Here is a 56,356-nt window from a genome sequence, read left to right as displayed (position 1 = left end):
GGCGCTCCCGGATCGCGTGTGGCTCTGCCGTGGGGACGAATGAGAGCCGCATCGGCTAGATGATCACCTGGTGCAGGTCGCGGCGCTGGTAGCGCCACCAGAAGGCAGCAGCGCGGACGAACCAGTCGACTACGAAGACGCTCCAGACCGCATAAAGCGAGAGTTTGAGAGGGACGGCGGCGATGTAGGAGAAAAGCACCCGGACCCCCCACATGGAGGCCAGGGTGATCAGGAAGACGAAGTGGGTGTCGCCGGTGCCGCGCAGGCTGCCGGCGTAGACGAAGGAGAGTGCTAGCGGTACCTGCGCGAAGGCGACCAGCCGGAGGAAGACGCTCCCTTTCTCGATGACGTCGGGGTCGGTGGTGAAGAGGGCGATCAACTGGTGCGGCAGGAAGAAAAAGAGCAGCGCCATGAAGGCCATGACCAGGACGGCGAGTCTCAACGCCTCGGTGTGGCTCATGTGGGCCCGCCTTAGCTTCCTCGCCCCGAGCGCCTGCCCCATGAGGGTCGCCGCCGCGATACCCATCCCGGCGCCGGGCATGAAGGAGAGCGACTCGATGGAGAGACCGATCTGGTGCGCGGCGTACGCGGCGGTTCCGAAGCCAATGATGAACTTTGAATAGAAGAGCTGGCCGGACTGCTGGGCGATGCGCTCGAGGGCGACCGGGTAGCCGATGCCGAGCACCTTCTTCAGCAGCACCAGGTCCGGTTTCCCGACCTTCAGGTAACCACCGCGGAACGCCTGGACGAGGAGGTAGCAAAAGCCCGCCGCCTCGGATAGGTTGATGGCGTAGGCCGCGCCGACGACGCCGAAGCGGGGAAAGCCGAAGTGGCCGTAGATGAGGGGGTAGGCGATCGCCACGTGCAGGACGTTCACCAGGAGGATCCCCTCCATCGGGGTGCGTGTGTTGCCGGTCCCCTGCATGATGGCGGAGAGGATGTTCAGCCCGGCGGTGAAGCCGAAGTATAGAAAGACGAGGCGGATGTACTCGGAGGCGTAGGAGAGCACCTCGGGCTGTGCCCCCATGAAGACGGCGATCTCCTTGCCGAAGGAGATGCCGAGGAGACTCGCGGCAACGGCGAGAAGGACGCAGAAGAGAAGCGACGCGAAGGCGGCTCTCTTCGCCTCGACGCGCCTGCCCGCGCCCCAGAGGTGGGCGATGACCACGTTGGTTCCCGTGGAGAGCCCCCAGAAGACGGTCATGGTGACGAAAATGAGGAGCTGTCCGAGACCGGTGGCGGCGATCGCCGCGGCACCGAGCCCGCCGACCATGAAGATGTCCACGATTGAGACCAGGCGCTGGAAAAGCGAGGACAAAAGCACCGGCATGGAGAGGGCGGCGACATCACGACGGATCGAGATGCGCTTGCTGTTTTTGGAAGAGATGAGACGTTTCAAGACGACAGGCGTTTCCTTCAAAAGGCAAAAAGCCGGGACCAGTACGGTCCCGGCGGGGATGGGTGGAGGTTACAGTTCCTTCAGGGCTTCTTCCTGGCTGCGCACGAAGTTCTTCGCCCTTCCGGAAGGGGCGATGATGCCGTAGGCCATGGCCTCGTTCAGCTCCGCCTCGGTGGCGCCTGCATTTTTCGCGACCGCGAAATGCTTCTTGAGTCAGTCCGGGCAGCCGACCGCTACGGCGCATGCCACGCGGATCAGCTCGCGGTACTTCTCCTCGAGGACTTCCTCGTACTCGAAATCGAGAATCTTCTTGCGGATCTTCATGGTCAACCTCCCTGTGCGTTGCTGTGGCGTTGAACGCCTACATAACTAGCACAAACAGGTGGGGCTGAAAACCATAACCTGAAAAAAGAAGGAAGGGGTAGGCGCTCAGGGCTCGCCGCGTTTCGCGCTTCCCACTGCCGTGCGGGCTGTGCTGTCGCCGGTGAGCTTTTGCACCGCGACCGTCATGCCGCGCACCTTTGCCTCAAACTCGCCGTAAGCGCGGGCGATCTCACCCTCGGCGTTCGCCACCAGCGCGTTCAGCTTCCTTTCCGCGGCTTCGAGCTCCCTGCGGTACTGTTCCAACTGCTCGTCCACATCCATCAGCATGTTTTCCAGTTTCCAGCGGCGGTTGGCCGGGGTGAGGGAGTAGTCGTTGAGGATCGCGGTGATGTCGTCCTCGGTGTTCTGCAGGTGCGCTTCCGCTTCCCTTCTTTTCCTGATCGCCTGCTGCATCTTCTCGAACGAAATGATCTTGGCCATACCTTTTCCTTCAGCATGTGTTTCAACCGGGGTGACGTACCCCGTTCCTGCCGGCCGCATCGGTGGATGTTTGGCGCTCGGCGAGGCCACAGATATCTTATTTTATTTGGGGTTGTCGTGTAAACGCTGAAATAAAAAGGAAAAACTCACGAACCTTCAGGCGGCGTCGAAACAGGGCATGCCGGCGCAGGCGGCTTGAAAGTGCCGGAAAATCTGATACTTTATCCCCTTGTGTCAGAGGGCGACCAAGACATCCGGCCTTTATGGAAGAGGAGAGCGATGAACGGTAAAGAAGCTAGGGACGTTCAGGAACACGTAGCAGACCCGACTAGGCTCGCGGCCTTGCGTGCCGTCGCCCTGCTCGACACACCCGCCGAGGAGGCGTTCGACAGGCTGACCAGGCTCGCGGCTCGCTTCACCGGAGCCCCGGCCGCCCTGGTCTCCCTAATCGATTCGGATCGCCAGTTCTTCAAAAGCTGCCTGGGACTTCCAGAGCCGTGGCAGTCACGGCGCGAGACCCCTCTTTCCCATTCCTTCTGCCAGTACAACCGCATCGCCAAGACCCCACTCATCATTAAGGACGCGCGCGAGCATCCACTTTTCAAGGACAACCTCGCCATTCGCGACCTGAACGTGATTGCCTACCTCGGCATCCCCCTAACCAGTGCGGACGGCTACATCCTAGGCTCTTTCTGCGTCCTTGACGGGAAGCCCAGAGAGTGGACCGGCGAGCAGATCTCCGTAGTGGAGGATCTGGCCGCTGCCGTGATGACAGAAATTCAGCTCAGGTCGGAGATCGTGACCCGGCGCCTGGCCGAGCGGCAGATGAAGGAGAGAAACGCCGAGCTCAGTACCGCTTACGGACAGCTGGAGCTCGAGAGTGCCGAGCGGTTGCAGGTCGCGGAGCGCCTGAGACAGATGGACCGGATGCTGATCCAGCAGGGGCGCCTGGCGGCCATGGGGGAGCTGATCAGCAACATCGCGCACCAGTGGCGCCAGCCGCTGAACGTGCTCGCCCTTCTGGCACAGGACCTTCCCATCACCCTGCGGCTCGGTGAGCTGACCGAGGAATACCTGGACACGAAGGTGGAGAAGATGATGGATGCGATCATGCAGATGTCGCAGACCATCGACAAGTTCAGGAGCTTTTTCACCCCCGTAGCGGAAAAATCGAGGTTCTCCGTGCTGGAGGCGGTGGAGAAAACCGTTTCCCTGGTGGATATAAGCCTGCACGAGGTGCAGATCAGGATCGAGGTCACCTCCTCGGCGCAGCCGCAGATCGAGGGGTACCCCAACGAGTACGCGCAGGTGCTCTTGAACCTTCTCATCAACGCGCGGGACGCTTTCGTGGCGGCGAAGCCGCCAAAGCCGACGATCCGGATCCACGTGGGCGAAGAGAACGGCCGGTCGGTGGTGACCGTCTCCGACAACGCCGGGGGGGTGCCGGAGGAGATCCTCGAAAGGTATTCGATCCTTACTTCACCACCAAAGGGCCGCAAGGGGCGGGGATCGGCCTTTACATGGCGAAGATGATCATTGAGAGGAACATGAAAGGAGCACTCACCGTCGAGAACGCCGAGGGTGGCGCGAGGTTCCGCGTGGTGGTGTGAGGCGTCAGGCCTTTAACCGGTCGATGCGGTGATTGGTAAATGAAGCGGCCGTTGTCCTTGGGACAGCGGCCGCTTTTTTTTGAGCGATTCCGGCCATCGCACTTCGCACGACGGAACGCAAAGTGGCTGGTAGTTTCACGTTGCTGCATAGGAGCGGTACTCGCGTGGCGGAAACCTCTTTGGATAAAGTGTCGACACTTTTATGTTGACATGGGTAGCAATCGGCGTATTTTGGCACGCGTAACGAACATTAGCATGAAAGGTGTCGACAATGAATGAATCACTAACCGAGGCGGAAACTTCGTCGCTTTCGTTATCGGATCGAATTTTCGAGCAACTGCAGACCGCCATCGTGAAGGGGGCGATCCCTGCCGGGAGCAAGATTTCGGAACCGGAACTGGCAAAGACGTTCGGGATAAGCCGGGGGACCCTGCGCGAGGCGCTCAGCAGGCTGGAGGAAAGGTACCTGGTGGTCCGGTCTCCGAACCTTGGGGCTCGGGTGGTGACCCTGTCGTACGAGGAACTGATCGACATCTATCAGGTCCGCGAGGCGCTTGGGGGGATGGCCTGCGGGCTGGCGGCGGTGAACATGACCGACGAGGAGATCGCCGACCTCGGGCGGCTGCTGGACGACCACGAAAAGAGCATCCGGGAGGACCAGGGGCTTTCCTACTACCAGCAGGAGGGGGAGTTCGACTTCCATTACCGCATTCTCCTCGGGAGCCGCAACCGCAAGGTGATCAGCATCCTCGAAGGGGGGCTTTACCAACTGATGCGGATGTATCGCTACCAGTTCAGCACGTCGAGCCCGCGTCCCCTCCTGGCCCTCAAGGAACACCGCCGGATCGTGGAGGCGCTCGCCGAGCGGGACGCCGAGCTTGCCGACCTCCTGATGAGACGCCACATCAGCGCGGCGCGCAAAAGCATCGAAGAAAGGCGCCGGCAGTCACTGGAACAGAAGGGGTAACCGATGGCGGCATCCGTCACCGCGGGAACGAAGCTTCGAGCGGCCATAGAGCAGGAGCGGCCGCTGCAGATCGTTGGCGCCGTCAACGCCTACTGCGCCATGCTCGCCGAGGCGGCGGGGCACCGGGCCCTCTACCTCTCTGGGGCGGGCGTCGCCAACGCCTCCTACGGCTGTCCCGATCTGGGAATAACCTGCCTCGATGATGTCCTGGAAGACGCCCGCCGGATCACCGGCGCCTGCGAACTCCCGCTATTGGTGGACATCGACACGGGGTGGGGGTCGCCCTTCACGATAGCTCGTGCGGTAAGAGAGATGACCCGGGCGGGCGTCGCCGCAATTCATATCGAGGACCAGGTCTTCCCCAAACGCTGCGGACACCGCCCCAACAAGAGCGTGGTCGAAAGGGAAAAGATGGTCGACCGGATCAAGGCGGCGGTGGATGCCAAAGCGGATGCTTCCTTCATCATCATGGCGCGCACCGACGCCCTCGCCTGCGAGGGGATCGATTCAGCCATCGAGCGCGCCTCCCTTTACGTGGAGGCAGGCGCGGACGCGATCTTCGCCGAGGCGGCGACCGACCTGGAACAGTACCGGAGGTTCGCCGAAGCGGTGCCGGTGCCCATTCTCGCCAACATCACCGAGGGAGGGCGGACGCCGCTCTTCACGGCGAAGGAACTCTCGGCGGTCGGGGTCGCCATGGTTCTCTACCCCCTCAGTGCCTTCCGGGCCATGAGCAAGGTAGCCTCGCTGGTCTACGAGACCATCCATTGCACCGGTACCCAGCGCGATCTGCTCGGGTTGATGCAGTCACGCGAGGAGCTGTACCGGGTCCTCGGATACCGGGAGTACGAGGAGAGGCTGGACCGGCTCATGAAGGGGAGGGGAGATGACGGTAACTGAGGAAACCAACAGCACCGCTGAGATCAATGTACGGCCTTCGGCCGACCTGGAAATGATCGCCATCGCCCGCTACATCAAAGAGGCGACCATCACCAGCGAGGAAGCCTACCGGACTGCGGCCCTTAGCCTGATGGACGCCATGGGATGCGCCGTCCTCGCGTCAAGGTTCTCCGACTGCACGAAGCTCCTCGGGCCGGTGGCGCCGGATACGGTGGTGCCGCACGGATGCCGTGTGCCGGGAACCCGCTTCGAACTCGATCCCGTGAGCGGCGCCTTCAACATCGGCACCTTGATCAGGTGGCTCGACTACAACGACACTTGGCTTGCCGCTGAATGGGGGCATCCGTCCGACAACCTCGGAGGAATCCTGGCCGTCGCCGATCACCTGAGCCGGAGAAGGGTAGCTGAAGGGATGGCCCCCCTCACCATGCGCGACGTCTTGACCGCGATGATCAAGGCGCATGAAATCCAGGGGTGCCTCGCGCTGGAAAACAGCTTGAACGCCGTCGGGCTCGACCACGTGGCGCTTGTGAAGGTGGCGACCGCCGCGGTGGTGACCGATCTCTTGGGGGGAACGCTCGAACAGGTGGTCGACGCGGTTTCCCAGGCGTGGGTGGACGGCCAGAGCCTAAGGATCTACCGCCAGGCGCCCAACACGGGATCGCGCAAATCCTGGGGGGCGGGGGACGCAACGAGCCGGGGCGTGTGGCTCGCGCTTTTGACCATGCGGGGTGAAGCCGGGTACCCGGGGGCGCTCTCTGCCAAGGGGTGGGGCTTCTACGACGTATGTTTCCGAGGAGAACCTTTCCGTTTCCAACGCCCGTACGAAAGCTACGTGATGGAAAACGTCCTTTTCAAAGTGGCCTACCCCGCGGAGTTCCATGCCCAGAGCGCGCTCGAGGCGGCGATCAGGCTGCACCCTGAGGTGAAGGGGCGGCTCTCCGAGATCGAGCGGGTGGAGATCCGCACCCATCGCGCGGCGCTCCGGATCATCAGCAAGACGGGAGAGCTGCATAACCCCGCCGACCGAGACCACTGCCTCCAGTACATCACCGCGGTCGGCCTCATCTTCGGCGGACTCACGGCGACCGACTACCTGGACGAAAGGGCTGCCGATCCTCGCATCGACGACCTCAGGCGGAAGATGGCGGTTACCGAGGAGGAGCGTTACAGCCTCGACTATCTGGACCCTCAGAAGCGCTCGATCGCGAGTTCGGTGCAGATCTTTTACCGGGACGGAGGGCAAAGCGAGGAGGTGGAGGTGGAGTACCCGCTCGGTCACCGGCGTCGGCGCGCCGAGGCCTTGCCGCTCATCCTCAGGAAACTCGACGATAACCTCGCCACCCTTCCCGGGGAACGGGCCGCAGGCGTCATGGAACTGAGCCGCGACCGGCAGCGCCTCGAGGAGACCCCCGTCAACGACTTCATGGCACTTTTTACCGTTTGACCTGCTGCAGAAACCGCAAGCGCTTGCACTCATCCGCAGCTTAACAACAACCACAAGGAGATGAACATGGCTCTAAAGGAAGCCGTCAGGCGAAAGCTCGACGAGTTCAGGCCGAGGACCACCCGGCTGGCGAAAGAGTACGGCAAGGTGAAGATCGACGAAGTGACCATCGAACAGTGCATCGGCGGGGCGCGGGACATCCGCTGCCTGGTAACCGACATTTCATATCTCGACCCGCAGGAAGGGATCCGTTTCCGCGGCAAGACCATTCCGGAGACCTTCGCGGCCCTCCCCAAGGCCCCCGGTTCCGAGTACCCGACCGTGGAATCGTTCTGGTATTTCCTCCTTACCGGCGAGGTGCCGACGCAGGCACAGGTGGACGAGGTGCTCGCGGATTGGAAGAAGCGCCAGGAGGTGCCGGGGTACGTTTTCGACATCATCAGGGCCATGCCGCGCGACAGCCACCCGATGACCATGCTTTCCACCGGTATCGGTGCCATGCAGCGGGAATCGAAGTTCGCCGCCTACTACACCTCGGGGAGTTTCAACAAGCTCGGCGCGTGGGAGTACGTCTACGAGGACGCGTGCGACATCGTCGCCCGCATTCCGGTGCTGGCAGCCTTCATCTACAACCTGAAGTACCGTGACGACGCACCGCTCGCGATCGACCCGTCGCTCGACATGGGAGCGAACTTCGCCCGCATGATCGGCCAGGGTGACGAGTACATGGATGTGGCACGCATGTACTTCATCCTCCACTCCGACCACGAGTCCGGCAACGTTTCCGCTCATGCCACCCATCTCGTGCACTCGGCGCTCTCCGACCCGTACCTCTCCTATGCCGCCGGGCTGAACGGGCTGGCAGGTCCGCTCCACGGCCGCGCCAATCAGGAGGTGCTCGACTGGACCTTGAAGTTCCAAAAGAAATACTGCAGCAACGAGGAGCCGACCCGCGAGCTCATCACCAAGGCGCTCTGGGACACCCTGAATTCCGGCCAAGTCATCCCGGGGTACGGCCACGCGGTGCTCAGGAAAACCGACCCGCGCTACACCTCGCAGCGGGAGTTCTGCCAGAAACACCTCCCGGAGGACCCGCTTTTCAAGCTGGTTTCCATGATCTTCGAGGTGGCCCCGGGGGTGCTCGCCGAGCACGGCAAGACCAAGAACCCCTGGCCCAACGTGGACGCACAGTCCGGCGTCATCCAGTGGCATTACGGGGTGAAGGAGTGGGACTTCTATACCGTGCTCTTCGGAGTAGGGCGCGCGCTCGGGTGCATGGCCAACCTCACCTGGGATCGCGGGCTTGGATACGCCATAGAGCGGCCGAAGTCGGTGACCACCTCGATGCTTGAGAAGTGGGCCGCGGAAGGCGGCCGCAGCTAGCCTTTTTTTTAACGCGCAACGTATACGACAAAATAAAACAAGGAGAAAACGTCATGTCCGAATATGGAACACTGCAGGACCGCGTCCGCTGCAAGTCGCTCTTAAAAAAGGTGATGACGCCGGAACAGACCATCCAATTTTTCAAGCCCGGTATGAACCTAGGCTGGTCGGGCTTCACCCCGGCCGGCTACCCGAAAGCGGTGCCGATCGCCCTGGCCGATCACGTGGAGAAGAACAACCTCCAAGGGAAGATGCGTTTCAACCTTTTCACCGGCGCCTCCGTCGGAGCCGAGACCGAGGACCGCTGGGCGAGCCTCGACATGCTGGATCGCCGCTGGCCCTACCAGACCGGCAAGAATATCGCGGCCGGCATCAACGAGGGGAGGATCAGGATGGGCGACAAGCACCTCTCCCTCTTCGCCCAGGACCTGGGTTACGGCTTCTACACCAAGGACACCGAAACAGGCAGGCTGGACATCGCCATCATCGAGGTCTCGGCCATCACCGAGGACGGCGGCCTCGTCCCCACCTCGTCGTGCGGAGTCATCCCGGAGATCCTCATGGTGTGCGACAAGATCATCGTCGAGGTGAACGTGGGGCAGCCCTCCTTCGAAGGGATGCACGACAACATCTCCTGCATGAACCCTCCCAATCGGCAGAGCCTCGACATCACCCGCGCCGATTCGAGGATAGGGACCACGTACGTTCCGTGCGACCCCGCGAAGATCGTCGCCGTCGTCGAGTCGCGTCATCGAGACAACGGCAGGGCCTTCTCCGAACAGGACGAGACCTCCGAGGCGATCGCGCGGAACATCATCGACTTCTTCAGCCACGAGGTGAAGGCGGGGCGCCTTCCGAAAAACCTCCTGCCGCTGCAGTCCGGGGTCGGTTCCATCGCCAACGCGGTCATCGGCGGGCTCGCCAAGGGGCCCTTCAGCGACCTGAGTGTCTACACCGAGGTCCTGCAGGACACCATGCTCGACCTGATCGATTCCGGCAAGCTGAACTGCGCGTCGTCCTGCTCCCTGTCGCTTTCGAAGGATGAAGGGTTCCCGCGCTTCTTCGCGAACATGGACAAGTACTCCGACAAGATCCTGCTGCGTCCGCTTTCCATCTCGAACGCCCCGGAACCGATCCGGCGCCTCGGGGTGATCGCGATGAACACACCGGTCGAGATCGACATCTACGCCCACGCAAACTCGACCCTCGTGGGGGGGACCCGCATGATCAACGGGATCGGCGGTTCCGGTGATTTCCTGCGTAACGGCTTCCTGAAGATCATGCACACGCCGTCGAGCCGTCCCTCGAAGACCGACCCGACCGGCATCACCTGCGTCGTGCCGCATTGCTCGCACATCGACCATACCGAGCATGACCTCGATTGCGTGGTCACCGAGCAGGGGCTCGCGGACCTGAGGGGGCTTGCCCCGAAGGAACGCGCGAAGAGGATCATCGAGAAATGCGCCCATCCGGACTACAAGCCGATCCTCACCGAGTACCTGGAGATGGCGAGCAAGGAGTGTCTGGCCCGGAAGGTGGGGCACGAGCCGCAGATGTGGGACCGTGCCTTCAAGATGCAGCTGAACCTCGCCCAGAACGGGACCATGAAGATAAAGAACTGGGACATAAAGATCGATCTCTGCGCATAGGGAGAGCCCGCGCCCCCGGCGGCCGTTCGACTGCCGTCGGGGGCGTTTCCATAAGAACCAGGCGGTGAAGATATTTGCCGTATATGAGGGGATCTTCTGCGGTCTGTCAGCGGTCTACGCCGGACTGGCGCAGGTGCTGAACGAGGTATATGGGAGGACGGTTGCTCGTACCGGCTCGGCGCGGGAACGGTGGCGCTATGAACGGCGAGTTATCTATTGAAAAACGATTCAGGCCGGTACCTGGGCCATGAAATCTGTAAAAAATTTGCGAATGCGCTGGCGGCGGCCGCAAGTTTTTCTGCGACTTAAGCTACCACCGTCGTACGTTCTTAGCCATCTTACTACTTCAAGATCTCAAATTTCTGGTGCGCCGTCGGATAACTTTTTGCTGCTCGGACATCGCGGCATCCGGTAATGACCTCAAGCCGCCTGCACGATCAGGTGATGATCCGCTCCGTGCGCAAGATCCTGTAGACCCCGACTTTCACGAAATCGTTCACTGCAAACCACGCGAGCGCGTAGCCCCAGACGAGCAGTGCGTACTGCCAGCCGATGGGCGCTATGAACCAGCCGTAGACAGCGAAGAGTGTAGCGGCGATCTTGGTCGAGGTTGCCGCCCAGAAGAGCAGGGGCGCCGGGTACGGGGGCTGCCAGAAACGGCGCTCGGTGCGGGTGGCGAAAATGGTCAGATGCCCGGCTATTGCAAGTTTCAGGAAGACGAAGCTTTGTACCGCGCCGTCGGGAAGTTTGAGGTAGACTCTGGCAATGTAGAAGATCCCAAAGCTTGCGATGACGCCCAAGACGCCAAGCACGGTTGCTACGGCCAGCACCTCAGTCATGTTCCAGCGAATTGGACGCTCGTCAACCTTGGTGTTGTCGAAGGCGATGGCGAGAATCGGGATGTCGTTGAGAAATGCCAGGATGATGATCATGATGGCTGTGACCGGGTAAAAATTGAAAATGAGGATGGACGCAGTCATGAAGAGTATCACGCGGATGGTCTCGGCGATCCGGTAGATGCTGTAGCTCTTCATCCTTTCGAAGGTGACCCTTGCTCCCTTGATCGCGTCGATGATGACCGACAGCCCGGGTGCCAGGAGAATAAGGTCGGCCGCAGCCCGGGCCGCATCCGTAGCCCCAGAGACGGCTATCCCCGCATCGGCCTTCTTCAGGGCGGGAGCGTCGTTTACCCCGTCGCCTGTCATGCCGACGATGTGCGTTCCCTTCTGCAGCCTGTCCACAATGAGGTACTTGTCCTCGGGGAATACCTGGGCGAACCCGTTGGCGTTCTCAATGAGGGCGATGATCTCCGATTCATGACTCTGGACATACCCCTTGGGTAGTGCGAGATTCTCGAACTCGTTTTCCAGGTTTTTTACCACCGAGTGGGCGAACCGCCGCACCTCCTCCGCCTCGACCTCAGGAGAGAGCTGCCTGAATATGGCCTTCGCAATCACCTCGCCCAAAAGGACCAGTTCCCGGGTGCTTGCCCCGCTCAGCTCCCGGGCGTTAGAAATTTCCGTACCGATGCCGAGCACTTCGGCGATATGTCGTGCGATGGCGACGTTGTCCCCGGTAACCATCTTGATGTTCAGGCCGAGACGCTTAGCTTCATCGATGGTGCTGCGTGAGTCTTCCCTGGGGGGATCGAAGAGAGGGATGAGTCCGACGAAGTCGAAAAATTGGTCCTCCAGCCGCTTCCGGGCCACCCCAAGGGTCCGGTAGCCCTTCTCGGCAAACTTCTCGACGAGCAGGGCCATTTCACGCTGTTCGAAATGCTCGTCGCACAGTCCGAAAACGACCTGAGGTGCCCCTTTGGTGACGATGAATCTGCTCTCTTCGGACTCGATCAGCGCCTCGGTCCTCTTGCGCACCGGATCGAAGGGGGTGAAGGAAATCTGGCGATTGTCAACGGCTCCCGGGGCGCCGGCACTGCCCCGGAGGCGTTCGAAGATGGGGATTTCGATCGGGTCACCGTTTTCCTCCCGGGAGGCGAGGGCAGCGCAGAGCAGAAGTTCATCGGTGTCGTGGCCTTTGGCGGGCACCGGATCGGCTACCGTCATCCGGTTCTGTGTAAGGGTCCCGGTCTTGTCGGAACAGAGAATGTCGACCCCGGCTAACTCTTCGATGGCGACCAGGCGATTGACGACCGCTTGCTTCTTCGCAAGGTTCATCGCACCCACCGCCATGGTCACGGAAAGGATGGCTGGCATGGCCACTGGTATTGCAGCGACCGTCAACACCAGGACGAAGCGGAGGATTTCCAGCATGTTCTCGTGCCGAAACATGGCTGTTATCAGAATGATCGCCGTCAGGAAGACGGTAATCGCGATCAGATAATTGCCGATATTGATGACGGCCTTCTGGAAGTGACTCTTTTCTTCCCGCTGCGCTTTAGCGACCAGCGCCACTGTCTTGCCGAAGAAGGTATTGAGCGCGGTGTTGGTGACAACACCCAGCATCTCGCCCTGCTTCACTACCGAGTTGGAGTAGGCGATGTCCCCAGATTTCTTGCTTGTCGGAAGGGACTCCCCTGTCAGGGCCGATTGGTCGACCAGAATATAATCACCTTCGATGAGTTTTATGTCCGCAGGTATCAAGTCACCGATTTTGACCTTTATAATGTCTCCCGGCACCAGGTTCCTCGCATCGATGGTCTGAAATTCGCCATCGCGGAGCACAAGGGCGTTTTTGGCCAGCTTTTCCTTGAGTACTCTTAGCGCGTTCAGCGCCTTCGACTCATGCAAGAAATCTATCAATACGTTGGTAATGAGCAGGATGGTGATGATCGTGAAGTCCTCCCACTTTCCGACCAGCGCCGAAAGGAGGGCTGCGGCTTCGATCATCCAAGGGATAGGCCCCCAAAATCGCCGCAATAACCTGTGAAAAAGAGATTCAGCTTTCGCGGGGATCTCGTTGCGTCCATAGAGCTTTACCCGCTTCTCTGCCTCGCTTACAGAAAGCCCGTTTGCTCTGTCTGTTCTCAGTTCCCCGAGAGCGTCCTCGATCGAAAGTGATGAAAACGATTCGGTGCTCTTAGTCAGGGAGCCTTGCGCAATTATCCGATCAGCCATCGCCGAGCCTCTGTAATTTCGCTGTTGCCGAAGACCCTAACCTGCCCTGGAATAAAAAAACCGAACGCCTGTACCGCTAGGCGGATCCACTCACATACTAACAATCCGTTGAGTATACCCGTTGAGCGGCCGCGATGTGGAACCAAGACGAATAAAAGCGTATTATAAATCTAGTTCCCTTAAGCTAGGGAGATGTCCATTGAGGAGAGATACCATGACAGACATCAAACGCATACTGGTCCTTAATCGGCTGTCGCAATACACTCACGATGCTTTGCGTTACGGAATGGTCTTGGCTAAGAGGTTCGAAGCCGAGCTTTGCATCCTGCGCGTCATCTCGAATCCTGTAGATATGGAAGCGGTCAACGCGCCCGGACTCTTCCTGAAGGGGGAAAAGTACAGGGATTACCGCGATTTGCAGGAGCAATATCAGGAGGATCTGGACAGGGCGATTTGCGGCGAAACCAAAGGGGAAGCTCGGGTTCGGGGGGTGGTCACGGACAAGGACCCGATTCCCGAGATCACGAGAATGGTGCGGGAGGAGCGATTTGACCTGCTGGTGATTCTCGCCCACGAGGAGGGACGTCTGGAGCATATGCTGTTCGGTGAGAACGACGGCCTGATCAGGAACCTTCCCTGCTCAATCCTGCTGGTGAAACATGAGCCGAGACAGGTAGGATAGCTGTTACGAGCACAATGACCAAACTTGCTTCCTCATCCTGTTTATGGTGGGCTAAAATTGAAATCCGGCCCGCAGCCTTGGGCCAGCAGTGATCTCCGGGGCCGCTCCATCACTTCGGCCATGACCGCTAAGGCGTGTTCCGGTGGAAGCGTTGTGTTGTGGCTCAATCGCGAGGAGGACGAGCATGAACGTGCGGCTTGACGGCAAACGGGCCGTCGTCACTGGCGGCAATTCCGGCATCGGTGAGGCGATTTCAGTGGGCCTCGCCGAAGCGGGCGCTCTAGTGGCAATCAACTATGTCGCCCATCCTGAGGCCGCGCATTCGCTCGTGCAGCGGATTCAGGAGCAAGGCGGCCTTGCCATGGCAATCCAGGCCGACGTATCCGATCCCGAGGCTATCGCGAAAATGTTCGAAAGCGTTCAGGTTGCCTGGGGTGGGGTTGATATCCTGGTCAACAATGCGGGCATCGATGGTGTTCGCGCCTTGGCCTGGGAGACGGATGTCGCCGCCTGGCAAAAAGTGATCGAGGTGAACCTGGTAGGAGCCTTCTATTGCGCCCGAGAAGCCCTGCGGCGGATGGTGCCGCAGAAAAGCGGCGTCATTCTCTCCATCAGCTCGGTGCATGAAGAAATTGCCTGGTCCGGTTACAGCGCCTACACTGCAAGCAAGGCTGCCGTATCCATGCTGACCAAGACCCTGGCCCAGGAAGCTGCGCCGCACGGGGTGCGCGTGCTTGCTGTTGCGCCCGGAGCGATCAAGACACCGATCAACCGCGCCGTCTGGAGCGATGCCGGGAGTTTGCAGGACTTGGTCGAGAAGATCCCGCTGAAGCGAATCGGAGCCCCCGAAGAAGTCGCCCGCATGGTGGTGGTACTCGCCTCTGACATCGCCTCCTATGTGACCGGTCGCACCATCTTCGTGGACGGGGGCATGACCGACTATCCCGACTTCGCCCATGGCGGTTAGTCGCGGCAAGTGGCCTGGCCTTTGACCGGCTGAAAAGAGCTGCGCTCCGAAACCAAACGAAAGGAGACATCATGAGTCCCTCGGATCGTTACGCGCCGGGATGGCCCGGCATCCCCGCACGCTGGACCTCCAGCGCCAAATCGGGTGTGGGTGTGTCCCTGAGCGACATGAGCCATGTTTGGTTCACTCTGAGCCACGGAATTTTCAACGAGATCTATTATCCACGGATAGACCAGGCCTGCGTGCGCGACATGGGGTTGATCGTCACCGACGGAGCGGATTTCCTCTCAGAGGAAAAGCGTGACGCCGCCAGCGAGGTTCAGTGGCTGGCCGACGGCGTGCCGGCCTTTCGTGTAGTGAACAGATGCCGCAAGGGTCGCTACCGTATCGAAAAGAAGATTCTGACCGACTCCAAGCGGGACACGGTGTTGCAGCAAACCCGATTCTTCGCCCAAGAAGGGGAGATTGCGAATTATCACCTGTACGTATTGCTTGCTCCGCACCTGGGCAATCACGGAGCCGGCAATACCGCCTGGGTTGGCGAATATAAAGGCATTTCCATGTTGTTCGCGGAAAGGGACGGGAACGCCCTCGCTTTGGCCTGCTCCGTTCCCTGGCGCAAGCGTTCCGTCGGATTTGTCGGGTTTTCGGATGGATGGCAGGATCTCTTCTCTCACAAACAGATGACCTGGGACTATACGCGGGCCGAGAACGGAAACATCGCCATGACGGCAGAGGTTGACCTGGAATCGGGTAATGGTGGATTTCTGTTAGCCTTGGGGTTCGGGCGCAATGCGGCCGAAGCGGGGAACCGTGCGCGCGCGGCACTTCAGGACGGCTTTGACGCTGCGCAATCGGAGTATGTTCAAGGGTGGAACAGATGGCAGGAGCTGTTGGTGCCACTCGACACGGATCGGGCATCCGGCCGGCCAAACTTTTACCGGGTGAGCACGACCGTCTTGCGTGTCCACGAGGCCTCCAATTTCCCCGGGGGAATAATCGCCAGCCTATCGATCCCGTGGGGGTTCAGCAAGGGGGACAACGATCTCGGCGGTTATCACCTCGCCTGGCCGCGCGACCTGGTGGAGTCGGCGGGGGGGCTTCTGGCTGCCGGGGGGCATGAGGAGGTTCGTCGCGTACTCTGTTATTTGCAGGCGACCCAAGAAGCCGACGGACACTGGGCACAGAACATGTGGTTGGATGGCACTCCCTACTGGAACGGCATCCAGATGGACGAAACAGCCCTGCCGGTCCTGCTCGTTGACCTGAGCCGGCGTGAAAAGGCACTGGCCGCAGACGATGTGGCCCGGTTCTGGCCTATGGTGCGGCAAGCCGTGGCATATCTGGTCCGCAACGGGCCGGTGAGCCCGCAGGACCGCTGGGAGGAAGATCCCGGCTATTCGCCATTCACGGTCGCCGCCGAAATCGCCGCGCTCCTGGCTGCGGCGGATCTGGCCGAAATGCAGCAGGAGCAGTCAATCGCAACGTATCTACGCGAGACTGCAGATGTGTGGACCGCGTCCATCGACCGCTGGATCTACGTGAAAGGTACTGATTGGTGCCGTAAGTTCGAGGTTGCGGGGTATTATGTCCGGATCGCACCGGTCGAGACAGGAGGCGGGGTGTCTCGCTTTCAAAAGGGTATTCCGATAAGAAACGTCGCCGCCGACCAAGCCGAAAGTCCTGCCTACCATCTGGTGAGCCCAGACGCGCTGGCCCTTGTTCGTTTTGGCCTGCGCAGCGCCGACGACCCGCGCATCCTCGATACGATCAAACTCATCGATGCTCTGCTCAGGGTGGAGACGCGACAGGGCTCCGCCTGGCGTCGCTACAACGGCGACGGCTACGGCGAACATGGGGATGGCGAACCGTTTGACGGTACTGGTATAGGCCGGGGGTGGCCTCTGCTGACCGGGGAGCGAGCCCATTATGAACTGGCGGCCGGCCGGGACGGAGACGCACGGCAACTTAAGGCGGCTATGGAAACCTTTGCCGGCGCGGAAGGGCTGTTTCCCGAGCAGATTTGGGACGGAACGGACCTGCCGGAGCGTGAGCTGTTTTTGGGCCGGCCGTCCGGTTCCGCCATGCCGCTTGCATGGGCACACGCCGAGTATGTGAAGTTGCTGCGTTCTCTGCACGATGGACGGGTCTTCGACATGCCACCGCAAACCGTGCAGCGCTACCTGGTGGAGAAAACGGAATCGCCGTTCATGGTGTGGCGTTTCAACCACAAGATCCGCTCCCTGCCAGCCGGCAAGATACTGCGCATCGAGACACTGGCCCCGGCGGTCATTCACTGGAGCGACGATGAATGGCACACGGTGCATGATGATAAAACGCGCGATACCGGGCTTTCGGTCCATAGCGTGGATCTGGCAACGGAATTGCTCCCGGCAGGAAAAGAGGTCAAATTCACCATTTATTGGCCGGACCAGGATCATCACGAAGGCAATGACTTCGTTGTCGGCGTCGAATCCCAGCAGCAGTTTTTTTGCTGAGAAGCCGCCGCGGCCGACCTTTCTGCAGGCTTAGTCCTCCGAGCGCCGCGACTGCCACCCTGAAAAACAGGGAATTGGGAAATTATAAAGAAAAGAGGCGCAACACCTGATGGGTTGCGCCTCTTTTCTTTACATGAACATTCCAGGTTCTGGTTAGAACGGGATCTCGTCGTCCGGGTTGAATACCGGCTCCTCGTAACCGCCACCCTGGTTGTAGTCCTGCTGGGGACGGCCGCCGCCCTGGCGCGGTGCGCCACCCTCGCCCTTCGCGGAGAGCATCTGCATCTTCTCACCCACGATCTCGGTGGTGTAGCGGTCCTTGCCGTCCTTGTCGGTCCACTTGCGGGTCTGCAGGCGCCCCTCGATATATACGGTCTTACCCTTGGCGAGGTATTCGCCGGCGATCTCGGCGAGACGCGCCCAAAGGGTGATGTTGTGCCATTCGGTCTTGTCTTCCCAGTTGCCGTCCTTGCCCTTGATCCGGTCGGTGGTGGCCAGGGAGAAGGAGGCTACGGCGGTGCCGCCGGCGGTGTAACGGACCTCGGGGTCCTTGCCCAGGTTGCCTATGAGCATCACCTTGTTCAGACTTGCCATGGGGGTGTTCTCCTTTGCGTTTTGAATTGGGGAAGTGTATAGAAAACGCGCCTTCATGGCAAGCGATATTGTTTGACTCTCATCGTAAAAAAAAGTAACGTAACCGGTCATGCTGAGAGCTCGTATCTACCTTCTTTTCTTCGTTCCGTACACGTTGTTATGCAGCCTCGCCGCCGTGATCGGCGGTCTGTTCGACGCTTCCGGCCGGGTGGGCCACGCCTGCGCGAGGGTCTGGAGCCTGGTCTCGCTCCCGGTGGCCGGGATCAAGGTCGAAGTGGAGGGGCTGGAAATGGTCCCGACCGAGGGGCCGGTCATCTACATGGGGAACCACCAGGGCAACTTCGACATCCTCGCCCTGACCCGCGCCATACCGCGCCTGTTCTCCTGGGTCGCCAAGGAGGAGCTCTTCCGGGTGCCGGTCTTCGGCGCCGCGATGCGCCGGGCCGGGTACATCCCGCTTGACCGCAGCGACGGCAGAAAGGCGCTGAAGAGCATGAACCAGGCGGCGCAGCGCATCGCCTCCGGTGCGAGCGTGGTCATCTTCCCGGAGGGGACCCGCACGAAGGACGGTGCGCTCCTTCCCTTCAAACGCGGCGCCTTCATGCTGGCGGTGCGCGCCGGGGTTCCCATCGTCCCCTTCACCATCAACGGCAGCAGGGCCATCAACCCTCGCAACCGGATCGAGCTTCGCCCCGGCACCATCAGGGTGAGCTTCGGCGCGCCGATCGAGGTCGCCGGCGTCGCCGAGGCCGAGCTCCTGGAACGGGTGCGCGCGGCGATCGCGGCAAAGCTGGAGGTTGACTAGATGTCGATCGTGTACCTCGTACCGGCCCTCTTCGGCGTCGCGCTCATCTTCTGGGGACTGCCGGCCGCACACCGACTGCGCTCCCCCTTGAACGTCCTCGCGGCGGCGGCCGTGCTTTTGGGCGTGGCGCTCCTCCTTCTGGGGACGCTCCTCACCGTGGCCCCGAACTTCTTCCGCGGATGACGCGCTAGGGACGTAACAGGAACGACATGGATAAGGTCAAGACCATAGCAATAAACGTGGCGGCAGTAGTCGCCATCTCCCTTGCCCTCCTCTGGGGTAACACCCTGTACCGGCAGTACGTGCAGTTCGACAAGGGGGAGAAGGCTCTGCTCGCCGGGGACTTCACCGCCGCTGTGGCGGGGTACGAGGCGGCCATCCACATGTACACCCCGGGAAGCTCGGTGGTGCCGCGCGCCGCGCAGAAACTGTGGGATCTCGGCCAGATGGCCGAGGGAAGGCACGACACGGCGCGGGCGCTCATCGCCTACCGCGCCCTGAGGAGCTCTTTCTACGCCGTGGCCGGTGCCTACGCGCCGGGACAGGACTGGATCGCGCGCTGTGATGCCCGCATCGCGGACCTCGTGCTGCAGCAGAAGGGGCGGCCGGGGCCTTCGGGGAATTAGATAACGGGTTTAGGTAACCGAAGCGGCTACCTCGGCTAAATCCCCCCTGTCCCCCCTTCGCAAAGGCGCTACGGGGGGCGGGCTCCCCCTTCGCAAAGGGGGGAACGCTTGGGCAACTTACTACTTCCAGGGAACAGACATCGTTCCACGGAATTATCCGAAGAACCGCGCAATAGGAGAAGGCTGCACCTTTGTGGGGACTTCCGATTAACACTTACCCCGCAAAGGTGCGGTCCGGTCGTGAAGCGGCCGACGAGCGACAGGCGGGGAGCGGGGGATGACGTCTCCCGACAAAGGAGCACTTTGGAAGCAACCAGTATCGAGAGTACCGGCCTGAAGTTCGTGGCGCTCGGAGGACTCGGCGAGATCGGCCTGAACATGGCGGCCTTCGAGTACGGCGAGGACATCGTCATCGTCGACTGCGGCCTCATGTTCCCGGAGCCGTACATGCTGGGGATCGACGTGGTGATCCCGGACATCGGCTACCTCCTGGAGCGGGCCGACCGCATCCGGGCCATCCTGCTCACGCACGGCCACGAGGACCACATCGGCGCGCTCCCCTACGTGCTGCGCGATATCAATCCCCCCATCTATGGCACCGCCCTCACCCTCGGCTTTGTGAAGGAGAAGCTCAAGGAGTTCGAACTGGACGAGAAGGTCGATCTCCGCGTGGTGAAGCCCAAGGACGTCATAGAGCTGGGCGATTTCATCGTGGAGTTCATCCGCGTCGCCCACTCCACGGTGGATGGTTGCGCCCTGGCCCTCACCTGCCCGGAGGGGGTGGTGATCCACACCGGCGACTTCAAGATCGACCAGACCCCGGTGGACGGAGAGCTCACCGATCTCACCACGTTCGCCCGTTACGGCCAAAGAGGTGTGCTCGCGCTCTTCGCCGATTCCACCAATGTGGAGCGCGAGGGGTACACCCTTTCGGAGCGGGTGGTGGGTGAGGCTTTCGACGAGATTTTCCCGAGCTGCGCGGGGCGCGTCATCGTCGCCGCCTTCTCTAGCAATATCCACCGTGTGCAGCAGGTGGTGGACGCGGCACGAAAGAGCGGCCGGAAGGTGCTTTTGAACGGCCGTTCCATGATCGCCAACGTGCAGATCGCCCGCGAACTAGGCTACTTGAGGGTCCCCGACGACGTCCTGATGGATCTGAAGGAGCTCCCGAGGCTCCCTAAAGAGCAGGTCTGCATGATCACCACCGGGAGCCAGGGGGAGCCCAGAAGCTCGCTGATCCGCATAGCGATGGACGATCACAAGCAGATCAAGCTGGAGCGGGGCGACACGGTGATCCTCTCCTCGCGTTTCATCCCGGGGAACGAGAAGACCATCTCGGATCTGATGAACCACCTCTACCGGCGCGGCGCCGAGGTGATCCACGAGAAGGTGTCCGAGGTGCACGTCTCGGGGCACGCAAGCCAGGAGGAGCTTAAGCTTGTGCACAACCTTGTGCGGCCCCGCTTCTTCGTCCCGGTGCACGGCGAGTACCGCCATCTCGTGAAGCACGCCCAACTGGCCCAAAAACTTGGCACACCTGAGAAGCGCTGCATCCTCGCGGTGAACGGCGACGTGGTGCTCTTCTCGGGAGACGAGGCTGCGGTCGTTGATCACGTGAACACGGGGCGGGTCTTCGTGGACGGCAAGGGAGTCGGCGACGTCGGCAACGTGGTCTTAAAGGACAGGAAGCATCTCTCCGAGGACGGCATGGTGGTAGTCATCGTCGGCATCAACCAGGTGAGCGGCGAGATCATCTACGGTCCGGACATCGTGTCGCGCGGCTTCATCTTCGAGGACGAGAGCCAGCAGTACCTGGACGAGGCTAAGAAGGTGGTGCTGGACACGCTCGCCCTGGTGAGCTGCGAGGCGCTCACCGACTGGAGCGAGGTGAAGCTCGAGGTGCGCCGCGTGCTGCGCCGTTTCTTCAACAAGACCATAGAGAGGCGGCCGGTGATCCTGCCGCTTGTTTTGGAAATGTAATCACCCCATCCCCAACCTTCCCCCATCCGGGGAGGGAGTCCAAAACACGGGTAACGCATGACGACTGAAGAGAAGATCGAAAAGAAGGAAAAGGTTACCAAGGAAGTGAAGGGGATGGCCTTCGGCGCCGCCGGGATCTTCCTGTTCGTGGCGCTCGCCTCCTACCACGGCGAGGACCTCTCCTTCAACAGCGTCTCCACGCTCACCCAGACCCGGAACCTCGGGGGACGCTTCGGAGCCGAGCTGGCGGACTTCTTTCTGCAGCTTTTCGGGCTTGCCTCCTACATCTTCCCCTGCAACCTGATCTACCTGGCCTACCGCTCCTTCACCTCGGACCCGGTCCGCTGGCGGCGCTACAAGGCCGTAGGCTTCGTCCTGCTGGTGGTCTCGGTCGCGGGGCTTTTCGCCTTCAACCTGCAGTTCACCGAGTTCCTGGGGCAGCGCGTTCCGACCGGCGGCTTCATCGGCTTCCAAAGTTCCGCCCTCTTGAAGCGCGCCTTCGGCACGGTGGGGGCGCTCCTCATCCTCCTCCCGATGCTGGCGGCGAGCGCCATGTTGCTTTCGCGCTTCTCCTTCGTCCTCTTCGCCAACTGGTGGATGACGGCGCTGAAGGATAGCTGGGAAAAGAGCAAGCAGCGCCGGGCACTCGCGCGCGAGCTCGCCTCCGAGAAGGGGGCAAAAGAGGAGAAGCCGAGGCAGCACGCGGCACCGGTCATCAAGCCCCCCGTGGTGCCGCCGCCGGTTCCCGCGCCGGTAGCCAAGAAGGAGAAGAAGAGGGACGAGAAGAAGAGCGAGCCGGTGCAGGAGGCCTTCGATTTCATCAAGGCCGAAGGGGACTTCAAGACCCCGCCGCTTTCCCTGCTTGATCCTCCGCCCGAGGGGGCGAAGCGCCAGGACAAGGAAACGCTCACCATGAACGCGCGGCTCATGGAGAAAAAGCTGAAGGACTTCGGTGTGGAAGGGGAGGTGGTGGAGATCTGCCCCGGCCCGGTCATCACCATGTACGAGTTCTCCCCGGGCCCCGGCATCAAGGTAAGCCGCATCGCTGGCCTCTCCGACGACCTGACCATGGCGCTGCAGGCCCACTCGATCCGCATCGTCGCCCCGATTCCTGGCAAGGGGGTGGTCGGCATCGAGCTCCCGAACCGCGAGCGAGAGATGGTGTCGCTCCGGGAGATCTTCAACTCCGAGCAGTTCCACAAGGGGAAGATGAAGCTCCCGATGGCGCTCGGAAAAGACATCGCCGGCATCCCGCTCGTCACCGATCTCGCCAAGATGCCGCACCTGCTGGTCGCGGGGGCCACCGGCTCGGGTAAATCGGTCGCCATCAACACGATGATCCTGTCGCTTCTCTACACCTCGACCCCGACCGACGTGAGGATCATCATGGTCGACCCGAAGATGCTGGAGCTCTCGGTGTACGAGGGGATCCCGCACCTTTTGCTCCCGGTGGTCACCAACCCGAAGAAGGCGGCGCTCGCCCTCAAGTGGGCGGTCGAGGAGATGGGGCGGCGCTACCGGCTCATGTCGGACAAGGGGGTCAGGAACATCGACTCCTACAACCGCGAGTTGGAGCGGGAAGAGAAAGAAAAGGCGGAGAACCTGGCGCGCGAGACCGTGGTGGTCGAGGAACTCGTGGACGAGGTGGAAGAACACGAGGATCCGGAAGACATGGAAGCGCGCGAGGCGGCGATCCAGGCCTTCCTCGCCAAGGAAGACCAGCTGGAGCACGGCCATCTCCCCTACATCGTGGTCATCGTGGACGAGCTCGCCGACCTGATGATGGTCGCCGGGCGCGAGATCGAGGAGTCCATCGCGCGGCTCGCCCAGATGGCCCGCGCCGCCGGCATCCATTTGATCCTCGCGACGCAGCGCCCGTCCGTCGACGTCATCACCGGCCTCATCAAGGCGAACTTCCCGGCGAGGATCTCCTTCCAGGTCTCCTCGAAGATCGACTCGCGCACCATCCTGGACGGCAACGGCGCCGAGTCGCTGCTCGGCATGGGGGACATGCTCTTCCTGCCGCCGGGGACGTCGAAGATGCAGCGCGCCCACGGCGCCTTCGTCTCCGACTCCGAGGTGCAGCGCGTGGTCGAGTTCCTGAAGAAGCAGGGAAAGCCGGTCTACGAGAAGTCGATCCTCGAGATGAAGGCCTCCGACGAGAAGGGAGCGGGCGACGAGGAGGAAGAGGTGGACGAGCGCTACGACGACGCCCTGGCCCTGGTGGCTGAGGCGAAGCAGGCCTCGATCTCCATGATCCAGCGCCGCCTGAGGATCGGCTACAACCGCGCCGCCCGCATCATCGAGAAGATGGAGCAGGAAGGGGTGATCGGCCCCTCCGACGGCACCAGCAAGCCCCGCGAAGTTTTCATCAACAAGATCTAGCAGGGGGCCGGCTCCGCAGGTGCCTGTCCCCCTAACAAGGAGGCCCAATGAACCTTTGTCGCAAGCCCAACCTGGCTCATTTCGCCATCACCATCATCGGCAAGGACCGCACCGGCATCGTGGCGGACACCTCCGAGGTGTTGTACAAACTCGGCTGCAACGTCGAGGACTCCAGCTGCACCATGCTGGGGGGCGAGTTTGCCATGATCCTGATCGTCGCCCACGAGAAGCCCTTCTCCAAGAAGAAGCTCGAGGAGGAGTTCGCCCTCAAGACCGCGGGGACCGGCCTTTCCGCCTTCGTCCGCGCGCTGAAGGATGACGAGGTCTGCTACCAGGGGCCGGAAGGGGAGCTCTGCCTCATCTCGGTCTACGGCTCGGACAAGACGGGCATCGTCTACCGCGTCACCCGTGAACTTGCCGACCGTGGCGTGAGCATCACCGACCTCAACACGAAGCTGATCGGCAAGCCCACCGACCCGGTCTACGTGCTCGTGCTCGAGGCCGCGCTCCCGCAGGGGCTCACGGTGGAGGATGCGTCCGCCCTCCTGGAAAAACTGAAAAAGGAGTTGAGCGTAGAGATCTCGGTCCGTCTCATAACACCGGTCTCCCTCTGATCTTTATATGGCAGTCAAAGAGATAGTTACCTACCCCGATCCCATTCTGAAGCAGGTCTGCGCCCCGGTGCAGGCCATAGACGATGAGGTCAAAAAACTCATCGAAGACCTGGTGGACACCATGCACGCCGGACCCGGTTCGGTCGGCGTCGCCGCGCCGCAGATCGGCGTGTCGATGCGGGTCTGCGTGATCGACGTCTCCAAGAACCGGCACGGCAAGGAGAACAACCACGGCCTGTTGCTGATGATCAACCCGGAGATCGTCGCGAAAAGCGGCGCCGCCGTGATGAGGGAAGGGTGCATGAGCGTCCCGGACTACACCGGCGACGTAGAGCGCGCCACCGAGCTCACCTTGCGCTTCACCGAACCTGACGGCAACGTGCGCGAGTTCGACGCCTCCGGTTTCGAGGCGGTCGCCATCCAGCACGAGATGGATCACCTGGACGGCTTTTTGTTCCTGGACCGTATCGCCTCGCTGAAGACCGGCCTGTTCAGGCGCAAGAACTACAAATAATGAAACCGCTTCTCATCGCATCGGCCCTTTTGTTCGCCGCGTCGGTCCGACGCCCGGTTTTCGTGGCGGCGCTTGCCTGCAGCCTCGCCTACCTTGCCTCGCGCGGCGTGGCGCTGGGGCGTCTGCCGCTCATCGGGCCGCAGGATACCCTCGCCTTCTTCTCCGGCTCGATCGGCCTCATGGCGCTCCCCTTCATCTACGACCGCCGGCTCTCCGGCGTGCGCTGGTTTTGCTGGGGATGCGGGGGGCTCGCGGCGCTCTTTGCCGTACTGGCGCTTCCCTTCCCGACCCTGAACATGCCGCTTCCCCCCGTCCTTGACACCTACTGGTTCGAGCTGCACGTGGCGCTCGCCTTCTTCGCCTATGCCCTGTTCGGCATAGCGGCGCTGCTTGGGGGGCTGTTTCTGCGCGGCGCGGGGAGGCCTGCGCTCGATCTGCAGTATCGGGCGGCGCTGGTCGGTTACAGCTTTTTCTCGCTCTCCATGGTCTGCGGCGGCATCTGGGGGTATTACGCCTGGGGCACCTACTGGCTCTGGACCGCGAAGGAGCTCTGGACCTCGATTCTCTGGATGTTCTACTCGCTCTACCTGCACCTGCGCCTGAAGGGACCGGCGTGGGAGCGTGCTTTCGCCTGGCTCGGGATCCTGGGCTTCGCCATCACGCTCTTCACCTACCTCGGCGTCAGCATGCTCATGCGGAGCTCGCACAGCTTTTAAGTCGGACGGTCGGACCAGTCGGACCGGTCTGACTAGTCCGACGGGTCTGACTGGTCAGACAAAAGAGGAACACCCTTGCTGAAAAAACTCTACGCCACTTTCTGCTCGCTGAACTTAGGCCTCTGGCTCATGACCGGCGTCATGGTCACGCTGGCCATAGGCTCCTTCTCGAAGGCCAGCTCCGAGGGGGGCGGGTTGAACGACATGCCGCTTCTTTTCTGGCTGCAGAGGGCTCCGCTTGGCTACTCCTGGTGGCTCTGGCTCTGCATCGCCTGCATCGCGGTCCTTTTCGTGAATGCGCTCGTCTGCTCCATCGACGCCCTCAGGAAAAAGGGACGCAGCGTGGCGCCGCACCTCATGCACGCGGGCTTCCTGCTCATCGTCCTCGCCCACCTGCTCTCCGCCTACGGCGGTTTCAAGCAACAACTGCAGCTCCCCCAGGGGGATTCCTTCGGATTCCCGGACGGCGAGCGGGTCGTGGTCGAGCGGATCACCGGCGACGTCGGGCCGATGGGGATGATGAGCGGCTACCGCGCCGACCTGCGGACGGCGGACGGGGTGCACGGCGTGCAACCGAATCACCCCCTTTTCCACAAGGGGTACGGCATCTACATAAAGGACGTGGCGCTGAGCCCTGTGCCGGTGGCGCTCTTTGAGGTGCACCGGGAGCCCGGGGCGCTGGCCGCGTTCGTGGGGGCTTTGCTCTTTACCGTGGGGAACTTGATGCTGCTCGCGCAGCGCAGGGGGAGATGAAACGGAAAGGGGCGCCTTGCGGCGCCCCTTTTGATTTACTTGAGCAGCTTGATCTCTTTGATCACCATCGGCTGCACCGGGACGTCCGGCATGCCGTTCGAACCGATTCCGGTCCTCGTCGCGGCGATCTTGTCGACTACGTCCATCCCCTCGACGACCTTGCCGAAGACGGCGTAGCCGTAACCCATCGGGCCGGCCATGGGGCGGTGGTTCAGGAAGTCGTTGTTCACCACGTTGATGAAGAACTGTGCGGTGGCCGAATCGACCACGTTGGTGCGCGCCATGGCGAGGGTGCCGCGCTCGTTCTTCAGCCCGTTGGCGGCCTCATTCTTGATCGGCGCCTTGGTCTGCTTCTGCTCGAGGTCCTGGGTGAAGCCGCCCCCCTGGATCATGAACCCGGGGATGACGCGGTGGAAGATGGTCCCCTTGTAGAAGCCGCTCCTTGCGTAGTCGAGGAAGTTCTTGACGGAGATCGGCGCCTCTTTCTGGAACAGCTCGACCTTCACGTTCCCCTGGTTGGTCTCGATGAGCACTACTGGGTTCTTCGCTTCAGCTGCCATGGCACCGCCGGCGAGAAAGAGCCCGAGCACCAACGCATGTATGAATCTCTTCAGCATGTTTCGTACCTCCTCTGGGATTGAAAAATGGTGGCATCCTTATAAGCCAATAACCGGCGCCGGTCAACCCTTCCCGGCGGATTAAAACAAGTTAAAGGTTGACAGATCGGGTGGCGCCATGGAAAATGCGCAGTCATTAATATAAAGGGAGGATTCTCTTGCAGATACAATTCGGCACTGACGGTTGGCGCGGCGTCATCGCGGATACCTTCACCTTCGAAAACCTGTCGCTGGTGGCGCAGGCTACCATGGACTACATGCACCGGGAGGGGCTTGCCGAGAAGGGGCTGGTGATCGGCTACGACCGCCGTTTTCTCTCCAGGGAATTTGCCGAGCGCGTCGCGGCGATAGCCGCCGGCAACGGCATCAAGACCTGGCTTGCCCAAGGCTACACGCCGACCCCCGCCCTTTCCTGGGCCGTGCACGAGAAAAAAGCCGGCGTAGGGGTGATGATCACGGCGAGCCACAATCCCCCACGTTACAACGGCTTCAAGGTTAAAGAGTCGTTCGGCGGCTCCGCGCGCCCCTCGACCACCAAGGTCCTGGAACAGATGGTTGCGGAAAACATCGCCGCGGCGCGCCCGGTGCAGGCAACGACGCTTGCCGAGGCGCTGGCTGCGGGGCAGGTGCAGCAGTTCGATGCCGTCGCCCCCTACCTGGTCCAGCTCGGGCGCTACGTCGACCTGGAACTGATCCGCTCCTCCGGCATCAAGGCCGTAGTAGACCCCATGTTCGGCGCGGGATGCGGCGTGCTCCCCACCCTCGTTCCGGGCGTTGAAGAAATCCACGGCATCGAGAACCCCTCCTTCGGTGGACACCCCCCCGAACCGATCGCCGAGCACCTGGGCGAACTGGCCGCGCTGGTACAGGGAGGCGCCTTCCAGGTCGGCCTCGCGCTGGACGGCGACGCGGACCGGATCGGCGCCGTCGACGAGACCGGGGAATTCTTCTCGTCGCACCGCATCTTCACCGTTTTGCTGCGCCACCTCTACGAGAGGAAAGGGCTGCGCGGCGGCGTGGTGAAGACAGTATCCACGACGCAGATGATCGACCTTTTGGCCCGGAAGTACGACCTGAAGCTTTTCGAAACCCAGATCGGTTTCAAGCACATCTGCGAGATGATGCTCGACAACGACATCCTGATGGGGGGCGAGGAGTCCGGCGGCCTCGGCGTGAAAGGGCACATACCGGAGCGTGACGGCATCCTGATGGCGCTTTTGCTGCTCGAGGCGATGGCGATGAGCGGCAAGGGGCTGCGTGCGCTCCTAGAGGAGACGATGAACGAGATCGGTCACTTCCACTACTCGCGCATCGATCTACCGATCGAGGCCGATGCGAAGAAGGCGCTGCTGCAGAAGATGCAGACGGGAGAGATCACCAAGATCGCCGGTTTCGACGTGGCAGGGCGCAATTTCAGCGACGGTTTCAAGTTCATCTTCGAGGACGGCGCCTGGCTGCTCATCCGTCCTTCGGGGACCGAGCCGGTGCTTAGGCTCTACAGTGAGGCGGGTGATCCCGCCAAGGTGGCGCTGCTTCTGGACGCGGCGAAAGGTATAGCGAGCGTGTAAGGGGCGGTTATCGCTAAGGCAATTACCTTGAAATGGCTGAACGCTTCTGTTATAGATAAGCTTCGCATCAACAGTACCTGCCCAAGGAGCCATTCATGTCGAATCCTCAGTTGATTATGTACGATGAGGAATTCAAACAGATAAACGTCGTGCTGGATAAGTTGCTGCGCGAAGCCAATGCCAAAGTCATCTTCCTGGTCGACAAGAACGGCCAGTTGATTACCGGCTGCGGTGAGACCGAGCGCTTCGACACTACCTCGCTCGCTTCGCTCACCGCAGGCAACATCGCGGCGACGGGCGGCCTCGCGAAACTGATCGGCGAGAAGGAGTTCTCCATCCTCTTCCACGAGGGTGAGAAGGACAACCTGCACATCTCCATCGTGGCGGGAAGGGTGATCCTGGTGGTGCTTTTCGATACCAGATCATCGCTGGGGCTCGTCAGGCTGAGGGTGAAGAAGGCGTCGGAGGAACTGACCTCTATCTTCACCAAGCTTTTGGAGAAGAGCGAGGAGAAGGAGAAGAGCGGTGACAGCGAGTTCCCCTTCGCGGAGATCACCGACGACGATATCGACAACCTGTTTAGCTAGGTAGTAACTATAAGAGGTAAAGCCGGATGTCTTTCATCAACTACGCTTCTCGAGAAATCAACTGCAAGATCGTCTACTACGGCCCGGGTCTCTGCGGCAAGACGACGAACCTGCAGTACGTCTACCAGAAGACCGCCGCCGACGCGAAAGGGAAGATGATCAGCCTTGCGACCGAGACTGAACGCACCCTTTTCTTCGATTTTCTTCCCCTCGCCCTGGGCGAGATCCGCGGTTTCAAAACCCGCTTCCATCTGTACACCGTCCCCGGGCAGGTCTTCTACGACGCGTCGAGAAAGCTGATCCTGAAGGGTGTGGACGGCGTGGTGTTCGTGGCCGATTCACAGGAAGAGAGGATGGACGCCAACATCGAGAGCGTTGAGAACCTGCGCATCAACCTGATCGAGCAGGGGTACGATCTCGACAAGATCCCCTACGTGGTCCAGTACAACAAGCGCGACCTCCCGAACGTGGTGAGCGTCGAGGAACTGCGCCGCGAGTTGAACCCGACCGGCGTGCCCGAATTCGAGGCCTGCGCCACCACCGGCGAAGGGGTCTTCGAGACGCTGAAGGCGATCGCCAAGCTGATCCTGTTCGACCTGAAGAAAGGGAAGTAGGCAGAGCCGCCAGGACGGCGGTTGCGAGATAAAGAGAAGGGGGCGCTGGACAAACCGGTGCCCCCTTTTTTGTTTCAGCTCCTTCCCCCCCCCGGGGGAGGAGTCAGTTTTCCCCGTGCAGCTGTTCCCACAGCGCCCTGGCGGCGCTCTCGGTCATCCCCGGTGCGGCGACAAGCTGATCCAGCGTCGCCCCCTGCACCCCTTTCAAACTCCCGAAGTGCTTCAAGAGCGCCTTCTTCCTCTTCGCGCCGATCCCCGGCACCTGATCGAGTTCCGAACCGGTCATGATCTTGCTGCGAACCGCCTTGTGGTAGGTGACCGCGAAGCGGTGCGCCTCGTCGCGGATGCGCGCGAGAAGCAGCAAGGGGGCGGAACTCTGCCTGAGCACGATAGGGTTCTTCCTCCCGGGGCGGAACACCCGCTCGTCGCTCTTCGAGATCTCCTCGCTTTCCATGTCCCTGAAGGTACGGCTCTTGGCGAGGCCGGCGGCCTCGACTCCGGAAACGCCCAGCTCCTCGAGCACCGCGTTCAGCACGCCCAACTGCCCTAGGCCCCCGTCCACCACGATGAGATCTGGCTGCTCCTCGGTGGTCTCCGCCTTGAAACGGCGCGACAGGACCTCGCGCATCATGGCGAAGTCGTCGGACTGCAGCACCCCCTTGATCCGGTAGCGCCGGTACAGGTTCTTGTCGGCCTTGCCGTCGATTAAGACCACGCGGCTCCCCACCGCCATCTCCCCCTGGATGTTGGAGATGTCGTAGCATTCGATCCTTTTTGGGGGGCGGGATAGGTGCAGCTTCTCGGCGAGTTCGGTCAGCAGCGTCTCGGACGAGCTCTCTTTTGCGAGTCGCTCCTTGGCGGCCGTCTCGGCGTTCTTCTGCGCGAGCTTCACCATCTCCAGCTTGGGGCCGCGCTGCGGCGCCGCTATGCTCACCTTCTTCCCCGCCTTCTCGGAAAGGAGCTCTTCGAGCGGGCCCGGCTCGGGTATGGCCATCGGGATCAGCACCTGGGGGGGGATCGGCGCGTCCAGGGCGTAGTATTCGTTCAGGAACGAGGCGAGCCCTTCCTCGGCCTCCATCTCCCACTCGAAAAGGAAGCTGCGCCCGCCGGTCACGGTGCCCCCGCGGATGTGCAGGAGGGCGATCTGCATCCGGTCCCCGTCGCGGTGCAAGCCGAAGACGTCGCTGTCGCCGCCGCGCGCCACCATCTTCTGGCGCTCCACGGTGACCTCGATAGCGCGCACCAGGTCGCGGTAGCGCGCCGCGTCCTCGTAACGCATCTCCTGGCTCGCCTGGTTCATCTTCGCGCGGTACAGGCGTGCGATCTCGGTGTTCTTCCCTTCGAGGAAGAGCGCGGCTCCTTCGGCGAGTGTCGCGTACTCCTCCTTGCTGATCATGCCGCAGCAGGGGGCGGAGCACTGCTTGATCTGGTAGTAGAGGCAGGGGCGCTTTCTGGCCATGCAGGTCGCCAGAGGGTAGTGGCGCAGGGGGAACATCTTGTAGAGCTGCTTCAGCACCTCCTTCGCGGCGGTGGCGGAGGAGTAGGGGCCGAAATAGCGAGCACCGTCGGAGGGGATCTTGCGTACAAGGGAAAGGCGCGGGAAGTCTTCCTTCATGTCCATGCGCAGCGAGAAGTAGGTCTTGTCGTCGCGCAGGTTGATGTTGTACTTCGGGCGGTGCTGCTTGATCAGCGTGTTCTCGAGGATCAGCGCCTCTTTCTCGGTGTCGGTGACGAGGTAGTCGACCGTCTCGACCAGTTGCACCATGAAGCGTATGTGCACACGGGAGTCGCGGGTGTCCCCCACGTAGGCCCGGACCCGGTTCCTCAGGTTGCGCGCCTTGCCGACGTAGATAACGGTGCCGTCCGAGGTCTTCATGAGGTAGACGCCGGGGGAGGTGGGGAAGTTCTTGATCATCTCCTGGGTAATCATGTGGCGTAGTATAGACGGTTGCTGATTAGAAGGGAAGGTGGGACGTGCTAAGGAAGAGGGCTCCTCCCCCTGGAGGGGGGAGGTTGGGAGGGGGGAAGCCCACTGCCACACTCTTCCCCCTCCCCGACCCTCCCCCTCCAGGGGAGGGAGAGCCTGAGAGAGAGTCGGAGAAGTAGGATTAGCGCTTCCCGCTCCGGCTGCCGGGCTTGGGGCCGCTGCCGGGACGCGCGGCTGGCTTCGCTCCTGCGGGGCGCTCGCCGCCGGATTTTACCGCCGGCCTCGTTCCTGCAGGTCTGGACGCCCCAGCCTTGCCAGCTGCGGGTCGGGCCCCTGCCGGACGGACAGCGGGCTTGGCCCCCGCAGGACGTGCCGCGGGTTCGGCTGCGGGCTTGGCTGCCGGTTTCGCAACCGGCTTCGTCGTCAGGGCCGCCGCTGCAGCCTTCTTCTCGGCTGCCTTCTTTTCTGCCGCCTCGACGCGCCACCTCGGAAGGGTCTTGGCGCCGCCACCGCCCGCCTTCATCTTCTGCGGATTGGCGTACGAGACGGTGACCTTTTTGTCGAGGAGCCATGCGCCGTCCAGCGAGTCGATGGCGTCCTTCGCCTCCGCCTCGCTGGACATCCTCACGTAGCCGCATCCCTTGAACTGGCCGGTCGCGGGGTCGGTGATGAGGTGAATCGAGGTCACCGTGCCGGAGACGGAGAACAACTTATTGATTTCATATTCGGTGATATCGTAGGACAGGCTTCCCACGTAAAGTTCCTTGCCAGCTTTTGCCATGTAACGTTCTCTCCTTGATTTGGTCGGCACACTCTAGCACAACAGGCCCAGACGCCGCAAAGTTTCTTTCGCGCCGCCCCTTTAGGCTCCGCGTCGTTCTCTGAGAATGGCGGTGAAGAGCGGCTCCCGGTCGGCCTTTGACGCCGAAACCACCATCTCCACCGGCACGAGTTTCCCTCCCGCGCTCACGACCTGCTGCCTTGTGGTCTCCTCCGTGAATTCCCCGGGCTGTTCGATCCGCTCCCTCAGGGCGGCGCCCTCTTCCAGGAAATCGTAGACCGACTCGCCGAGCAGCATCTGGCGGTTCCTGCCGAAGAGTGCCTCCGCCTTTTCGTTGGCGATGACGATTTTGCCGTCCTTCAGGAAGGTGATTACGGCCGAGGCGGCGACTTCTATGAAGCGGCGGTACCGCTCGTCGGCTTCCCGCGACTGGACGGTGCGGCGCGATAGTTCGTCCATCATGTCGTTGAAGGCGCCGATCAGCATGCCGATTTCGTCGTGGGACTTCTGCGGGAGTTTTTCGTCGAAGAATCCGGTTCTGGTTACGTTGGTGATCGCGCCGGAGAGGAGCCGGACCGGCTCGATGATCAGGCGGCTCATGATGAAGCCCATGACGATGGTGACGATGAGGAAGACGGCGCCGCGCGCCATCATGTCCAGTTTGAAGTCAGCGCCGAGCTGGGCGTAAAGGTCTTTGACCGGCACGGTCACCGAGACGGCGCCGATCACCTCGCCCACCTTGTAGTTGTACGAATAGTGGCCGGGGGGGAAGCGTTTCCTGACGAAGTCCGGGGCGCTCTGGTAGCTGCCATGGCACTCAAGGCAGGAGGCGGTTGCGCGCATCGGCAGCAGGTAGCGGAAGACGCTGGAGTCACCGCTTTCCACGATGCCGTAGGTCTCCGCGGCAGGCTGCGTGATGAACTTGGTAAGCTGGGTGGTCTCGTAAGCGTCAGGGCGGTTTTCCGGGTTGCGGTAGCGCAAGGAGACCTGGCGCACGTAGAACTTGCTGTTCTGGGTGACCCGTCGCGCCACCTGGGTCGCCACCACCTGCGGCACGAGGCCGTAGTTGCGTTCAGGTTCATCCTTCACGACCGACGACATGTACTCCCGTGTTTCGATCAGTTGGGTCGCCAGGCTGCGTGCGTTGTCCACCGCGAAGCGGAGGATGAACTCTTTCTGGCGTTGGTAGGTGAAGATGCCGGTGGCGAGGAGGAGGGCTATCAGAAGCAGCGACATGAGGCCGAAGAACTTGCTGCGGATGGACAAATCTGACGGGCGGGGCATGTATCCTCCTGAAATCCATGGCACTAAAGTCCTAAGTATAACGGAGGAGGTGCGAACTGCAAAAAAAAGCCCCATCCGCGGAGGGGCCGGACGGGGCAAAAAGGTGTAGTGGATGTGCGGTTTTAACGTAGAACGTTGAACGCAGAACGTAGAATGTCCGTTACTTTTTGTGGCACTCGAAGCAGATCTCTTCGGTCTCGCGGCGTTTGATCTGGGCGGCCTTGTCCTTGGGGACCCCCTTGCCCATCAGTTTCTCGCCCATCTTGTGACAGTCGAAGCAGTTTCTCCCTTTCAGCGCCTTGTGCATCTTGACCATCGCCGGGTTTTTGCTGTGGCAGACGTTGCATTCGAAGCCATAGGCGGCGCTTGCGCTGAGTGACAGCAGCAGGACGGGAATCAGTTTCTTCATGGGACGGCTCCTTCCTCTTTCAGTTTTCTATCCAGCTTCAGCGCGGGCAGCATAAACCCTTGGCTATGCGGGCGCCTTGACCAAAGTCAAGGAAGCGGTGGCTTCCTTTCCTGAGAAAACACTTTTCATAGCCCCGCCAGTATGGTAGTTTTCCATGCTTTGCATTGTGGGAAAGACTCGGATCATTCACAAATCGAGAAGAAATCATGGCTAAGATCATCTGTGTGGCGAATCAAAAGGGTGGGGTGGGCAAGACCACGACGGCGGTGAACCTGGCAGCATCTCTGGCCGTTGCCGAGCGGCGCGTCCTCCTGGTGGACATGGACCCGCAGGGGAACGCGGGAAGCGGCGTGGGCGCCGATAAGGATGTCCTAGAAGAGAGCATCTACGATGCCCTGATCAACGATGCACCCGCAGCGCGCATCGTGCTGAAGACGGAACTCCCCTACCTGCACCTGTTCCCGGCCACCTCCGACCTCGCCGGCGCTGAGCTGGAGCTAGTGAGCGTGACCGACCGCGAGAGGAAGCTGAAGAAGATCCTCGACACCCTCGCCGGCTCCTACGACTACATCTTCATCGATTGCCCCCCTTCGCTGAACCTCTTGACCATCAACGCGATGACCGCGGCGCACTCCGTGCTGATACCGCTGCAGTGCGAGTTCTACGCGATGGAAGGGCTCTCGCAGATACTAAAGACCATCAACCTGATCCAGCAGGGGCTGAACAAATCGCTCGCCATCGAGGGGATCCTCCTCACCATGTTCGACGCGAGGAACAACCTCTCGCGCCAGGTCGGCGAGGAGATCCGGACCCACTTCCCGAAGGAGACCATGGAGACGGTCATCCCGAGGAACGTGCGGCTCTCCGAGGCGCCGTCGCACGGCAAGCCGATCTGCCTGTACGACATCACCTCGAAAGGGGCGACGAGCTACATGGATCTTGCCAAGGAAATAATCGCGCGCGAGGTGCCGCATGGTTAAGAAAATGGGACTCGGCAAGGGGATGGGGGCGCTGCTCCCGGTCGTGGAGGACCACGGCAAGAAGTACTTCTCCTGTCCGATCGAAGAGATCAAGCCGAACAAGGAACAGCCGAGAAAGACCTTCGTCAACGAGAAGCTCGAGGAGCTGGCCGCCTCCATCAGGGAGAAGGGGATCATCCAGCCCCTGGTGGTGGTCAAGAAGGCGGGCCACTACGAGCTGATCGCGGGGGAGCGCCGCTGGCGTGCAGCCCAGAAGGCGGGCCTCAGGGAGGTCCCGGTGGTGATCCAGGACGTCTCCGAGGAGACCGCCCTGGAGATGGCGCTCATCGAGAACATCCAGCGCGAGGACCTGAACGCGGTCGAGGAGGCCGAGGCCTATCACGCGCTCTTGGAGCGCTTCTCGCTGTCCCAGGAGGAACTGGCGAAAAGGGTGGGTAAGGAGCGCTCCACCATCGCGAACGCCCTGCGCCTCCTGCGCCTCCCGGTGGAGATCAAGCGCGACGTGGCGGAGGACCGCATCTCCATGGGGCACGCCCGGGCGCTTTTGACCCTGGAGGACGCCGAGGAGCAGAAGGCGGTGCGCGACGAGATCGTGAAGGGGCACCTGTCGGTGCGTGAGACCGAGGCGCTCGTGAAGCGCAGGAAGGCGGGCCCGCCGAAGAAGGCCGCCAAGCCGTCGCTCGATCCGGACCAGAAGGATCTCGTGGAGCGCATGCAGCGCCATTTCGCCGCCAAGGTCGCCCTCAAGCGCTCCGGGCGCGGCGGCAAGCTCGAGATCAGCTTCGGCGACATGAAGGAGCTGACCCGCATCGTGGAGCTTTTGAACCTCTAACGTCTAGCACGCTTGCGTCCTGCTCTTCTCCGCCCTATCCAGCTTCCCCCTTTCGCAAAGGGGGATTCAGGGGGATTTAACTCTGTGGCAACAGGGGGGCTGTGGCTACCTCGGCTAAATCCTCCCTGCCCCCCTTCGCAAAGGGGGGTGAAGGCCACAACCCAAAAACAGCTCAACCCCTTTCCGTTTCGGGGAGGGGGAATGAGGCAGGGCTTCTTCGTTTTTCCTCAGCAGCACCTGCCGTAACTGTTTCAGATCCATCACCCATTGGGTAGCAATTCCGAACATCGTTCCAAATGTCATACACGATCCTGTCTACAAAACCCGCGCTAACTCACGGTTCACGTCCTCGAGGCCGCTTCCGGGTGGCCCGATTGGTCCAGTGGTACAGCCACAAGACATTGATGTTTGGCCTTGTCGAAGTGTATACAATTCTTCGCGCAAACGGATAAATCGCTTGACACAAAAAGCATTTATGTGATAGCAATCACCTGTTTTGCGCGGACCCCAAACAGAGTCAAAGGCGTATACGCCTTTAAAAATGTTCGAATAGAGGTGGTTTGGTGATCAATTTAGACATCGCATTTGTATTCCAGCTGGTGAACTTCCTGGTGCTGGTACTGCTCCTGAACGTCTTCCTCTATAAGCCGCTCAGGAAACAGCTCGCCGACCGCGCCGCCCAGGTCGCCGGGGCGAAGCAGAAGAGCGCCGAGGTTGACAGGGAGGTCCAGGAGAAGCTGGCCGCTTACGAGGCACGCATGCGCGAGATCCGCGCCGGCGCCGCCGACGAGCGCGGGGCTCTGAAGAAGGAGGCCCAGCAGCAGGAGGCCGCTATTCTCGACAAGGCCCGTGCCGAGGCTACCGAGTCCCTGGCTTCCATCAAGGCGAAAGTCGCCAAGGAGGCGGACGATGCACGCCGCGTCCTGACCGCCAGCGCCGAGACCCTGTCCGCTGAAATCTGTGAAAAAGTTCTGGGGAGGAGCCTGTAGCATGAAGAAACGTACCCTGGTTTATACCCTCTCCGTCAGCGCCCTCGTCCTCGGCCTGGCCGCCATGGGCTTCGCCCAGGAGGCTGCCGAAGGCGGTCACCACGCGAATACCGGCGCCCAGATGAAGGACTTCATGTGGCGCTGCATCGACTTCGCAGCCCTCGTCGCCATCGCCGTCTGGGCCCTCAAAAAGGCCGACGTGAAGGGGACCCTGGCCGCTCGCCGCGAAGGGATCGAGAAGACCCTCAAGGAAGCCGTCGAGGCGAAGGAAGCCGCAGAGAAGAAGTTCGCCGAGTACTCCCAGCGTCTGGACGAGGCCAACAAGGAGATCGAAGTGATCTCGGCCAACATGAAGCGTGAAGGTGAGCTCGAGAAAGAGCGCATCATCGCCGAGGCTAAAGAGGCTGCCGCCCGCATCAAGGCTCAGGCCGCGGCCGCCGCCGAGCAGGAAGTCCTCAAGGCGAAAGACGAGCTCCGCGCCGAGGCAGCACGCCTCGCGGTCGAACTGGCCGAGCAGAAGATCAAGCAGAACATTGCAAAAGGCGACCAGGACAAGCTGGTGGGCGACTATATCTCGAAGGTGGTGACTCTACATTGAGTACTAACGCTATTGCCAAACGTTACGCCAAGGCACTCGTGCAGATTGGCTCGGAAGCAGGGAGCGTGGAAGGGTTCAACGACGAACTCGCCCGCTTCAGCGCTGTCCTGACCGACAGCAACGAGCTTTCCGCAATCTTTGCGAACCCTGCCTACGGCATCGAAGAGAAGAAAGAGATCCTCAAGGACCTGGTGGGGAAGCTCTCCATCTCCCCGATGATCTCCAACCTGCTCATGCTCCTCCTCGAGCGCAGCCGCATCTCGGTGCTGCCGCAGATCGCGGAGAGCTACGGCGTCTTCGCCGACGAGCTTTCCGGCGTGATCCGTCCGACCCTCTCCTCCGGGCTTCCGCTCGACGCGGCGCAGGTCGAGGAGATCAAGGGTGCGCTCGCCAAGTCGACGGGGAAAAAGGTTGAACTGAAGGTTGTGGTCGATCCGGCGCTCATCGGCGGCGTGGTCACCCAGATCGGCGATAAAGTCTTCGACGGCTCGGTAAGGACACAGTTAGCTAACATTCAGGATATATTACAGAAGGGGTGAGACGGTTCTATGGAAATCAAAGCGGAAGAAATCAGCGAGATTATCAAGAAGCAGATCAAGGATTACGGCAAAGAGGTGGCGGTAGCCGAAACCGGTACCATCATCTCCATCGGTGACGGTATTGCCCGTATCCACGGTCTTGACAAGGCGATGGCAGGCGAACTCCTCGAGTTCCCGCACGGCATCACCGGCATGTGCCTCAACCTCGAGGAAGACAACGTCGGCGCCGCGATCCTCGGTGAGTTCTCCGAGATCAAGGAAGGCGACACCGTCAAGCGTACCGGCAGGATCGTCGAGGTCCCGGTAGGCGACGCCCTCGTCGGCCGCGTGGTCGACGCGATCGGTAACCCGATCGACGGCCTTGGCCCGATCAATACCTCCACCTTCGGCAAGGTCGAAGTGAAGGCCCCCGGTATCGTCAAGCGTAAGTCGGTGCATCAGCCGATGCAGACCGGCCTCAAGGCGATCGACTCCATGGTTCCGATCGGGCGCGGCCAGCGCGAGCTGATCATCGGCGACCGCCAGACCGGCAAGACTGCCGTCGCGATCGACACCATCATCAACCAGAAGGGCGGCGACGTGGTCTGCATTTACGTCGCGATCGGCCAGAAGCGCTCCACGGTTGCCCAGGTCGTTTCCAAGCTCAAAGAGCACGGCGCGATGGACTACACCATCGTCGTTGCCGCTACCGCTTCCGAGCCTGCTCCGCTGCAGTTCATCGCACCGTACACCGGCGTAACAATGGGCGAGTTCTTCCGCGATGGCGGCAAGCATGCCCTGATCATCTACGATGACCTCTCCAAACAGGCCGTCGCTTACCGCCAGCTTTCCCTGCTGCTTCGCCGTCCGCCGGGGCGTGAAGCTTACCCGGGCGACGTCTTCTACCTCCACAGCCGTCTCCTCGAGCGTGCGTGCAAGGTGTCCGATGAGTGCGGAGCCGGTTCGCTTACCGCTCTGCCGATCATCGAGACCCAGGCGGGCGACGTTTCGGCGTACATCCCGACCAACGTTATCTCCATCACCGACGGCCAGATCTACCTGGAGAGCGACCTGTTCTACTCCGGCGTACGCCCGGCCATCAACGTCGGTCTGTCCGTTTCCCGCGTCGGCGGTTCCGCACAGATGAAGTCGATGAAGCAGGTTGCCGGTACCCTGCGTCTCGCTCTCGCTCAGTACCGCGAGATGGCGGCGTTCGCACAGTTCGGCTCCGACCTCGACAAGGCTACCCAGATGCAGCTCGCCCGTGGCGCACGTCTGGTCGAGATCCTGAAGCAGCCGCAGTACAAGCCGCTCTCCAACGAGAAGCAGGTCCTCGTCATCTTCGCCGCCAACAATGGCTTCGTCGACGACTACCCGGTCAACTCGCTTGGCAAGTACGAGCAGGAACTCTACGCGTTCTTCGACGCAAGGAAGGCGGACCTCCTCGCCACCCTGCGCGACAAGAAGGCCATCGACGACGATCTGAAAGCACAGATCATCGCCAGCCTCGAGGAGTTCAAGAAGGAATTTACTGCCTAAACCAAGGACGGACTTAGCGAATGGCAAACCTTAAGAGCATCAAGAAACGGATCGTATCCGTAAAAAATACCCGGCAGATCACCAAGGCCATGAAGATGGTCTCGGCCGCCAAGCTGCGTCGCGCCCAGGAGAACGTGGTCGCTGCGCGCCCCTACGCGGGCAAGCTCGCGGAGGTGCTTGAGCGTCTCGCCAAGACCCAGGAGTCGGATGCCAATCCGCTCATGGTGAAGCGCGACGGCGGTCGTGCCCTCCTGGTGGTGGTGACTTCGGACCGTGGCCTGTGCGGCGGCTTCAACGCCAACCTCTCCAAGGCCGCAGACCGCTTCATGAAGGAGCGCAAGGGCGACTTCAAGGAAATGACCCTGATGACCATCGGCCGCAAGGGTTACGAGTTCCTGAGGAACCGCCACACGGTCCGCAAACATCACGGCAACATCTTCTCCACCCTCTCCTACCAGACCGCGGCCCTCATCGCCGCCGAGCTGATCGAGGGATACCTGGCGGAGGAGTACGACGAAGTCTTCATCATCTACAACGCCTTCAAGAGCGTCATGACCCAGGACATCACCCTGGAGCAGCTCCTGCCTATCGCACCGAAGGCCGGCGACGAGGACGAAATCGGAACCGAGTACATCTACGAGCCGTCCAAGGGCGCGCTTTTGGACGAACTCCTTCCCAAGCACATCGAGGTCCAGGTCTTCAAGTCCCTCCTCGAGTCGGTCGCCTCCGAGCACGGCGCCAGGATGACGGCGATGGATGCGGCCTCAAAGAACGCCACCGAGATGATCGCCAAGCTGACCCTGATCTACAACAGGGCGCGCCAGGCTGCCATCACGACGGAGCTGATGGAAATCATCTCCGGCGCTGAATCGATCAAGGGTTAACACTTATAAAAATATGTGGCCCTACCGGCCGCAAAAGGAAGAGGTTTAAACATGAGTCAGAACTTCGGAAAAATTTCGCAGGTCATCGGCGCAGTTATCGACGTCGAATTCGAGCCGGGCAAGCTCCCCCCGATCTACCAGGCTCTCAGGGTAACCAACCCCGCGATCGACGATCAGGAGTTCAACCTGGTTCTCGAGGTCGCACAGCACCTGGGCGAGAACGCCGTCAGGACCATCGCAATGGACGGTACCGACGGTCTGGTTCGTGGCCAGCAGGTCCTTGACACCGGCAAGCAGATCTCCGTGCCGGTCGGCAAGAAGACCCTGGGCCGCATCCTCAACGTCATCGGCGAGCCGGTTGACGAGATGGGTCCGGTAGGCAACGAGAAAGAGTACGGCATCCACCGCGAGGCTCCGCTCTTCGTGAACCAGTCGACCAAGGTCGAGGCGTTCACCACCGGCATCAAGGTCGTCGACCTGCTCGCACCGTACGCAAGGGGCGGTAAGATCGGCCTCTTCGGCGGCGCAGGCGTCGGCAAGACCGTTCTCATCATGGAGCTCATCAACAACATCGCCAAGCAGCACGGCGGTTTCTCCGTCTTCGCCGGCGTCGGCGAGCGTACCCGTGAAGGGAACGACCTCTGGATGGAAATGAAGGAGTCCGGCGTTCTCGACAAGGCCGCTCTCGTGTACGGCCAGATGAACGAGCCTCCGGGGGCACGTGCCCGCGTTGCTCTCTCCGCGCTCTCCATCGCAGAGTACTTCCGTGACGAGGAAGGCCAGGACGTGCTCCTCTTCGTTGACAACATCTTCCGCTTCACCCAGGCGGGTTCCGAGGTTTCGGCGCTTCTCGGCCGTATCCCTTCCGCCGTTGGTTACCAGCCGACCCTGGCAACCGAGATGGGCGAGCTGCAGGAGCGCATCACCTCGACCAACAAGGGTTCCATCACCTCGGTTCAGGCGATCTACGTACCGGCCGACGACTTGACCGACCCGGCTCCGGCAACCGCCTTCGCCCACCTCGACGCGACCACGGTTCTTTCCCGTCAGATCGCCGAGCTCGGCATCTACCCGGCGGTGGACCCGCTCGACTCGACCTCCAGGATCCTCGATCCGCAGGTCATCGGCGATGAGCACTACGGTGTAGCCCGTCAGGTTCAGTACGTACTCCAGAAGTACAAGGACCTCCAGGACATCATCGCGATTCTCGGTATGGATGAGCTTTCCGAAGAGGACAAGCTGGTCGTTGCCCGCGCCCGTAAGATCCAGAAGTTCCTCTCCCAGCCGTTCCACGTTGCAGAGGCCTTCACCGGTTCCCCGGGCAAGTACGTCGAGCTGAAAGACACCATCAAGGGCTTCCAGGAAATCATCGCCGGCAAGCACGACGACCTCCCGGAGCAGGCCTTCTACATGGTCGGCACCATCGAGGAAGCGATCGAGAAAGCTCAGAAGCTCGCGGTGTAATTAATCTGGTACGGCTGAAGGTTTTGGGGCGGAGCACGAGTTCCGCCTCCACCTTTGCCTCAAGAGGTTTATATGGCTGAAAAACTGAAGGTTGAACTGGTAACCCCGTACAAGAAGGTCCTCTCCGAAGAGGTCGACGAGATCACCGCGACCGGTGCTCTTGGCGAGTTCGGTGTCCTTCCGGGCCACGCCCCGTTCCTCACCTCGTTGAAGATCGGCGAGCTGGCCTACAAAAAGGACGGTGTGCTGCACCATCTGGCGCTCAACTGGGGCTACTTCGAAGTGGAGAACGACCAGGTGACCGTGCTGGTCGAGACCGCCGAGCGTGCCGACGAGATTGACCTTGAGCGTGCAAAGGCCGCTCTTGGCCGCGCCGAGACCGAGCTTAAGTCGCTCACCTCGGACGACAAGAACTTCCGCATCTACCAGGCCGCCCTCGAGCGCGCCCTGATCAGGGTGCAGGTGGCCGGCAAGGCGGGCGGGCGTTAAGCCTCACGCGACAAGAAACAAATGAAAAGAGCGGCTCGTCCGCTCTTTTTTTTTGTCCGGCGAACGGGTACTCTTAAAGCTTTCCGACTTGGCCAGGCGCCCACCGGCGTCCGACCCGTCCGACCCGTCCGACTGGTCAGACTGGTCTGACTGCCGGAGAAAGCCGGCTTGACCGGACAACCCTGCCGCAATGTACGAGGCACCCATGCATGACCCCGGCTACGACCTGCTGAAAAACCCGATCCCGGCGCTGATCCGCAAGATCGCCCTGCCGACGAGCGTCGGCTATTTCTTCAACACCATGTTCAACGTGGTGGACACCTTTTACGGCGGACGGATTTCAACCGACGCCCTTGCGGCGCTCTCTCTTTCCTTTCCCGTCTTCTTTCTGATCATCGCCATAGGAGCCGGTATATCCACCGGGGCCACCGCCCTCATCGGCCACGCCCTCGGTGCTGGAGACCGGGAAGGTGCGCGCCACCTCTCCGGCCAGACTGTCTCTTTCGGCCTCGTGCACGGTCTGCTCCTTGCCCTGGTAGGCCTTGCCTTGGCGCCCCTGCTCTTCGACCTGCTGGGCGCGAAGGGGGTCGTCAAGGACCTAGCACTTCAGTACATGAACTGCATCTTCACCGGCAGCATCTTCTTCCTGGTGAACTACGTCCTGAACGCGATCCTGAACTCCACCGGGGACAGCCGCAGTTTCCGCAACTACCTCGTGCTCGGATTCTTCCTGAACCTGGCTCTGGATCCATGGTTCATGTACGGCGGCTTCGGCATCCCGGCCATGGGACTCCCCGGCATCGCGTGGGCCACGGTGCTGGTGCAGGCGATCGGCAACGCCTACATGCTGGTGCGGGTGAAACGTGCCGGTATGCTCTCCCACTTCCGGTTTCGCGAACTGCTACCGGACCGTCACGCCTATTTCATGCTGGCGAAGCAGGGGTTCCCCTCCAGCCTCAACATGATGACCGTGGCCATCGGTATCTTCGTGATCACCTGGTTCGTGGGACGCTTCGGCTCCGACGCTGTCGCCGCCTACGGGATCGCGACGCGCATAGAGCAGATCGCCCTTCTCCCGGTGATGGGGATGAACGTGGCGACGCTGGCCCTTGTCGCCCAGAACAGCGGCGCACGGCAGTATGAGCGCGTGGTGCTGACCATACGGACTGCGCTGCGCGTCGGCATCATCCTCATGACTTTCGGCACCGCGGCCGTCTACCTCTTTGCCGGACCGCTGATGCGGATCTTCAGCAAGGACCCGAAGGTAGTGGCCATCGGGGTCGGTTACCTGCATGTAGAGTCCTTTGTCTTCATCGCCTACGTGATCCTCTACACGAGCGTTTCCGTGCTGCAGGGGCTGAAGCGCCCGGTTTTCCCGCTCGTTATCGGACTCGCCCGGCAGATCATCTTCCCGATCCCGGTCTTCTACCTATTGGCGGATATGCTCGGCCTTGGGCTACACGGTATCTGGTGGGGCATCCTGCTTGTCACCTGGGGAGCGGCGCTGGTAATCATGGGGTACGTTGTGCGCCTGGCCGCATCCATGGACGGCGAAAACCTGGAACTGCAGAAGGCTGACGCGCCGGGAGAGTGAGGCCGTCATGGTGATGGGACGGTCTGCGCTTATTGCGCTAGAATGTCCTGTCGTCACGCCGTATGACGGAAGCGGGCAATACCATTAACGCGGCAGGTTCGGGTGATCTCCATGGATATCGAGCATCTGTGCGCGGGGATAAAGGAAAGAGTCGCCCTCGAGATGCGGGAGGGGGGGGACGCAGCGAGCAGGCAGGAGCTGCTCCTTGCCGTCCTGGCCGACATCGGAAAGGTGGTGCTCCCGGAACTGGGGAAGGCGCTGGAGCCAAATGAGCGACGCCGGGTGCAGGACGCGGTGCTCGAGCTGTTTGGCGTCGTGGCGATGCCGGTGGTGAGAACCGGGGACCAGCGGGGTGTCGAGGTGCTCGCCTCCCTTGCGGCGGAATGCCCTGATCCCCTGATCGAGAAAAAGCTCACCGCCTATGCGAAGGAGCTGTCGGGGAAGGCGGTCTTGCACCAGGAGCGGAGGCTTGCGAAAGCCTTGAAGTTCGTCGGCGGTGCGACGCTGGCACTTGGTCTTGCGCTGGCGGGGGGATACCTGTTCCTGCCGGAGGCGACACCGCCCACGCCGCGCACCGCTGTCGCGCAGGCGGAAGTCCCGCAGGAGAATGCGCAGCGGCAAGGGCAGGGGGGCGCGCAAGGGGCGGCTCCTTTCCAGGGGGGGGAGCAGGAGCCCGACGGGGGAAAAAGGAGCGCAGTCGAGACGGTAGCCCCACGTGCGGAAAAGCAGTCCACCGGAGCAGCAACGGCTTTAACCGGTGAAGGAATCACCCGAGTTCGCGTGGTCGATAACCAGGTTCTCGTCCCGGTCACGGTGTGGCAAGGCGGGGTCTCGGTACGGCTTGAGCTCGTGCTGGATACCGGTGCTACACGGACGGCGCTGCACGAAACAGTTGCCACCAGGCTCCCTATTGATTTACCCTCTGCGAGGACTGCGCTGGCGGAGCTTGCCGACGGCCGCATGGTCCGCTCGAGGATCGTTAAGATCGACGCTCTGACTGTGGGGCCCAACACGCACGGCCCGATGGAGGTGGAACTCATCTCCTACGGTGGTGCGACCGGAATGCACGACGGCCTGCTCGGCATGGACTTCTTGCGCAGGCACCGCTACCAGATCGACATGGAACACGAAACGCTCCGCTGGTTCTGACCTGCGGACAGGGGAGTATGCTTGGAACGGAAGGGCGCGGCAACCGGGTGGGGCGGCTTCGGCTGCGCCACACCGCAGAAGGGGCAGAGAGGATGAGCGGTACTTTGAAGTCGGTGTATCTGAAGCTTGTGCTCACGACATTTTTCTGGGGGGGGACCTTCGTGGCGGCGCGCCTTGCGGTCCGTGAGGCACCCCCATTCTTCGCGGCAAGCAGCCGCTTCGCCATCGCGGCACTTTGCCTGGTGGCTCTCACCGTCTGGAACGCGCGCAGGGAGAAGCGCAGCTTTCCCGCTCCGAAAACCTTCCGGGAGTTCGCGCTCCTGTTCAGCCTGGGGCTCACAGGCATCTTCTGCTACAACGCGGTCTTTTTCACCGGCCTGAAACTCACCACGGCGACAAGCGGAGCGCTCATCGTCGCCATCAACCCGCTCTTGACCGCGGTGCTTTCGGCGCTCTGGCTCCGGGAGCGGGTGAGCCCGACTCAGGCAGCGGGACTTCTCATCTCCCTCCTCGGCGTATCCATCGTCATTTCGAAAGGCTCCTTCGCGGTGATCGCCAACTTCGCCTTCAACAAGGGGGACCTCATCATGCTCGGGGCTCCTCTTTGCTGGGCGCTCTACTCCATCCTCGGGAAAAAGGCGCTCGGCGCCTTCACGCCACTCGCGGCGACGGCTTACGCCGCTCTCTTCGGAACGCTCCTTCTGGTGCCCGCGGCCGTGGTGGAACATCTGCTGCTGGGCGGACCGTGGCCGTCTTTTTCCTTGGTCGGCTGGCTTGCCATCCTGCAGCTGGCCCTACTCGGTACGGTAATAGGATTCGTCTGGTGGTACCAGGGGGTGGGACTGATCGGCGCCTCAAGGGCTGCGGTGTTCGTGAACCTCGTGCCTTTCTTCGGGGCACTGCAGGCCGCGTGGCTCTTAGGCGAGAAGGTGGTGCTGCCGCAGCTTTTCGGCGGGATGCTGGTGGTGGCCGGCGTCTATTGGGGCGGGCGCGTCAAGGGGAAGAAAGAGGGTAAGCCTGTTGCGCGTGCGATCGAGGCTGTAGAAGCGGGGCAGGGCTCCTGATGCGTCGAGCGCTGCGCACCCTGCACCTCATCTGCCTCTGCCTGCTGCCGTCGAAGGGGGGCAAAGCGCAACCCGCAGCGGTGGGGGAGGAGCGCGCGTGCGAGCCGGGTGAGATCCGTGGGGGGATGGGTCTGTTCCTGGATGGGCGGGGGGAGTTGCGTCTTTTCTTTGCGGAGGTGAGGGCGATCGCCGCTCCCTGCCTCTTGTTCCGCCTGAAGCGGGAGGGGTTCTCCCGCTGCAGCGTCACGGTAAAAAAACGTGGCCTCCTGGTGGAGGCCAGGCGTTAGCGTCTAACCTATCTTGCCGATCTCGAAACCGATCTGATCCAGCGGAAGCACCACGTCGGCCACTTTCCCGTCGATGCATGCGCGCGGCATGCCGTAGATCGTCGAAGTCGCCTCGTTCTGCACCAGGGTCAGCCCGCCTTTTTCCTTCAGATGTTTCATCCCCTTGAAGCCGTCGTTCCCCATCCCGGTCAGGATCACACCTAGCATCGCGCCGTTGCTTGCGTCGGCGAGCGAGGTGATCATCTGGTCCACCGAAGGGATGTAGATGTACTGCGGGAACTCGCTCGTCGGCGAGGTCTTCACCACGATGTTGCTCCCCTGTTTGACCAGCGTGGTGTGCATGCCGCCCGGCGCGACCAGCACCTGTCCACCCTTGACGATATCCCCGTCGGCAGCCTCCTTGACGGTGAGGGAGCACTTGGCGTTCAAACGCTCGGCGTAGGGGCCGGTGAAGGCCTTGGGCATGTGGATGGCGACGACGATGCCGTGCGGGAAGTTTACCGGGATGCGGGAGATGACCTCCTGGAGTGCGACCGGGCCGCCGGTGGAGGCGCCGATGCCGACGCAGCCGATGCGCCGATGGGCGAATTGGGAGGGGCGCACCGAGGGCGCAGGCGCAACGCGTTGCAAGAGTCCGGTGCCGGGGCGTCTCGGGATGCTGCTGACCGACGCCTCCTGGACCTTTTCGAGGAGCGCCTTTTGGAAAACGGCCTGGGCATCCTTGCAGTCGCTGACGTTCTTGGGGACGTAGTCGAAGGCGCCAGCCTCGAGCGCCTCGAAGGTGGAACGGGCCCCCTCGCAGGTCAGGGTGGAGACCATGATCACCCGGGTGGGCTGCTTCGCCATGATCTGTTTGAGCGCGGCGATGCCGTCCATGCGGGGCATCTCCACGTCCATGGTGATGAGGTCGGGTTTTAGGGCGAGGGCCTTGTCGACCCCTTCCATGCCGTCCGCAGCGATGCCGACGATCTCGACGCCTGGGGCCTTGGAGAGGATGCCCCGGATCGCCATGCGCATGAAGGAGGAATCGTCGACGATCAGCACCCTGAGTTTTTTCGGCATTGCGGGCATCATGACGGTTCTGAGGCTCCTATCCCCTGGAAAATCGACTTGACCATGTCCTGGATTTCCGGGACGCGATCGTCGAGTTCGTAGCAGAAACGTTCGACGTCAAGATCGACGAGGCTCGGGGCGTACGCCCTGAGGATGGCCCAGGCCTTCTCCTCGGCGAGGTTGAAGGAGACCCAGGAGGTCCCGCCGTAATCGAGCTGGCGCACCGAGCAGAAGAGGTCGGCAAGGTTGACGATGGCGCAGAGCGTCGGGTCGATGGTCGCGTCTTCCGGTGCGTGGTGCAGCGCGATCACTTCGCAGTAGTCGGCCGGGAAGTTCCATTTTTTAGCGATGCAGTAGCCGATCTCGCTGTGCGAGGTGCCGAGGTACTCCGCCTCCTTGTCCACCAGCCGGAAGGGCTGCCCCTTCACGGAGTCAAGGAGGGCGCGGAAGGCGTCCTTGCGGTAGAAGGAGAGGAAGACTTCCCCGATATCGTGCACGATGCCGACGAGATAGGCCTTTTCGGTGTCAGGATAGCGCACCCGCTGGGCGATGATCTTGGCGACGACCCCCACGCCGAAGGAGTGCTCCCAGAAGGAGCGCACGTCGAAGATGCCGTCCCTCCCTTCGAAGACGTCGACGAAGGAGCAGGTGAAGGCGAGCTCGCGGATGTGCCGGAAACCCAGGTAGATGAGCGCCCTCTTGACGGACTTGATCTCGTTCGCCGGTTTGTAGAGCGGGGAGTTCACCATCTTGATGACTCGTGCCGCGAGGACCTGGTCGGCCAGGATCATGTCGGCCACCTCGTCCAGCTCGACACCGGGGCGGTCCAGGAGCTCGATCACCCGGGTGGCCACGTGCGGGATGGTGGGGAGGTCTACGAAACTCTCGACCATCTCCTGGGCGGTCTGCATCATGGCTTTTTTATCCATTGCATCGTCCTCACTTGTTGTAGGTGAACCCGCCGGGGAAGTGTACGGTCTTGAATTTGTCGTTCACCCCGTGCAGCGACTCGGACTGCCCCACGAAGAAGTAGCCATACGGCTGCAGGTTGTTGTAGAAATGCTGCACCACCTTGCTCTTCGACGAGGTGTCGAAGTAGATCAGCACGTTGGCGCAGAAGATGAAGTCGAAGCTCTTCATGAAGAGCATCTTGTTGTCGTCGTAGAGGTTCAGCTGGCTGAAGGTCGCCAGTTTCTTCACCTCGGGTGAGAGTACGAACCTCCCGGGAACCTCCTCCTTGAAGTACTTCTTCAGGTAGTAGTCCGGGGTGTTGCGCACCGAGTAGCTGTTGTAGACCCCTTCGCGCGCTTGGGCCAGCACCGTCTCGTTGATGTCGGTCCCGACGATCTCGATGATCCAGTCCTTCAGGAGGGTCTGCCGCTTTTCGAGGAGGATCATCGCCATGGTGTAGGCCTCCTCCCCGGAGGATGAACCGGCGCTCCAGATGCGCAGCTTCTTGAAGCCGATCTTTCCCTTGGCCGCGACGATCTCCGGGAGGAACTTGTTCTCCAGCGCGTTCAACTGGGGCATGTTCCTGAAGAAGCAGGTCTCGTTGGTGGTGATCTCATCGAGGAGTTTCGAGAGCTCGCTGCGGCCGGTGGCCGGGCTGCGCACGAACTGGTAGTAGTCCGCGTGCGTCTTGCAGCCGGTTCCTTCCATCCTGCGCGCCAGCCTGCTTTCCAGGAAATACTTCTTGCTGCTGTGGAAGTAGATGCCGCAGACGTTGTATATGTAGTCCCGAAGCTGTTCGAAATCCTTGTCGGAAATCTTCGGGGCGCTCTTCGCGTCAAATGGTTTCATGTCTAAGGCCATTGTTGTCCCCTCAGGCTGCCCCGCCTCCGACCAGACCCATCGGGTCCACGATCAGTGCCACCCTGCCGTCTCCCATGATGGTCGAACCGCCGATCCCCGGGAGGTTGGCCAGGAACTTGCCCAGCGACTTGATGGCGACCTCCTGCTGTCCCAGGAGCCTGGTCACGATCAGGCCGATTCTCTTTTCGGCGACGCCGACGATGACCACGTAGCAGGTGTCGCGCTCCGAGTAGACTTCGCTGACGCCGAAGGCCTGCTGCAGGCGCAGAAGCGGTAGCACCGAGTCCCTGAGTTTGAGCACCTCCTGGCCGCCGATCATGTGGAATTCCTTCTTGCTCACCCGCATGGTCTCGATGACCGAGGCGAGCGGAATCGAGTAGACCTCGCCCTCGACCTCGACCAGAAGCGACTGGATGATGGCCAGGGTGAGCGGCAGCTTCAGGATGAACTCGCTGCCGTGGCCGAGCTCGTTCTTGATTTCGATGATGCCGTTCAGCTTCCTGATGTTGGTCCTCACCACGTCCATGCCGACGCCGCGCCCTGAGAGGTCGGTCGTCTGCTCCTTGGTGGAGAAGCCGGGGAGGAAGATGAGGTCGAGGATCTCGCGGGTCCCCATGGCGGCCACCTGCTCTTCGCTGACGAGCCCTTTGTCGATAGCTTTTCTCGCAATCCTGTCGGGGTTGATGCCGCGGCCGTCGTCCTTGATGCTGATGACGATCTGGTTTCCCTCGTGGGCGGCGGAGAGCACGACGGTGCCGGTGCGTCCCTTGCCGGCGGCGAGGCGTTCGTCGGGAGTCTCCAGACCGTGGTCCAGCGCGTTACGAATCAGGTGGATGAGCGGATCGCCGATCTCGTCGACGACGGAGCGATCCAGTTCGGTCTCCTCACCGTAGATGATGAGGTCCACTTCCTTGCCGAGGTCGCGGGCGAGGTTCCTGACGATGCGCGGGAACTTCTTGAAGACCTTCTCAACCGGGAGCATGCGCATCTTGAGGACCTGCATCTGCAGTTCCGAGGTGACGAAGTTGAGCCTTTTCGAGAGCTTCCCGAAATCGTCCCCGAAGCCGGTGGGGTCCAGGCCGGTCTGGAAGTCGCTGTAGAGCTGGATCATGCGGTTTCTTTCCAGCACCAGCTCGCCTACTTGGTTCATCAGGTCGTCGAGGCGTTTCACGTCGACCCTGACCGTGGAGTTGTCGGCAAGATCCTCGCCCCCCTTGGGAGGGGCGGGTTTGGGCGTTTCCTTGACCGGCTGCGGCTTGGGCTGGGGCGGAGGAGCCGCCTGCTGCGGAGCTGCCGGCTGGGGGGGCGCCTGTTGAGGCTCCGCCGCGGCGGGTTCGGGCTCGCTCGCAGACTCCGACTCGGCAGCAGGGGAGGGGGCTGCGCTGGCTGCGGCCGGTGCGCTCTCTTCCTTGGGCGCGAACACCGGGGCGAGTACGGTCGCCTCGACCGCGTTCTCGGAGAGATACGGGATCAGCTTCGCGATGGTCCCCTCGAGGTCCCGCTCGACGATCTCGCCCGCCTTTATGTCGGCCACGAGTGTCTTCACAAGGTCGACCGCCTCGAGGATCACGTCCATGATCTCCGAGTTAAGCCTGAGCTCGACCTTACGCAGGCGGTTCAGGACGTCCTCGGTCTTGTGGGTGACCTTGACGAGCATGTCGAAGCCGAGGAAGCTGGAGGCCCCCTTGACGGTGTGGATGGAGCGGAAGATCCGGTTCATCAGGTCCGCGTCTTCCGGGCTCTTCTCCAGGGAGATCAGGTCGTCGTCTAGTTTTTCCAGGAGTTCGGTGGTTTCGGCTAGGAAACCGTCAAGTAGCTCCTGATCTTCGCAATCTATGGCCATGTTGCGCTCCGGGAAGGGGAAACCGTTTCCCCTGTTGGTGCCTTATCCTACGTTGGTGAACAGCCGCCTCTCGTCGGCGGTGAACATCTTTTCCAGGTCGAGCAGGACCAGGAGCCGGTTAGCCTGGTTGATGACGCCGGCCATGCATTCCTGCTCGATGCCGCTGGAAACGACCGGGGGGGGAGGCTGGATCTCTTTTTCCGAGATGCGGATCACCTCGGAAACCTCGTCCACGATGAAGCCCATCAGCTCGCCCACCACCTCCATCACCATGATGCGGGTGCGTTTGTCGTAGTCGTTCTCCATGAGGTCGAACTTCTTGCGCAGGTTGATGATGGGAATGACCTTGCCGCGCAGGTTGATGACCCCTTCCACGTAGTGCGGCGTGTTCGGGACGCGGGTGATGTTGAGCATCCGGATGATCTCACGCACCATCAGGACGTTGATGCCGTACTCTTCCTTCTCGAGGTTGAAGCTTACCAGTTGGATCAGCTCGCCCCCGTACTCTTCGCTCTTTACCTTAGTGAGTGCGGTCTCCATGGACCCTCCGTCTGCGCTGAAATCTCTACGGGCGCGGGCGCCCGCCATACTGTGCTAATCGGTCATGCCGGATAAAGGTTGAATATTTTTTTTCTCTAACGAATTCAGGCGGCTTCTCCTGCAAAGGCCCGTTCCGAGCGGGTGGAACCCCGGGCGTTGCCGCTCCGACACCGCTACAAGCAAAAAATTGACATGGGTAACTTCCCTGGCAAGTCATTTAATTGACATTGGGGGGAGAACTCGCTATAGTTTCGATCGGACCGTTTTTGTATCGGCTTTTTTCGAGGCAACTTTAACGAAATCCGGGGAAATGATGGAAACGCCGAAAATACTGATAGCAGATGATGATAAGAAAACCAGGGACTTCGTAGCCGCCTTCCTGAGCTACAAGGGGTACCAGGTTTACCAAGCCTTCGATGGGCAGGACGCCCTGCAGAAGATAGAAACGCACGACGTGCAGATGGTGATCACGGACATCATGATGCCGCGGGTGAACGGACTGGAGTTCATTCGGCAGCTGAAGTCGCTCCGTCCGGAGATCGTCACCATAGCCTACAGCGCCTTCGCCAATAACGAGATGACGGCCAATCTCCTGAAGGCGGGGGCTTTTTTCTATCTGGAAAAGCCCTTCAATCTTGAGGAGTTGGAGACGCACGTCAAGCGCGGTCTCGAGCATCAGGCGCTGCAGAGCAAGAGCTTCCGGTCCAAGCCTTGCATAAAGAACAGGGCACTTCTCAACAACATCATCGGGGAAAGCGAGAAGATGCTCTCGCTCTTCGAGATGATCGAGAAGGTCGCCACCTCAGATTCCACCGTGCTGATCCAGGGTGAGTCGGGGACCGGCAAGGAGCTGGTGGCGCGAGCCATTCATGACCTCTCCAATCGCTCGGACAAGAACTTCGTCGCCCTCAACTGCGCGGCCATTCCCGACGAGCTGCTGGAGAGCGAGCTCTTCGGCCACGTGAAGGGGTCCTTCACCGGTGCCGTCGCCACTCGCGTCGGCCGTTTCGAGATGGCCGACAAGGGGACCCTGTTCCTGGACGAGATCGGGGACATGAAGGCGAACCTTCAGGTCAAGCTGCTGCGCGTGCTGCAAAGCCGGGAACTGGAGCCGGTGGGTTCCACCCGGTCCAAGAAGGTGGACGTGAGGATCATAGCCGCCACCAACCAGAACCTGGACCACATGGTGGCGTCGAAGGAGTTCCGCGAGGACCTGTATTACCGGCTCTCGGTGATCCCGATCATGCTCCCCCCTCTGCGGGAGCGCGGCGCCGACATCCCGCTGCTTTTGAACAGCTTCCTTGAGAAGTTCAACCGAAGCAAGCAGCGCAAGGTGCAGGGTTTTGACAAGCAGGTCATGGAGATACTGGGGAGCTACGACTGGCCCGGCAACGTCCGTGAGCTGGAAAACCTGGTCGAGCGCCTGGTGATCATCAAGGGGAGCGGGGTGATCAACATCCACGACCTTCCCGAGAAGTACCGCGGCGGTCGCAGCACCCCGGCGGTGCACGGCGAGCACATGATCAACCTCCCCGATGACGGTTTCTGCCTGAACAGCGCCGTCGAGGAGTTCGAAAACCGGCTGATCCTGCAGGCTCTGGAGCGAAGCGGCGGAAACAAGAAGGAAGCCGCCGAACTTCTGAACCTGAAGCGGACCACGCTGATCGAGAAGCTGAAGAAGAAAAAACTGGTCTACGGGGAGCATCCGGTTTCCCCGTAACAGGGGGTCTGATGTCGATAAATCCGGTAACCACGGCGTCTGGCGGCGTCGAAGCAACCAAGAAGGGGATAGCCGCGTCCGGGAATACGGGTGCGGCTGTTCCGTTTGAGGAGATGCTGGCATCGAAAGCGTCCGGAGGCGAGGTGACGCCGGAAGCGGCGGCCGAAGTGTTGCGCCTCAAGATGCTGAGTTCCGCCCTCGATATCGGAAGTGATGCTAACGCGCCTGCGGCGCCGTCCCGTTCCGTGAACGTGCAGGGGCTGTTGAACCGGTTCCTTGAGCAGCTCCCGTCCGGGAGTGCGGCGGCCGGGGGCGGAGAGCCCGCCGTCGACCATGGTCCCGAGGCGACCTTCCAGGCGCAGCAGTCGAATTTCGCGGCCGGGCGTCTGCCGGAGGTTCCGGTTGCCGGTTCGGACAGCGGCACGGACGCGATCATAGAGAAGGCGAGCAGGCGTTACGGGGTAGACAGCGGGCTGATCCGGGCCGTGATAAAGGCCGAGAGCGGCTTCAACCCGCGGGCCGTGAGTTCCGCCGGTGCCCAGGGGCTTATGCAGCTGATGCCCGCCACCGCGCGTGGTCTGGGTGTCACCGACCCCTTCGACCCCGAGCAGAACGTGATGGCCGGGACCCGGTTTTTGAAGGACATGCTGCAGCGGTACAACGGCAACGTGGATGAGGCCCTGGCCGCCTACAACTGGGGTCCCGGCAATGTGGACCGTCACGGCACCGAGAGTCTCCCCCGTGAGACGAAGGGTTACCTGGCGAAGGTGAAAGGGTACTACGCCCAGTACGTGGCTTAGAAGCTGAGTCTTAACAGCAAGCCGAGGCCGGGAAAAAACAAAAGCCTCCGCACCAAAAGGTGCGGAGGCTTTCTTTTTATTGCACTTGCAGCGTCCATCAGGTCCATGGCAGGCCGCTCCCTCGGCCTGTGCCGCGGCCCAGGCGCCGGCGCCCTTCGGGCGCCTTGCCTTACTCTCTCACATAGATGTTCTGATCCGAGCTGTGCACCATGGTCATGACGCGCATGTACTCGTCCTCGATCATGTCATAGTGCCCCTGAGTCTCCCTGATCACCGTTTCGAACACCTTGCGCACCAGCGGGTCCACCACGTCCTTCACCAGGATGGTGTAGAAGTCGATACAGGCCTTTTCCTCCTTGAGCGCGATCTCAAGCGCCTTCTGCTCGTGGCTGTCGGCCGCGATCGCCTGCTCCAGGGCGAGATGGGTCGCCGACTGCTTGTCCGGCGGCGAGGCGAGGTAGGTGTCGATGTCACCGAGGTCGCCGCCGCGGTAGTAATCGAAGAAGGCCTTCAGGTGGCTGACCTCTTCGCCGGCCAGAAGGTCGAAAACCTTCTTCGACCTTTCGTCCTTGCTCACCGAAGCCGCGCGCCGGTAGAAGTCCATGCTCTCCTTCTCGGTCTTGATCGCCAGCTTCAATGCTTCCTGCAGTGTGTATTCCTTGAACATGGCTGCACCTCCGTAGGCTTCAGTGGGATTGCTTGGCAAAGAGTATATCGAAGCGTATGGGGAGGTCAAATGCCCGAAAAATCGAATGAATACGGCTTAATGTCTTGTCTTGGGGCGCAGGGAGCGGTCGAGCTTGAGGAGCCGCATGGCGTTTTCCGACGTGATGCGGGCGAGTTCCTCGACCGGGATGCCGCGGATCTGTGCGACCCGCCGCGCCGTGGCCAGGAGGTGGGCGGGGACGTTCACCTCCCCACGGTAGGGCTCCGGCGAGAGGTCCGGCGCATCGGTTTCGAGCAGTAATCGTTCCAGAGGCACGGCGGCCGCGACATCTACCGGTCGCCTGGCGTTCAGATAGGTGACGGTGCCGGAGAGGGATATGTGCAGCCCTAGCCGCAGGCAGGTCCTTGCCGTTTCGACGCTGCCGGAAAAGGAGTGCATCACACCGCCGCAGTCCTGGATTCCAGCTTCCCTGATTATGGCGATCAGGTCGTCGAAGGCCCGGCGGCAGTGCAGCAGTACGGGGAGCCCTGCTTCCCGGGCGATATCCAATTGGGCCCGGAAGGCCTCCTGTTGCACTTTGCGGGATGGAGAGGGGAGCAGGTAGTCGAGCCCGATTTCTCCGATGGCCGTGGCGAGTGGAGCGTAGCGTCTGAGTTTCGAGAGGATTGTAGGGGTGAGCTGGTCGGCGTGCATGGGGTGCACGCCGTAGGCGGGTAGGGCCTGGTGGTAGCGGAGGGCGAGTGTTTCGATCTCGGGCCAGCCTTCCGGGGCAACGCCCGGGACCAGAAAGGCGGTCACACCGGCGTGTTCCGCCTCCGGGATAAGCGTGTCCAGGCGGGGCCGGAGTTGCGGGTCATCCAGGTGGCAGTGGCTGTCAAAAAACATGGAGTCAGGTGGTGACGCCGGGGTGATCCTTGAGCTCCTTGATGATCTCCACCTGGCGCTGGAATATGTACTGCGAGATGTTGAGTTCCTCGGAACGCGTCGGCGCTATTTCGAAGACGAGCCGGCAGGTGCCGTCCCTGTCGATGACCTTTAAAAGCGATGCCGCGATCACGATGGTACCGGTGGGAAGGGCGATGGAGAGCTCCCCTTTCTGGCTCAGGGGGAGGCCGGGGTTGCGTTCGACGTCCATGGTCATGCCGGTGAGCGACATGTCGTGCAGCTTGCCGCGCACCGTCGCTTCAAGTTCCGGTGCGGCGAACCAGGCCTTGATGGTCACCCCAAGCTGCACGCGCACCGACATGCGGCGGTCGGCGCGGACCAGCGTGTAACCCGGATTGGACAGGATGACCCGCGATTTCTCTACATTTACGTACGTAACCGAAGCGACCACATCCCTGCGGAAATGGCTGCTCTTCAGCACGGTCAGCTTTTCCT

Annotated in this window: 56 protein-coding genes (2 of these 56 cut by a window edge); 37 read left to right on the top strand and 19 right to left on the bottom strand. The window is 61.5% G+C overall.

From position 1 onward, the window contains the following. Both E8L22_RS05005 and E8L22_RS05000 read right to left on the bottom strand, forming a co-directional pair. Positions 1–52 carry the 5' portion of a methyltransferase domain-containing protein gene (locus E8L22_RS05005; protein WP_136524117.1) on the bottom strand. 1,007 nt of this gene lie to the left of the window's left edge, so only the first 52 of its 1,059 coding nucleotides appear in the window; its start codon is at positions 50–52; its stop codon lies beyond the left edge, outside the window. Between the two features lie 3 nt (positions 53–55). After that, complete coding sequence (locus tag E8L22_RS05000; RefSeq protein WP_136524116.1) at positions 56–1,399, bottom strand: MATE family efflux transporter; 1,344 nt, start codon at positions 1,397–1,399, stop codon at positions 56–58. On the opposite strand from E8L22_RS05000, the gene E8L22_RS21360 reads away from it, so the two are divergent. Beyond that, entirely contained in the window at positions 1,386–1,544 is a 159-nt protein-coding gene (locus E8L22_RS21360) for a hypothetical protein (RefSeq protein ID WP_162604779.1), read from the top strand. The two genes, E8L22_RS05000 and E8L22_RS21360, sit on opposite strands and share 14 nt — an antisense overlap. On the opposite strand, the gene E8L22_RS21855 is transcribed toward E8L22_RS21360, so the two are convergent. Together E8L22_RS21855 and E8L22_RS04990 are read right to left on the bottom strand one after the other, a co-directional pair. After that, complete coding sequence (locus E8L22_RS21855; RefSeq protein WP_281275009.1) at positions 1,469–1,723, bottom strand: GSU3128 family (seleno)protein; 255 nt, start codon at positions 1,721–1,723, stop codon at positions 1,469–1,471. The genes E8L22_RS21360 and E8L22_RS21855 overlap by 76 nt on opposite strands. Before the next feature lie 105 nt (positions 1,724–1,828). Further along, complete coding sequence (locus E8L22_RS04990) at positions 1,829–2,203, bottom strand: hypothetical protein (RefSeq protein WP_136524115.1); 375 nt, start codon at positions 2,201–2,203, stop codon at positions 1,829–1,831. A 279-nt stretch (positions 2,204–2,482) separates the two neighbouring features. Between E8L22_RS04990 and E8L22_RS04985 the strand changes: the two genes are divergently transcribed. From E8L22_RS04985 to E8L22_RS04960, 6 genes are all read left to right on the top strand, one after another. Then, positions 2,483–3,736: a GAF domain-containing sensor histidine kinase gene (locus E8L22_RS04985; protein WP_246044547.1), complete on the top strand. Its 1,254-nt coding sequence runs from the start codon at positions 2,483–2,485 to the stop codon at positions 3,734–3,736. 348 nt (positions 3,737–4,084) lie between these two features. Then, complete coding sequence (locus tag E8L22_RS04980) at positions 4,085–4,780, top strand: GntR family transcriptional regulator (RefSeq protein WP_136524114.1); 696 nt, start codon at positions 4,085–4,087, stop codon at positions 4,778–4,780. A 3-nt stretch (positions 4,781–4,783) separates the two neighbouring features. Further along, positions 4,784–5,680, top strand: coding sequence for a methylisocitrate lyase (gene prpB / locus E8L22_RS04975; protein WP_136524113.1), 897 nt, complete (start codon positions 4,784–4,786; stop codon positions 5,678–5,680). Then, complete coding sequence (locus tag E8L22_RS04970) at positions 5,667–7,127, top strand: bifunctional 2-methylcitrate dehydratase/aconitate hydratase (RefSeq protein ID WP_136524112.1); 1,461 nt, start codon at positions 5,667–5,669, stop codon at positions 7,125–7,127. The genes prpB and E8L22_RS04970 overlap by 14 nt, the downstream gene beginning before the upstream one ends. Before the next feature lie 66 nt (positions 7,128–7,193). Continuing rightward, positions 7,194–8,510: a citrate (Si)-synthase gene (locus E8L22_RS04965; RefSeq protein ID WP_136524111.1), complete on the top strand. Its 1,317-nt coding sequence runs from the start codon at positions 7,194–7,196 to the stop codon at positions 8,508–8,510. A 53-nt stretch (positions 8,511–8,563) separates the two neighbouring features. Continuing rightward, on the top strand, positions 8,564–10,159 hold the full coding sequence (locus E8L22_RS04960) for an acetyl-CoA hydrolase/transferase C-terminal domain-containing protein (RefSeq protein ID WP_136524110.1): 1,596 nt from the start codon (positions 8,564–8,566) through the stop codon (positions 10,157–10,159). A 437-nt stretch (positions 10,160–10,596) separates the two neighbouring features. Here the strand turns inward: E8L22_RS04960 and E8L22_RS04955 are convergent, their stop codons facing one another. Continuing rightward, positions 10,597–13,233 (bottom strand): plasma-membrane proton-efflux P-type ATPase, encoded by a 2,637-nt coding sequence (locus E8L22_RS04955; protein ID WP_136524109.1) that lies wholly within the window; start codon positions 13,231–13,233, stop codon positions 10,597–10,599. A 214-nt stretch (positions 13,234–13,447) separates the two neighbouring features. Between E8L22_RS04955 and E8L22_RS04950 the strand changes: the two genes are divergently transcribed. The 3 genes from E8L22_RS04950 to E8L22_RS04940 all read left to right on the top strand — a co-directional run bounded on the left by E8L22_RS04950 (position 13,448) and on the right by E8L22_RS04940 (position 17,380). Continuing rightward, positions 13,448–13,915, top strand: a complete 468-nt coding sequence (locus E8L22_RS04950; RefSeq protein WP_136524108.1) for a universal stress protein — start codon at positions 13,448–13,450, stop codon at positions 13,913–13,915. Positions 13,916–14,099: 184 nt separating this feature from the next. Further along, complete coding sequence (locus E8L22_RS04945) at positions 14,100–14,882, top strand: SDR family oxidoreductase (protein WP_136524107.1); 783 nt, start codon at positions 14,100–14,102, stop codon at positions 14,880–14,882. A 71-nt stretch (positions 14,883–14,953) separates the two neighbouring features. Next, positions 14,954–17,380 (top strand): glucan 1,4-alpha-glucosidase, encoded by a 2,427-nt coding sequence (locus E8L22_RS04940; protein WP_136524106.1) that lies wholly within the window; start codon positions 14,954–14,956, stop codon positions 17,378–17,380. 153 nt (positions 17,381–17,533) lie between these two features. Here E8L22_RS04940 and E8L22_RS04935 read toward each other — a convergent pair whose 3' ends face one another. Next, positions 17,534–17,974: a single-stranded DNA-binding protein gene (locus E8L22_RS04935; protein ID WP_129125152.1), complete on the bottom strand. Its 441-nt coding sequence runs from the start codon at positions 17,972–17,974 to the stop codon at positions 17,534–17,536. A gap of 109 nt (positions 17,975–18,083) precedes the next feature. Here E8L22_RS04935 and E8L22_RS04930 point away from each other — a divergent pair, with 109 nt between their 5' ends. From E8L22_RS04930 to E8L22_RS04890, 9 genes are all read left to right on the top strand, one after another. After that, positions 18,084–18,779, top strand: coding sequence for a lysophospholipid acyltransferase family protein (locus E8L22_RS04930; protein WP_136524105.1), 696 nt, complete (start codon positions 18,084–18,086; stop codon positions 18,777–18,779). Further along, positions 18,780–18,962, top strand: a complete 183-nt coding sequence (locus E8L22_RS04925; protein ID WP_136524104.1) for a hypothetical protein — start codon at positions 18,780–18,782, stop codon at positions 18,960–18,962. A gap of 26 nt (positions 18,963–18,988) precedes the next feature. Then, positions 18,989–19,405: a hypothetical protein gene (locus tag E8L22_RS04920; protein ID WP_136524103.1), complete on the top strand. Its 417-nt coding sequence runs from the start codon at positions 18,989–18,991 to the stop codon at positions 19,403–19,405. A gap of 303 nt (positions 19,406–19,708) precedes the next feature. After that, complete coding sequence (locus E8L22_RS04915; protein ID WP_136524102.1) at positions 19,709–21,385, top strand: ribonuclease J; 1,677 nt, start codon at positions 19,709–19,711, stop codon at positions 21,383–21,385. A 57-nt stretch (positions 21,386–21,442) separates the two neighbouring features. Then, positions 21,443–23,770, top strand: coding sequence for a DNA translocase FtsK (locus E8L22_RS04910; RefSeq protein ID WP_136524101.1), 2,328 nt, complete (start codon positions 21,443–21,445; stop codon positions 23,768–23,770). Between the two features lie 47 nt (positions 23,771–23,817). Continuing rightward, on the top strand, positions 23,818–24,384 hold the full coding sequence (locus tag E8L22_RS04905; RefSeq protein WP_135868897.1) for a glycine cleavage system protein R: 567 nt from the start codon (positions 23,818–23,820) through the stop codon (positions 24,382–24,384). A 7-nt stretch (positions 24,385–24,391) separates the two neighbouring features. Beyond that, complete coding sequence (def, locus tag E8L22_RS04900) at positions 24,392–24,898, top strand: peptide deformylase (RefSeq protein ID WP_135868896.1); 507 nt, start codon at positions 24,392–24,394, stop codon at positions 24,896–24,898. Beyond that, positions 24,898–25,614: a cytochrome c biogenesis protein gene (locus E8L22_RS04895; protein ID WP_136524100.1), complete on the top strand. Its 717-nt coding sequence runs from the start codon at positions 24,898–24,900 to the stop codon at positions 25,612–25,614. The genes def and E8L22_RS04895 overlap by 1 nt, the downstream gene beginning before the upstream one ends. 75 nt (positions 25,615–25,689) lie before the next feature. Next, positions 25,690–26,367, top strand: coding sequence for a cytochrome c biogenesis protein ResB (locus E8L22_RS04890; protein WP_136515311.1), 678 nt, complete (start codon positions 25,690–25,692; stop codon positions 26,365–26,367). Positions 26,368–26,402: 35 nt separating this feature from the next. Here E8L22_RS04890 and E8L22_RS04885 read toward each other — a convergent pair whose 3' ends face one another. Further along, entirely contained in the window at positions 26,403–26,984 is a 582-nt protein-coding gene (locus E8L22_RS04885; protein WP_136524099.1) for a peptidylprolyl isomerase, read from the bottom strand. A gap of 158 nt (positions 26,985–27,142) precedes the next feature. On the opposite strand from E8L22_RS04885, the gene E8L22_RS04880 reads away from it, so the two are divergent. From E8L22_RS04880 to E8L22_RS04870, 3 genes are all read left to right on the top strand, one after another. Next, the gene (locus E8L22_RS04880; RefSeq protein WP_136524098.1) at positions 27,143–28,552 is read left to right on the top strand and encodes a phosphoglucomutase/phosphomannomutase family protein; all 1,410 of its coding nucleotides are present in this window, start codon (positions 27,143–27,145) and stop codon (positions 28,550–28,552) included. 95 nt (positions 28,553–28,647) lie between these two features. After that, a complete protein-coding gene (locus E8L22_RS04875) occupies positions 28,648–29,139 on the top strand; it encodes a roadblock/LC7 domain-containing protein (protein WP_136524097.1) in 492 nt (163 codons plus the stop codon). 26 nt (positions 29,140–29,165) lie between these two features. Further along, positions 29,166–29,753: a GTP-binding protein gene (locus E8L22_RS04870; protein ID WP_136524096.1), complete on the top strand. Its 588-nt coding sequence runs from the start codon at positions 29,166–29,168 to the stop codon at positions 29,751–29,753. 103 nt (positions 29,754–29,856) lie between these two features. On the opposite strand, the gene uvrC is transcribed toward E8L22_RS04870, so the two are convergent. The 4 genes from uvrC to E8L22_RS04850 form a co-directional block, all read right to left on the bottom strand. Further along, positions 29,857–31,683 (bottom strand): excinuclease ABC subunit UvrC, encoded by a 1,827-nt coding sequence (gene uvrC, locus E8L22_RS04865; protein WP_136524095.1) that lies wholly within the window; start codon positions 31,681–31,683, stop codon positions 29,857–29,859. A 178-nt stretch (positions 31,684–31,861) separates the two neighbouring features. Beyond that, on the bottom strand, positions 31,862–32,461 hold the full coding sequence (locus E8L22_RS04860) for an RNA recognition motif domain-containing protein (RefSeq protein WP_136524094.1): 600 nt from the start codon (positions 32,459–32,461) through the stop codon (positions 31,862–31,864). Between the two features lie 81 nt (positions 32,462–32,542). Continuing rightward, the gene (locus tag E8L22_RS04855; protein WP_136524093.1) at positions 32,543–33,745 is read right to left on the bottom strand and encodes a Tll0287-like domain-containing protein; all 1,203 of its coding nucleotides are present in this window, start codon (positions 33,743–33,745) and stop codon (positions 32,543–32,545) included. 160 nt (positions 33,746–33,905) lie between these two features. Continuing rightward, a complete protein-coding gene (locus tag E8L22_RS04850; RefSeq protein WP_136524092.1) occupies positions 33,906–34,154 on the bottom strand; it encodes a cytochrome c3 family protein in 249 nt (82 codons plus the stop codon). Between the two features lie 206 nt (positions 34,155–34,360). Between E8L22_RS04850 and E8L22_RS04845 the strand changes: the two genes are divergently transcribed. The 13 genes from E8L22_RS04845 to E8L22_RS04785 all read left to right on the top strand — a co-directional run bounded on the left by E8L22_RS04845 (position 34,361) and on the right by E8L22_RS04785 (position 46,541). After that, positions 34,361–35,134 carry a ParA family protein gene (locus E8L22_RS04845; RefSeq protein ID WP_136524091.1) on the top strand — a complete coding sequence of 258 codons (774 nt, stop codon included), beginning with the start codon at positions 34,361–34,363 and terminating at the stop codon, positions 35,132–35,134. Beyond that, complete coding sequence (locus E8L22_RS04840) at positions 35,127–35,966, top strand: ParB/RepB/Spo0J family partition protein (RefSeq protein ID WP_129125170.1); 840 nt, start codon at positions 35,127–35,129, stop codon at positions 35,964–35,966. The genes E8L22_RS04845 and E8L22_RS04840 overlap by 8 nt, the downstream gene beginning before the upstream one ends. 563 nt (positions 35,967–36,529) lie before the next feature. Then, positions 36,530–36,955: a F0F1 ATP synthase subunit B family protein gene (locus E8L22_RS04835; RefSeq protein ID WP_136524090.1), complete on the top strand. Its 426-nt coding sequence runs from the start codon at positions 36,530–36,532 to the stop codon at positions 36,953–36,955. A 1-nt stretch (position 36,956) separates the two neighbouring features. Further along, positions 36,957–37,553: a F0F1 ATP synthase subunit B family protein gene (locus E8L22_RS04830; RefSeq protein WP_136524089.1), complete on the top strand. Its 597-nt coding sequence runs from the start codon at positions 36,957–36,959 to the stop codon at positions 37,551–37,553. Then, complete coding sequence (gene atpH, locus E8L22_RS04825; RefSeq protein WP_136524088.1) at positions 37,550–38,092, top strand: ATP synthase F1 subunit delta; 543 nt, start codon at positions 37,550–37,552, stop codon at positions 38,090–38,092. The genes E8L22_RS04830 and atpH overlap by 4 nt, the downstream gene beginning before the upstream one ends. 9 nt (positions 38,093–38,101) lie before the next feature. Next, positions 38,102–39,610, top strand: coding sequence for a F0F1 ATP synthase subunit alpha (gene atpA, locus E8L22_RS04820; protein WP_135868880.1), 1,509 nt, complete (start codon positions 38,102–38,104; stop codon positions 39,608–39,610). 20 nt (positions 39,611–39,630) lie between these two features. Further along, on the top strand, positions 39,631–40,494 hold the full coding sequence (gene atpG / locus E8L22_RS04815) for an ATP synthase F1 subunit gamma (RefSeq protein WP_136515320.1): 864 nt from the start codon (positions 39,631–39,633) through the stop codon (positions 40,492–40,494). 51 nt (positions 40,495–40,545) lie between these two features. Then, the gene (gene atpD / locus E8L22_RS04810; RefSeq protein WP_136524087.1) at positions 40,546–41,958 is read left to right on the top strand and encodes a F0F1 ATP synthase subunit beta; all 1,413 of its coding nucleotides are present in this window, start codon (positions 40,546–40,548) and stop codon (positions 41,956–41,958) included. Positions 41,959–42,030: 72 nt separating this feature from the next. Then, positions 42,031–42,447 carry a F0F1 ATP synthase subunit epsilon gene (locus tag E8L22_RS04805; protein WP_135868877.1) on the top strand — a complete coding sequence of 139 codons (417 nt, stop codon included), beginning with the start codon at positions 42,031–42,033 and terminating at the stop codon, positions 42,445–42,447. A gap of 205 nt (positions 42,448–42,652) precedes the next feature. After that, entirely contained in the window at positions 42,653–44,041 is a 1,389-nt protein-coding gene (locus tag E8L22_RS04800; protein ID WP_136524086.1) for an MATE family efflux transporter, read from the top strand. A 111-nt stretch (positions 44,042–44,152) separates the two neighbouring features. Further along, entirely contained in the window at positions 44,153–45,190 is a 1,038-nt protein-coding gene (locus E8L22_RS04795; protein WP_136524085.1) for a retropepsin-like aspartic protease family protein, read from the top strand. Between the two features lie 17 nt (positions 45,191–45,207). Continuing rightward, positions 45,208–46,254, top strand: a complete 1,047-nt coding sequence (locus E8L22_RS04790) for a DMT family transporter (protein WP_136524084.1) — start codon at positions 45,208–45,210, stop codon at positions 46,252–46,254. Further along, positions 46,254–46,541: a hypothetical protein gene (locus E8L22_RS04785; RefSeq protein ID WP_136524083.1), complete on the top strand. Its 288-nt coding sequence runs from the start codon at positions 46,254–46,256 to the stop codon at positions 46,539–46,541. Before E8L22_RS04790 ends, E8L22_RS04785 begins: the two co-directional genes overlap by 1 nt. Positions 46,542–46,544: 3 nt before the next feature. Here E8L22_RS04785 and E8L22_RS04780 read toward each other — a convergent pair whose 3' ends face one another. From E8L22_RS04780 to E8L22_RS04760, 5 genes are read right to left on the bottom strand one after another with little or no spacing between them, the layout of a single operon-like run. After that, positions 46,545–47,615 carry a protein-glutamate methylesterase/protein-glutamine glutaminase gene (locus E8L22_RS04780; RefSeq protein WP_136524082.1) on the bottom strand — a complete coding sequence of 357 codons (1,071 nt, stop codon included), beginning with the start codon at positions 47,613–47,615 and terminating at the stop codon, positions 46,545–46,547. Further along, positions 47,612–48,523: an HDOD domain-containing protein gene (locus tag E8L22_RS04775; protein ID WP_136524081.1), complete on the bottom strand. Its 912-nt coding sequence runs from the start codon at positions 48,521–48,523 to the stop codon at positions 47,612–47,614. The genes E8L22_RS04780 and E8L22_RS04775 overlap by 4 nt, the downstream gene beginning before the upstream one ends. A gap of 10 nt (positions 48,524–48,533) precedes the next feature. Continuing rightward, positions 48,534–49,406 (bottom strand): CheR family methyltransferase, encoded by an 873-nt coding sequence (locus E8L22_RS04770; RefSeq protein WP_136524080.1) that lies wholly within the window; start codon positions 49,404–49,406, stop codon positions 48,534–48,536. A gap of 10 nt (positions 49,407–49,416) precedes the next feature. Next, on the bottom strand, positions 49,417–51,249 hold the full coding sequence (locus E8L22_RS04765) for a chemotaxis protein CheA (RefSeq protein WP_136524079.1): 1,833 nt from the start codon (positions 51,247–51,249) through the stop codon (positions 49,417–49,419). 42 nt (positions 51,250–51,291) lie between these two features. Beyond that, positions 51,292–51,789: a chemotaxis protein CheW gene (locus tag E8L22_RS04760; protein WP_135868868.1), complete on the bottom strand. Its 498-nt coding sequence runs from the start codon at positions 51,787–51,789 to the stop codon at positions 51,292–51,294. 313 nt (positions 51,790–52,102) lie between these two features. Here E8L22_RS04760 and E8L22_RS04755 point away from each other — a divergent pair, with 313 nt between their 5' ends. Together E8L22_RS04755 and E8L22_RS04750 are read left to right on the top strand one after the other, a co-directional pair. Further along, on the top strand, positions 52,103–53,509 hold the full coding sequence (locus tag E8L22_RS04755; protein ID WP_135868867.1) for a sigma-54-dependent transcriptional regulator: 1,407 nt from the start codon (positions 52,103–52,105) through the stop codon (positions 53,507–53,509). An 11-nt stretch (positions 53,510–53,520) separates the two neighbouring features. Next, complete coding sequence (locus E8L22_RS04750) at positions 53,521–54,309, top strand: lytic transglycosylase domain-containing protein (RefSeq protein WP_136524078.1); 789 nt, start codon at positions 53,521–53,523, stop codon at positions 54,307–54,309. Positions 54,310–54,478: 169 nt separating this feature from the next. On the opposite strand, the gene E8L22_RS04745 is transcribed toward E8L22_RS04750, so the two are convergent. The 3 genes from E8L22_RS04745 to E8L22_RS04735 all read right to left on the bottom strand — a co-directional run. After that, the gene (locus E8L22_RS04745) at positions 54,479–54,976 is read right to left on the bottom strand and encodes a ferritin-like domain-containing protein (RefSeq protein WP_136524077.1); all 498 of its coding nucleotides are present in this window, start codon (positions 54,974–54,976) and stop codon (positions 54,479–54,481) included. Between the two features lie 96 nt (positions 54,977–55,072). Next, positions 55,073–55,861: a TatD family hydrolase gene (locus E8L22_RS04740; protein ID WP_136524076.1), complete on the bottom strand. Its 789-nt coding sequence runs from the start codon at positions 55,859–55,861 to the stop codon at positions 55,073–55,075. Positions 55,862–55,865: 4 nt separating this feature from the next. Next, positions 55,866–56,356, bottom strand: partial view of a PilZ domain-containing protein gene (locus E8L22_RS04735; RefSeq protein ID WP_136524075.1) — the 3' portion only. The gene runs 223 nt beyond the window's last position; 491 of the gene's 714 nt are visible here — the last part of the coding sequence; the start codon falls outside the window, past its right edge; it ends in the stop codon at positions 55,866–55,868.

The organism is Geomonas ferrireducens (genome assembly GCF_004917065.1).
GTDB classification, from domain to species: domain Bacteria; phylum Desulfobacterota; class Desulfuromonadia; order Geobacterales; family Geobacteraceae; genus Geomonas; species Geomonas ferrireducens.
Note: the sequence above shows the minus strand (reverse complement) of the source record. Positions and strands in the feature narration are given on the sequence as shown.

Coding starts and splice junctions, on each gene's coding strand:
- E8L22_RS21360 (WP_162604779.1), top strand. CDS start 1,386: ATGAGACGTTTCAAGACGACAGGCGTTTCCTTCAAAAGGCAAAAAGCC.
- E8L22_RS04990 (WP_136524115.1), bottom strand. CDS start 2,203: ATGGCCAAGATCATTTCGTTCGAGAAGATGCAGCAGGCGATCAGGAAA.
- E8L22_RS04985 (WP_246044547.1), top strand. CDS start 2,483: ATGAACGGTAAAGAAGCTAGGGACGTTCAGGAACACGTAGCAGACCCG.
- E8L22_RS04980 (WP_136524114.1), top strand. CDS start 4,085: ATGAATGAATCACTAACCGAGGCGGAAACTTCGTCGCTTTCGTTATCG.
- prpB (WP_136524113.1), top strand. CDS start 4,784: ATGGCGGCATCCGTCACCGCGGGAACGAAGCTTCGAGCGGCCATAGAG.
- E8L22_RS04970 (WP_136524112.1), top strand. CDS start 5,667: ATGACGGTAACTGAGGAAACCAACAGCACCGCTGAGATCAATGTACGG.
- E8L22_RS04965 (WP_136524111.1), top strand. CDS start 7,194: ATGGCTCTAAAGGAAGCCGTCAGGCGAAAGCTCGACGAGTTCAGGCCG.
- E8L22_RS04960 (WP_136524110.1), top strand. CDS start 8,564: ATGTCCGAATATGGAACACTGCAGGACCGCGTCCGCTGCAAGTCGCTC.
- E8L22_RS04955 (WP_136524109.1), bottom strand. CDS start 13,233: ATGGCTGATCGGATAATTGCGCAAGGCTCCCTGACTAAGAGCACCGAA.
- E8L22_RS04950 (WP_136524108.1), top strand. CDS start 13,448: ATGACAGACATCAAACGCATACTGGTCCTTAATCGGCTGTCGCAATAC.
- E8L22_RS04945 (WP_136524107.1), top strand. CDS start 14,100: ATGAACGTGCGGCTTGACGGCAAACGGGCCGTCGTCACTGGCGGCAAT.
- E8L22_RS04940 (WP_136524106.1), top strand. CDS start 14,954: ATGAGTCCCTCGGATCGTTACGCGCCGGGATGGCCCGGCATCCCCGCA.
- E8L22_RS04935 (WP_129125152.1), bottom strand. CDS start 17,974: ATGGCAAGTCTGAACAAGGTGATGCTCATAGGCAACCTGGGCAAGGAC.
- E8L22_RS04930 (WP_136524105.1), top strand. CDS start 18,084: ATGCTGAGAGCTCGTATCTACCTTCTTTTCTTCGTTCCGTACACGTTG.
- E8L22_RS04925 (WP_136524104.1), top strand. CDS start 18,780: ATGTCGATCGTGTACCTCGTACCGGCCCTCTTCGGCGTCGCGCTCATC.
- E8L22_RS04920 (WP_136524103.1), top strand. CDS start 18,989: ATGGATAAGGTCAAGACCATAGCAATAAACGTGGCGGCAGTAGTCGCC.
- E8L22_RS04910 (WP_136524101.1), top strand. CDS start 21,443: ATGACGACTGAAGAGAAGATCGAAAAGAAGGAAAAGGTTACCAAGGAA.
- E8L22_RS04905 (WP_135868897.1), top strand. CDS start 23,818: ATGAACCTTTGTCGCAAGCCCAACCTGGCTCATTTCGCCATCACCATC.
- def (WP_135868896.1), top strand. CDS start 24,392: ATGGCAGTCAAAGAGATAGTTACCTACCCCGATCCCATTCTGAAGCAG.
- E8L22_RS04895 (WP_136524100.1), top strand. CDS start 24,898: ATGAAACCGCTTCTCATCGCATCGGCCCTTTTGTTCGCCGCGTCGGTC.
- E8L22_RS04885 (WP_136524099.1), bottom strand. CDS start 26,984: ATGCTGAAGAGATTCATACATGCGTTGGTGCTCGGGCTCTTTCTCGCC.
- E8L22_RS04875 (WP_136524097.1), top strand. CDS start 28,648: ATGTCGAATCCTCAGTTGATTATGTACGATGAGGAATTCAAACAGATA.
- E8L22_RS04870 (WP_136524096.1), top strand. CDS start 29,166: ATGTCTTTCATCAACTACGCTTCTCGAGAAATCAACTGCAAGATCGTC.
- uvrC (WP_136524095.1), bottom strand. CDS start 31,683: ATGATTACCCAGGAGATGATCAAGAACTTCCCCACCTCCCCCGGCGTC.
- E8L22_RS04860 (WP_136524094.1), bottom strand. CDS start 32,461: ATGGCAAAAGCTGGCAAGGAACTTTACGTGGGAAGCCTGTCCTACGAT.
- E8L22_RS04855 (WP_136524093.1), bottom strand. CDS start 33,745: ATGCCCCGCCCGTCAGATTTGTCCATCCGCAGCAAGTTCTTCGGCCTC.
- E8L22_RS04850 (WP_136524092.1), bottom strand. CDS start 34,154: ATGAAGAAACTGATTCCCGTCCTGCTGCTGTCACTCAGCGCAAGCGCC.
- E8L22_RS04845 (WP_136524091.1), top strand. CDS start 34,361: ATGGCTAAGATCATCTGTGTGGCGAATCAAAAGGGTGGGGTGGGCAAG.
- E8L22_RS04840 (WP_129125170.1), top strand. CDS start 35,127: ATGGTTAAGAAAATGGGACTCGGCAAGGGGATGGGGGCGCTGCTCCCG.
- E8L22_RS04830 (WP_136524089.1), top strand. CDS start 36,957: ATGAAGAAACGTACCCTGGTTTATACCCTCTCCGTCAGCGCCCTCGTC.
- atpA (WP_135868880.1), top strand. CDS start 38,102: ATGGAAATCAAAGCGGAAGAAATCAGCGAGATTATCAAGAAGCAGATC.
- atpG (WP_136515320.1), top strand. CDS start 39,631: ATGGCAAACCTTAAGAGCATCAAGAAACGGATCGTATCCGTAAAAAAT.
- atpD (WP_136524087.1), top strand. CDS start 40,546: ATGAGTCAGAACTTCGGAAAAATTTCGCAGGTCATCGGCGCAGTTATC.
- E8L22_RS04805 (WP_135868877.1), top strand. CDS start 42,031: ATGGCTGAAAAACTGAAGGTTGAACTGGTAACCCCGTACAAGAAGGTC.
- E8L22_RS04800 (WP_136524086.1), top strand. CDS start 42,653: ATGCATGACCCCGGCTACGACCTGCTGAAAAACCCGATCCCGGCGCTG.
- E8L22_RS04795 (WP_136524085.1), top strand. CDS start 44,153: ATGGATATCGAGCATCTGTGCGCGGGGATAAAGGAAAGAGTCGCCCTC.
- E8L22_RS04790 (WP_136524084.1), top strand. CDS start 45,208: ATGCTTGGAACGGAAGGGCGCGGCAACCGGGTGGGGCGGCTTCGGCTG.
- E8L22_RS04785 (WP_136524083.1), top strand. CDS start 46,254: ATGCGTCGAGCGCTGCGCACCCTGCACCTCATCTGCCTCTGCCTGCTG.
- E8L22_RS04780 (WP_136524082.1), bottom strand. CDS start 47,615: ATGATGCCCGCAATGCCGAAAAAACTCAGGGTGCTGATCGTCGACGAT.
- E8L22_RS04775 (WP_136524081.1), bottom strand. CDS start 48,523: ATGGATAAAAAAGCCATGATGCAGACCGCCCAGGAGATGGTCGAGAGT.
- E8L22_RS04770 (WP_136524080.1), bottom strand. CDS start 49,406: ATGGCCTTAGACATGAAACCATTTGACGCGAAGAGCGCCCCGAAGATT.
- E8L22_RS04765 (WP_136524079.1), bottom strand. CDS start 51,249: ATGGCCATAGATTGCGAAGATCAGGAGCTACTTGACGGTTTCCTAGCC.
- E8L22_RS04760 (WP_135868868.1), bottom strand. CDS start 51,789: ATGGAGACCGCACTCACTAAGGTAAAGAGCGAAGAGTACGGGGGCGAG.
- E8L22_RS04755 (WP_135868867.1), top strand. CDS start 52,103: ATGGAAACGCCGAAAATACTGATAGCAGATGATGATAAGAAAACCAGG.
- E8L22_RS04750 (WP_136524078.1), top strand. CDS start 53,521: ATGTCGATAAATCCGGTAACCACGGCGTCTGGCGGCGTCGAAGCAACC.
- E8L22_RS04745 (WP_136524077.1), bottom strand. CDS start 54,976: ATGTTCAAGGAATACACACTGCAGGAAGCATTGAAGCTGGCGATCAAG.
- E8L22_RS04740 (WP_136524076.1), bottom strand. CDS start 55,861: ATGTTTTTTGACAGCCACTGCCACCTGGATGACCCGCAACTCCGGCCC.